Below are 57671 nucleotides of genomic sequence, written 5' to 3' on the forward strand. Positions count from 1 at the left end.
CCAAGCGAGTCGGTACCGAACCAATGCGTGCCATTTGGTGGCTGAAATTGGTTCGGCAAGTTCTGTTCGCGTACCGAGAAAGGTGAGAGCATTGGACCGATTACTGCCATGATTCCTAGTAAAACAAGAAAAATAAGCCCTGCCATCGCTATTTTATTTTTCCGAAGTCGTTTCCAGGCATCCTGCCAATAGGAAAGCGATGGCCTGGAAACAGTTTCTGATGCCCCGTGGTCTTTTTCCTTCCACTTAAACCAGTCATCTGGTACGTCGGCAGGAGAATAGGTTTTTGATTCATCTGCTAGTTTCATATTATTCTCCTCCCTTTTTGTGCATTTTGATTCTAGGGTCTAGTATTCCATAAGCAATATCTACTAAAAATAGTGTAAAGATAAGGAATGCACTATAGAAAACAGTTGTCCCCATAATTACCGGGTAGTCCCGTTGATTAATACTCTCGATAAAATATTTTCCCATACCGGGGATTGCATAGATTTTTTCAATAACGAACGTTCCTGTCAGAATACCTGCTAGTAAGGTCCCCATAATCGTCACAACTGGCATAAGTGAATTTTTTAAGGCATGCTTTACAACGATTTTCCATGGTGACAACCCTTTTGCACGGGCCATTTTAATATAGTCCTGTGTCAGAACCTCAATCATCGTTGAACGTGTCAGACGGGCAATAATTGCCATAGGTCCTGTGGCTAATGCAACGACAGGCAATATCATGTGACGAGGGCTTGCCCACGTTGCAGCTGGCAATATCCCTAAATATACTGCAAATGATTGAATGAATATTGTTGCCAGCACAAAGTTGGGAATTGAGATACCAAGAACAGCTATACTCATCGCCAGATAGTCAATAATTCCATTATGTCGCAATGCTGCCAGAATCCCTAATAGTATTCCAGATATAACAGCAACCAATATCGTCACCATACCAAGCTCAAATGATACAGGAAAGCCTCGGCTAAGGAGGTCATTTACCGTTTCAGTTGGCTGCTTAATTGATGGTCCGAAATCCAAGGTAACGATTGATTTTAAATAAAGCAAATATTGTATGTAATATGGTTCATCCAGATTATAGTGGGCCTCAAGGTTTGCCTGGACAACTTCATTCGTACCCCGTTCTTCGTTTAACGGTGAGCCGGGTATGGTTATCATTAGAACAAAAGTAAGCGTAACAATAATCCATAACGTTACTGCCATTATGGCAAATCGCTTTAAAATATATCGTAGCATCTGTTTACACTCCTATGAAAAAGTTGTACGCATAGCGAGCTCTGTCATTACCAGCATAGCTTGATACGCTTCTAGAATATCTTTTGCTTGATACTTAACGATTGTAGTGCCTGGCGCTATTTCTGTTCCAGGCATAAGATTTGCCCATTCAGCCTGACCGTGGTTATTAAACTCAATTTCTAAGGTAGGATTTCCAGGTAGGGTTAACGGCATAACATTGTGCCGGTTATCCAATGCTTGCTTTACTTTATCGGTAAGTAGTTCCCCTGCCTTTTTAGGTGTTAGGCTTTTGACCGACGACCGTGAGATAGTCTCTTTTACTGCGGCGGTTGTAATGTTTGGAATTAGTTCCTCCGCTTCTTTGGCAGCTTGATCATCTCCAGCAACCATTAAAATTGGAACACCGTAATGCCCTGCAAGATAGGCGTTTAATCCAAGCTCTCCAACTGGCATATCGTTAATATAGAAATTCCGTACTGCGTGAATCATAGCATGTGACATTACACCATATTGACCTGCCCTAGCATGGTATCCGACAAACATTGCTCCTGCATAGCTATCATCTAATCCTTGCATCATAGAATAAGGTTTTACTTCTCCCGTAATTAATGACGCATCAGGATGCAGTTGTTCTATTAAAATATTATTCATTTTTGAGTGACTATCATTAATTAAGATTTCATCACAGCCATACTTATACGCAGTATCGATGACATAATTTGTTTCATCTGTCATAATTTTACGTCCGCGCTCATAGTTATGTTCTTTGTAGTCCACATATGTATAATCAGGAAGTCCTGTTATTCCCTCCATGTCCACAGAAATGTATAATTTCATGATGTATACTCCTTTTTGAGTTCGTAATTTTCTTTCAATTTTACCATAGTAAAGCTAAAATACAATGATGAATTTGAAGGAAATTAATGTCTGTAATTTTTTTACTTCGAATACTCTGCACTAGCCAGACCCTAATAATGGGCGCCATAACTGCAATTATGCCCTAAGGAAAAATGCCTATTTTTGTGCAAAAGAAAAAGCAGATGCCGGAAAACCCAACATCTGCCTGTAATCTCATATTCTATTAATTCATTTTACTTACCTAGGAAAGCTCAGCAATAATTGATTCATTTTGTTTATCTACTTGTACAAAGGGATTAACAACATCACCGTTTTCATCTACACGTTCAATATCTGCACCTAATGCAGCTAATTTTCCAGCGAAATCAACATAGCCACGATCAAGATGCTTTAATTCAGTTACACGTGTGAATCCTTCTGCACGTAGTCCAGCCAAAATTAGTGCTGCAGCCGCACGTAAATCAGATGCAGCAACTTCAGCACCTTGCAGATCAGATGGCCCCTCAATAATTACACTGCGGCCCTCTATTTTCATTTTAGCATTCATGCGGCGAAATTCCTCCACATGCATAAAACGGTTCTCAAATACTGTTTCAGTTATAACACTAGTACCATATGCACTAAGCATTAATGACATCATCTGCGACTGCATATCAGTCGGAAAACCTGGATGTGGTAATGTCTTAATGTCAGTAGACTTTAATTTATCAGGTCCAATAACCCGAATACCATTATCCTCTTCCAGAACGGTTACATCCATTTCTTGCAGTTTGGAAATAACAGAACGCAAATGCTCAGTTTCAGCATTTTCGATAAATACATTTCCACCAGTTATAGCTGCTGCGACCATAAATGTCCCAGCTTCTACACGGTCAGGAATAATCCCATGCTCCGTTCCATGAAGTTTTTCAACACCTTCAATACGGATCGTTTCTGTTCCAGCGCCTATTACTCTAGCGCCCATTTTGTTAAGGAAATTAGCTAAATCAACAATCTCAGGTTCTTTTGCGCAATTTTCTATTATAGTTTTGCCCTCAGCCAGTGCTGCAGCCATGACAATATTTTCTGTTGCACCAACACTCGGCATATCCAAATAGATTTTTGCACCGTGCAGACGTCCTTCTGCTTCCACTTCCACAAATCCGTTACCAACGTGTACCTTTGCACCCATAGCTTCAAAGCCTTTTAAATGTAAATCTATTGGCCTTGATCCAATCGCGCAGCCACCAGGCATTGCAACCTTCGCATGGCCATAACGAGCCAGTAGTGGCCCAAGAACAAGCACGGATGCACGCATTTTACGTACATATTCAAAAGGAGCTTCTGTTTTCAAGGGTTTTGTTGCATCTACGTTAATTGTATTATTTTCAAAATGTACGTTTGCATTCATATTTCGTAAAACTTCATTAATTGTATACACATCAGCTAAGTTAGGAACGTCGGTGATAATACTTTCACCTTCGCTTGCAAGAATACTTGCAGTGATTACAGGTAACACTGCATTTTTGGCACCTTCCACTTTAACAGTGCCATTCAGTTGATTCCCGCCTCGTACTATGATTTTTTCCATATTCCAAATCTCCTTATGTTCCATTTTCACTATATTAATATTCAGTAATCAGGATAGGTGTTCCTATCGTTAGTTTTGTTTTCCCATTTTCAATATCTTTAAACGCTAGTTGTAAGTTCATAGGCTTATCCATTATAGTGATTTTCTGGTCCCATAATGGTGTATACCCGTACACAACTTTATTTAACATTGAATTTTCTACTGTATCTGACTGTTCGTCTATATTCTGTAAGTTCAACGATTTCTTCATTCTTTTAATAAAATAAACACTTCCAAGTTTACCACTTAATGTTGTTGTAAGACAAGCAAATTTTGTAGAATTATCAGTAAAAAAATCATTTTTTATCGATTTAACTTGTTTTAAATACTCTTTTTCGATAGATTTATTCCATGAACTTCCTTTAATTACCACAGTAAATTGAGCTTGATGCTTAGTGTTTTTAGGAATGACAACATTATACGTTTCGGAAAACTGATTATTTTTATAGATGTTCCCAAAAGAATATTTTATACTGTTTTCATCATCTTCGCTAGTGACCAATTGACTATTTTTGGTTTTAAGCTTTTCAATTAACAGCTTTACCTTATCCTTGCTCACTTGCTCTTTAATGATTACTTCCCAATCTTCAACTTCCATATCGCTTCCCACCAACGTTGAAGCCAATGCTGTCATTTCGTCCTGCTGCTTTTTGCTAACTGCAGCACCCGTTGTTAATAATAATATAATTACCATAAGTACAATCTTCTTCATTAAAAAATCCCCCTTGCAAAACTATATAAATAGTATGAACAGGGAGATTACTTTAGATACCTTGAAAATCTAGTAAATTATCGACAAGATTTTCAGTATGATAGATTTATTAATTTGTTTTTAATTAATGCTGTTTTAGAAAAGAAACATTAGATCTTGAGACCATTGAAGGAATTCCAAGAAGAACCTGCTTACTCCAGTCCCAATAACTATTGTAATGAACATAATTAAAATTCTCGCTTCCGTTTCACGACCCTTCCTTATTAATGAATCGAAATTAACCGTCGTAACGACTCTCCAAGTAATATATATGAAGATTAAATGCGATATCATACTTATTAATGCTGTTAGTCCAATTGAAGACATATTTTCACACCTTGCTTTTAATGATTTTACTAATCGATTGTTATTTCACTACTGTAACTTTGCCATGTATAATGCTTGTTGTCAATTATTTGGTTGTCGAGGGAAGTGTGTCAGAATGCGACTATTTATTTCATTTCCCGGGAAATATCGACGTATTATTATAGGAAATGAAATGGTTAGGAGAGATTCCTGCTTAGTGTGGCTGTTCTGTTGATGTTTGATGCCCTTCTGTTGATGTTCTGCTTTTTCTGTTGATATTGGCGTTCTTCTGTTGATGTTGTCGCTGTTCTGTCGATATTCCGGCTTCTTCTGTTGATATTGACACTCTTCTGTCGATGTTCCTGCTTCTTCTGTTGATGTTGACATTCTTCTGTCGATGCTCCGGCTTCTTCTGTTGATATTGACACTCTTCTGCCGATATTGGCGTTCTTCTGTTGATGTTCCTGCTTCTTCTGTTGATGTTGACGCTCTTCTGTCGATTTCCCGGCTTCTTCTTCTGATATTGACACTCTTCTGTCGATATCCCGGCTTCTTCTGTTGATATTAACAACTCTTCTGCCGATACACCGACTTCTTCTGTCGATATTAACAACTCTTCTGCCGATACACCGACTTCTTCTGTCGATATTAACAACTCTTCTGTCGATACACCGACTTCATCTATTGATATACATGCCCTTCTGTCTATAACCCTGCTTCTTCCGTCAATACTCACCACATTAAGTTGATAATGTTAAAGAATACTTACTACTTTTCTTCAATCACAAAAAAATCTCTTATAACAATCTGTTACAAGAGACTTTTCTGCATTTATTAACGACTGATTTCCAGTCGATTCGTTGCTCGTTTGAGTGCTAATTCTGCCCGTTGGAAGTCGATATCATCTTGTTTAGACTGGAGGCGTTTCTCTGCTCGTGTTTTTGCTTCTTGCGCACGATCAACATTAATTTCAGAAGGTTTTTCTGCAGATTGAGCAAGAATTGTTACCTTATCTGGCCTTACCTCCAAAAACCCGCCATTCACAGCTAATCGCTCCGTATCATTTTCGCGTTTCAAACGTACACCGCTAATTGTTAAAGGAGCAACCATTGGGATATGTCCTGGTAAAATACCAAGCTCCCCATTTTCTGCTTTACAGCTAACCATATCGAAACTATCTTCCAATACTGGACCATCAGGAGTAACAACACTCACAGTTAGTGTTTTCAATGTAACCCCTCCTCAGACAGGTAAATAGCTGGATGCGAATTTATGCTTCCCATCAACTATTTTGTCTTCGTTATTATCTAGCTAAGGTTCCTAGCGACTAGCGAGACTTCCATGCCTCTATACATTAAGTCAAACGGAGAGCCAACTAAAGGCAGGAAATACGTCCAACGTCGGCATATCCTACCAGGGGCATATTTCGTTTGCCTAGAGGCTTAACGGTAATCAGCTAAACCGCCGCTGTGCGCGGCAACGCTGATCAGCCCTGCATAGCAGAGCAAGTCGCCTGTGCTATTTCCTATTCCATATCTTTTGCTTTTTCAACTACGTCTTCGATGCGACCAACTAAGCGGAATGCATCCTCTGGTAGATCGTCATATTTTCCATCAAGGATTTCTCTGAACCCTTTAACTGTTTCGCTAACTGGTACATAAGAACCTTTTTGGCCAGTAAACTGTTCAGCTACGTGGAAGTTTTGAGATAAGAAGAACTGAATACGGCGTGCGCGTGATACAGTTTGTTTATCTTCGTCTGATAATTCATCCATACCAAGGATTGCAATGATATCCTGCAATTCTTTATACTTCTGAATCGTTTGTTGTACTTCACGAGCTACCTCGTAATGATCATTACCTACAACTTCAGGGTCTAATGCACGTGAAGTTGAAGCTAATGGATCCACTGCTGGATAAATACCTTGCTCGGATAGTTTACGATCCAAGTTGGTTGTTGCATCCAAGTGAGCGAATGTTGTTGCTGGTGCTGGGTCTGTGTAGTCATCGGCAGGTACATAAATCGCCTGAATTGATGTAACAGAACCTTTGTCAGTTGATGTAATACGCTCTTGCAGCTGTCCCATCTCTGTTGCAAGTGTTGGCTGATAACCAACTGCAGATGGCATACGTCCTAGAAGTGCTGATACCTCTGAACCTGCCTGGGTAAAACGATAGATGTTATCGATGAATAACAACACATCTTGTTGTTTTTCGTCACGGAAATATTCAGCCATTGTCAAGCCTGTTAAAGCAACACGCATGCGTGCACCAGGTGGCTCGTTCATCTGACCAAATACCATTGCAGTTTTCGCAATAACGCCTGAATCCTTCATTTCATAGTAAAGGTCATTACCTTCACGTGTACGCTCACCAACACCGGCGAATACAGAAATACCACCGTGCTCTTGAGCGATGTTATTGATTAACTCTTGAATTAGAACGGTTTTACCTACACCGGCACCACCGAACAAGCCGATTTTACCACCTTTAATATATGGTGCTAGTAAGTCAACAACTTTAATACCTGTTTCTAAAATCTCAGTTTCTGTTGCTAAGTTTTCAAATTCAGGTGCTTCCCGGTGAATTGGATCACGTCGAGTGTCTTCTGCTAATGGTTCGTCAAGATCTATTTTTTCACCTAAAACATTAAATACCCGTCCTAATGTAACTTCACCAACTGGTGCTGTTATAGCACTGCCTTGGTCTTCTACTGGCATACCGCGCTTAACACCATCAGTCGATCCCATTGCAATGGTACGAACAGTGTTATCGCCTTGATGAAGTGCAACTTCCAATGTAAGGTCGATATCTACTCCACCTTCATCTGTTGCTTCAGAACGGACAACTAATGCGTTATAAATTTCTGGAAGCTGGTTGTCGCCAAATTTAACGTCAACAACTGGTCCCATTATTTGTGTAACATGTCCTTTGTTCATCAGTTTCCCTCCTATCTTACTTTCGAACTGGTCAAGTAGCTATTCTAGTGCTGCAACTCCACCAATTATCTCGGTAATCTCTTGTGTGATAGCTGCCTGGCGTGCACGGTTATATGACAATGACAAGTCATCAATAATATCCTCCGCATTATCGGATGCACTGTTCATTGCAGTTCTCCGTGCTGCGTGTTCACTCGCTTTACCGTCTAACAATGCACCGTAAATTAAGCTCTCTGCATATTGTGGTAATAGAACCTTGAGAATTTGCTCTTGATCCGGTTCATATTCATACTGACTGCCACTCATACCAGCCTTACCTTCAATGTCAGTAATCGGCAGTATTTTTTTCGATGTAACTTCCTGAGAAATCGCACTTACATAATGGTTATAATAGATGTTTAATTCATCAATTTCTTCGTCAGTGAACATTTGCACTGTTTCAGATGCAAGTTCTTTAATTTCAGCAAAATCAGGTTGGTCAGCCAATCCGATTATACTCTTGGCAATCGGCATATCACGTTTCTTGAAAAACTCATATCCAATACGTCCAATTGCAACTACTGTATACTCATTTGAAGAATTATGACGTTCGTTAATTGTCCGAAACACATTACGCAGCACACTGCTGTTATAAGCACCTGCCAAACCGCGGTCAGAAGTAATCACGATATAGCCAGTCTTTTTAACATCGCGCTTTTGCAACATTGGATGTTGTGCGTCCGTGTTCCCGTTTGCAATGCTGCCGACTACTTCCTCCATTTTTTCACTGTATGGAACAAATGATTTAACATTCTGTTCTGCTTTGTTTAATTTGGAGGCGGAGACCATCTCCATAGCCTTTGTAATCTGTTTCATCTTTGTTGTGGAGCTAATACGATTTTTAATATCTCTAAGTGATGCCAAGCTTTTTCACCACCCTTTCATTATGGCCTGCAGGATAATAAAACTCCCTGAGTTACATCGCACAGAGAAAAAGGGGTTTCCTTTTTCAAGGATGCAGGTTAGTTCGACTTTGCCACAAGATGTGACGTTTTTAGTCGAACCTCCTTTTTAATTCTGGGCAATTATCGTACTATACAATTATTCACTAGGTAAGAATGTCTTCTTAAATGACGCAACTGCATCATCCATCTTTTCTGCTTCTGGTAATTTACCAGTGTCACGAATAGATGCGAGCAATTCTTTACTATTTTCATCCAACCATAGATGGAATTCACTTTCAAAACGTGTGATATCCTCTACAGGAATCTCATCCAGGAAGCCTTTTGTAAGTGCGTAAATAATCATTACCTGTTTTTCAACAGCTATTGGCTTATTTAAGCCTTGTTTAAGTACTTCAACTGTACGTGCACCACGATCAAGCTTTGCTTTTGTAGCTTTATCAAGATCAGAGCCGAACTGTGCGAATGCTTCCAACTCACGGAATGATGCAAGGTCAAGACGTAACGTACCTGCTACTTTTTTCATTGCTTTAATTTGTGCTGACCCACCAACACGGGATACAGATAAACCTGCGTTAATCGCCGGTCGAACACCAGAGAAGAACAAGTCAGATTGTAAGAAAATCTGTCCGTCGGTAATGGAAATTACGTTTGTTGGGATATATGCACCAATATCGCCTGCTTGTGTTTCAACAAATGGCAGTGCAGTTAACGAACCGCCGCCTTTGTCATCATTTAACTTCGCTGCACGTTCCAGAAGGCGTGAATGTAAGTAGAAAACATCCCCTGGGAATGCTTCACGACCTGGCGGGCGACGTAGTAATAATGAAAGTTCACGGTATGCTGCTGCTTGTTTTGACAAGTCATCATAAACAACTAGTACATGCTTACCGTTATACATAAATTCTTCACCCATTGATACACCTGTATATGGAGCCAAATATAGTAATGGCGCAGGGTCTGATGCACCTGCAGTTACTACAATTGTGTTATCCAATGCACCATGGCGACGGAATGTTTCAACTGTACCTCTAACAGTTGACTCTTTTTGACCGATTGCAACATATATACAGATCATATCCTGATCTTTTTGGTTTATAATGGTATCAACCGCTACAGTTGTTTTACCTGTTTGACGGTCCCCAATGATAAGCTCACGTTGCCCACGACCAATTGGTACAAGTGCATCGATTGCTTTAATACCTGTTTGTAATGGTTCATCAACTGATTTACGATCCATAACACCAGGTGCCGCAGATTCAATCGGACGTGATTTAGTTGTTTCAGCTGGCCCTTTTCCATCAATTGTTTGTCCTAGAGGATTAACAACGCGTCCAAGCAGCTCCTCACCAACTGGTACTTGCATGATTCTGCCTGTGCGGCGTACTTCATCGCCTTCTTTGATCTCTGTAAATGGGCCTAAAATAACGATACCAACATTACTTTCTTCAAGGTTTTGCGCCATGCCCATTACACCGTTTGAAAATTCAACAAGCTCACCAGCCATGACGTCGTCAAGACCATGAGCACGAGCGATACCGTCTCCGACTTCAATAACCGTTCCGACATCACTAACTTCAATTTCAGAGTCAAAACTCTCAATTTGCTGTTTAATCAGACTACTGATTTCTTCAGCTTTGATGCTCATACCATTTCACCCCTATCTCCTTTAATTTGCAGTTACAATACTCCGTTCGATACGCTTTAGTTTTCCACTAATTGTTCCATCATATATAGTGTTACCGATGCGTAGCTTAATGCCGCCAACGATAGTTGGATCAACAATATTATCAAGCTTGATTTTTTGTTTGTTAAATCGTTTGGCAAATGTATTCTCAAGCTCCTGTTTTTCAGCATCTGTTAGTTCACGAACAGAATATACTGTAGCTTCTGCAATTCCTTTTGCATCGTTTACCGAGTGGATAAAATGGCCAATAATGTCTGGTACAATTTCAATACGATGACGTTCTGCAAGAATTTTCAAGGTATGAACGACATCACTTGAGAAATCATGAAACACTTTATCGATAAATTGTTTCTTTTCCGCATTATTAACACGTGGATGCTTTAGGAATGTTAAAAGTTTACTATTCGATTCAAATACTTCTTTAAGAACATGAAATTCTTCTACTAACTGTTCTATTTTTCCTTGTTCGTTTCCGAGCTGAAAAAGAGCGTCTGCATAACGTTTGGCAACTACTGCTTCACTCATTACTCTTCTCCTGCCTCTTTAATATATTCGTTAATCAATTTCTCTTGATCTTGTTCACTGATTTCTTTCTCAATAACTTTACTTGCTATAAGAACAGATAATGAAGCCACCTTATCTTGAAGTGCTTGAAGTGCTTTCTCTTTTTCATTCTCAATTTCTTCTTGTGCTGATTTCTTGATGCGGTCTGCTTCGTTGCGTGCAGATTCCACAATATCCTGCTCTTGCTTCACACCAGCACTTTTTGCATCTTCAATGATTTTTTGTGCTTCTTGTTTTGTTTGTTTCAATTGAGCCGCGGCCTCTTGTGATGCTTTCTCAGCTTCAGCACGACTTTTTTCTGCTTCTTCTATTTCATTTGCTACATATTCTTCACGCTTTTGCATTACTCCCATTAATGGGCCCCATGCATATTTACGCAGTAGTATAAGCAATACGATAAAGAAGAACAGTTGTGTCAGCATGTCGCCTACCTGGAGACCTCCAAGTGATGCATAAATAGTAGTAAACCCAGTGAATGCTTGCACAAAATTCACTCCTTTCACGTTACTTATTGGGCATTAAAATAGTTCTTTATATTGCTGATTTGAATACAACGGCGAAGGTTACTAACAGACACGCTCCGCCATTAAAGTTCGTTTATAATTAAATTACATTACCATTAGCGCGATTACTACCGCGATAATCGGCATTGCCTCAACCAAACCTACACCAATAAACATTGTTGTTTGAAGTTGACTTTTAAGTTCTGGCTGACGTGCAATTCCCTCAACCGTACGACTTACGATCAAACCGTTACCTACACCGGCACCTAATGCCGCTAAACCTACTGCTACTGCTGCTGCTAAAGCACTCATAATATAAATCCTCCTCAAAATAGTTGTATAATTTTTTTCGCAGTTTTGAAAGTATAATTTCTTTCTTGCTGCATAAGTGTAACTAATAATTTCCGGTTCCAGCAGATAATTTCTGCTAAAACTGGTTAATTAACAAAATTAATACTGCTTAATGGTCACTTGACACTTTGTGTGACATATAGACCATTGTTAGCATTGTGAAAATAAATGCTTGGATTGAACCTATAAACAAGCTAAACCCTTGCCATGCCAACATCGGAATCGCTCCGCCAAGGAATCCCCAAATACCTGCTGATGTCGTAGCTGCCAATAAGCCAAGCAGTACTTCCCCAGCATAAATGTTACCAAATAGACGAAGACCTAACGTTAGTGTGTTAGCAAACTCTTCAATAATCTTTATTGGTAGGAACACAGGAAATGGACGTACATAGTCTTTTCCGTATTCTTTTACCCCTCGTACTTTTATTCCATAATAATGGGTTAACACGATGACCATTGTTGATAGCGTTAGCGTGATACCAGGATCGGATGTTGGCGACTTCCACCATAAATCATGGCCGAATGTTGCCATTGTCACAACACCCATTAAGTTACTTACAAGAATGTATGTGATGAGTGTCAGTCCCAAAGGCAAGAAAACCTTACCTGTTTTCCAATCCATCGTGTCATTAATCATTCCTTTTACAAAGTCAATGACCCATTCCATAAAGTTCTGTGTGCCAGTTGGCTTCATTTGAAGCTTTCTGGAACCTAGTACACAAAGAACGAACACGATAAGGGAGGCAATTGCCATCATCAATACGTTGGATAAATTAAAATCAAGCCATGATATTCCAAATACATCTAATGCTAATGGTGCTTCATGATCCACTTTCTTCACCCCTCTTCCATGCACTACTCCTTAGATTTGAACATAACAAAATCTATTATAATGACGAGATAGGATGTCATTAATCCAATTAAAACAGCAATAATATGAAAATGTTCTTCAAAGCGAAGTGCGATAATAACGGCTAATGCTACTGCTGCTAGTCGCGAAACAGTACCGAGCCCTCTTGCGGATTGATTCTTTTCTACAGACTCTGCAAAGTCGTTAGTTTTTCTTTGTAAAAGCCATAAATTATAAAAACTTACGATGCTTCCTAAAAGAAGTCCGAGGAAGATACTCTGATAAGGAGTAAACCCTGCTCCAAGTACCAATATTGCGAGAAGGTAGAACATCCACTTACGTTGTCGAGTGGCCATATTTTGATAATTCGACATGATTAGACTCTTCTCCTGTGAATTCGCGTAAAATAGATTGTTCGTAGTCAAGCTCTATTAAAAATAGCTTGTCGAATTTACCTCACTAAAATATTCTTACTAGAATAAAAAAATAAGTGAGATAAATCACTGCTTATGCGGAACAAATTTGGTACACTTATGTAACAATTTTACTTAAAAACACAATTATTTCAGCATAGTGTAACCCTTATCATTCCACACTTGATTAGTGTACATTAGCCATACCCCATTGTCAATTAGAATGGCAACGAAAAACTACTTGACTGGTTACCAATTTATAGGCAGCATATTACTACTATTTCACCGAATACAGACAAGCCATAAAGTAAATAACTTAGCTACTATTATAAACGAAATCACCCCTAAATTTAATGACGATTCTGTGAACAGTATTTTGTCGAATGATTATTGAATATAAATTACGGTTTGGTAACTTTCAAGTTTACCATTCTCCAAATGAACAGTAATAACTGCCAGATACTTTCCGGGTTCACCTAATTCAGATTCTTTTAAATAACCTTCATTCATCCCTACCTGCACTTCTTCCGTTTGTAAAAACTGCCGATCAAATACCAGTGTTTCGGGATTGTACAACTTGACATCGACACTTTCTGCTGGGTCAGTTAAGTATAGTTGATAGACAAATTGATCATCTGAGAAAGGCTTTAAGGAAAAATCAAATCCCATCGCTTTAGGGTAGTCAGCAGTTCCATTCACAAACAAGTATGGTAAATGATACAGCTCTTTTCCCTGCTTTAACGTAAGCCAGCCTTGATGCAACCCTTTTTCTAATAATGTACTGTTAACACTCAGTTCAACCGGGATCTTCCTTGTCTCACCGTTTGGGATTGTAAACGTTTGTGGCAGTTTCCAGCTAAGCCCTTTTTGCTTCTTAGGTATGTTAAATGCATAATTTTGTACCTGTTTCGAGTTATTTTCAATGGTTAGTTCGATGGTCTTTGTTTCTTTATAATCCGTTATTTTTTCAAATGACAGCAATGGATTATGGATTATAGTTGGTGTACTTATAGCATTTTGCGGCTGAATTTCGCCCATCCCTTGAATGTTTGGCTTGATAGGTGTTGATTGATTTGTGTTAATCCTGCTCGCAGTAGTTTTTAGTGCACCAGTAAGCTGTTCAATTGTCCAGTCTGGATGTGCTTCTTTAAGGAGTGCCATTGCTCCTGTCACATGTGGAGCCGCCATACTTGTACCCTGCAGCTCCTGGTGCCCTCCTGGAACGGTACTTAAAATATTTGTACCTGGCGCACTTACTTCAGGCTTCAAGTCCCAGTTTACCGTAACAGGACCACGAGAACTAAAATCTGCGATGGCTAGTTTGGTCTTTTCGTGATTTGATTCCATATAGACTGTCTTGCCCTTCGTGTATTGTTTAAGCCATTCTCCATCACGCTTCGAAATAGCTGCAACCGGAATTTGGATCGGATCCTCTGCATTCTGGACTGACCCTTGAAAAACACCAGGCTCATTATTGGAAATAAGCAACGCGATTGCACCAGCATCCTGTGCCATCTTAGCCTTTTTGTGAAAAGGGGTTTTCCCACGGCTGGAAAAGGCTATTTTACCTTTTACGTTTTTGCTGGTTAGTTGCGCTACCTTATAGTCTGTCGTGAAATCCCATGGTATTGACCCTGCCATTAGCGTTAGTTTAATTTTTTTATCTTCCAATGTTTCAAACAAATATGGTACAGTCTGCGGATTAGCTGACGCTCCAACAGAAAGCGCATTTGCTGCCGTGGCAGGTGACCCAACAGTCCAGTCGCCCGGTCCATTATTTCCATTAGCGATAACGACTGCAACACCAAGCTCTACTGCACGATTCACAGCAACACTTGTCGGAAAATCTGGACCATTCACCGAATTTCCCAGGGAGAGATTAATGATATCTGCCCCGTCATCTACAGCCTGTTCCAATGCAGCAATCACTTGTACGGATGTTCCGCGACCACCAGGGCCAAGAGCACGATATGCATATATGTCAGCTTGAGGTGCAACTCCCTTGAGATCACCATTAGCTGCAATTATTCCTGCAACATGTGTCCCATGAAGCGTCGGCATTCCTTGAGATTGTAATGTTTCCATCGGATCATCATCAAGATCTACCAAATCAAATCCTGCAACATAATTTGGAGCGAGATCCGGGTGGTCATAGTCAATCCCTGTATCAACAACTGCCACCTGTACACCTTCTCCAGTATATGTGGTGTCATTGAGAGAGGCAGGTATAACTGAGTTGTTCGTTTTCTCTTTAATCGGCTCGTACTGTGTTTGATATGTAGAAACTGGATGAATGGCTTTAATAAATTCCAACGACTCCATTTTTTCCAGTCTTTTAGGGGTTGCCTGAAGTGCTAGGCCGTTGAAAAGTGTCTCGTATGTTGCAATAACATCTATGTAAGGATGATACACTTCAAGATATTTTTTATGTTCTGATGGATCTCCTTCAACTTCTATGATAACGGAAGCGGTATTATCAGCTATTGCGTAGGTAGATGCAGGTAATATAGTAATGGAAATTAAGAGTATAGTTAGGAAAAAACGCATAGCTTATGGGTCCCCTTTTGATCGATAATGTGTGCTATTTATCATTTGGCAAAAGAGGAAGATTCATACATGGGAAATAAATCGAGTAGAGAGTAAAAACGTGGTGTGTTGCTCATTCACTTAGACATTTCCAGTAGCATTTGAGAACGCCACGCCCTGTGGCGTCACCGGCACTAGTACGTCCTGTACGTCGGAGCTGGCGTGGCTGATTCTGGAGTCCGGTTATCCACTGCACTCTTATTTTTTATAGTTTCCTAAACAACGAAAAAACCCAGCGCCAAGGCTGGATTTTTATCAACTAACTATTAAAATATCCTACTATCGCGTCGGCTATTTTTCTTGAAGCCTCTCCATCACCATATGGATTGGATGCTTTAGCCATTTTCAGATGAGCCTCGTTATCACTCAGCAATTCATCAGCTAGGTCAAAAATTGTATCTTCATCAGTTCCTGCCAGTTTTAATGTTCCCGCATCTATGCCTTCAGGACGTTCAGTTGTATCACGCAAAACGAGGACGGGTACACCCAATGATGGTGCTTCTTCCTGCACCCCGCCTGAATCGGTCATAATTAAATGGGACCTGGCAGCAAAGTTATGAAAGTCAACAACACCAAGCGGTTCAATTAATTGAATGCGACCGTCATCACCTAAGATATCGTTTGCGGTCTGCTGGACAACTGGATTCAAATGGACTGGGTAGACAACCTGAACGTCATCATGTGTTTCAACGAGTCGCTTAATGGCGCGGAACATTTGCTCCATATTGTTACCAAGGTTCTCACGTCGATGGGCTGTCATAAGTACTAATCGCTTGTCGCCAAGTGCATCAATGATTGGACTTGAATACGCATCATCAACCGTCGTTTTCAATGCATCTATTGCTGTATTTCCTGTTACAAAAATACGGTCGTATGGTTTATTTTCCTCCAATAGGTTTTGCATTGATTTATCTGTTGGAGCAAAATGCAAATCAGCCATAACACCGGTAAGCTGGCGATTCATTTCCTCTGGATATGGTGAATATTTATCCCACGTGCGTAAGCCTGCTTCAACATGCCCAACTGCAATCTGATTGTAGTAACCAGCAAGGGAAGCAGCAAATGTTGTAGTTGTGTCACCATGAACAAGCACAATATCTGGTTTGGTTTCTTTCATTACCTCGTCCAAGCCTTCAAGTGCTCGTGTTGTGATTTGTGCTAATGACTGTTTTTGTTTCATAATATTTAAATCGAAATCAGGAGTAATTTCAAATATATCCAGCACTTGATCAAGCATTTCCCGATGCTGTGCAGTTACAGTAACAATTGGCTCAAATTCATCTGAGCGTTTCTTCAATTCAAGAACAAGTGGTGCCATCTTTATCGCTTCCGGTCTTGTTCCAAATATAGTCATGACCTTGATCCGTTTACTCATTAAACTTCCACCTTAAACTTATTTTGTACCAAACAGACGGTCTCCAGCATCACCAAGTCCAGGTCTTATATAACCTTTATCGTCTAATTTTTCATCAAGAGCTCCAAGGTAAATATCAACATCCGGATGCTCTTCTTTAATTACTTCCACGCCTTCAGGGGCAGCAATTAGACACATTAAACGGATTTGCTTAGCGCCACGTTTTTTTAAGGAATGAATCGCATCATTTGCTGATCCACCAGTAGCAAGCATTGGATCAATTACAATTAATTCGCGCTCTTCAATATCCGATGGCAGTTTTATATAATACTCTACCGGTTTCAGTGTTTCTGGATCGCGGTATAAACCAACATGACCAACCTTTGCTGCTGGAATTAGTTTCAAAACGCCGTCAACCATTCCAAGACCAGCACGAAGAATTGGTATAAGACCAATCTTTTTACCAGCTAATACTTTCGTTTGTGTTTCCATCACTGGTGTATTAATTGTTTTATCCTGCAGTGGGAGATTTCTTGTGATTTCAAAGGCCATTAACATTGCAACCTCGTCAACAAGCTCACGAAATTCTTTTGTTCCTGTGGTCTTTTCTCTTATGTACGTTAACTTATGTTGAATTAACGGATGATCCAGTACGAGTACATTTCCCATTTTGCCGATCACTCCTTATTAATAGTTGCATCTTTAAAATTGTACTGAAAAAAGGGCAAGCTTTCAAGTGAACCGTTAAAATATGACTTAGAAAATTTGGCTTATCGCAAAGCCCTAATATGGATAAGCCTTAGTTGCATTTATGCAGTTTTTTTAAATGCCAAAAAGAGATGCTCCTCAAAAAGGAACATCCTGATTTGTTATGCGTATAGCGGAAACTTGCCAGTCAACGCTTTAACGCGTTCTGCAGCTTCACTTAATTTATCTTCATCTTCATGATTTTTTAATGTAAATGAAATAATTGATGCAATTTCTTTCATTTCTGCTTCAGCAAAGCCGCGTGTTGTGACAGCAGCAGTTCCGATGCGGACACCACTTGTTACGAATGGACTTTCCGTATCAAATGGAATTGTATTTTTATTCGTTGTAATACCAATTTCATCCAATACTTTTTCAGCTACTTTACCAGTAAGTTCCAGCGGAGTAACGTCTAGTAGCAACAAATGATTATCTGTTCCACCAGAAACAACACGAACACCTTCGTTTGTCAATGCTTCACCCATTGTTTTTGCGTTTTCAATTATCTGCTTGGAGTATGATTTAAAATCAACTGATAATGCTTCATTAAATGATGTTGCTTTTGCAGCAATGACATGCATTAACGGTCCACCCTGCATACCTGGAAATACGGACTTGTCGATTTTCTTCGCGTATTCTTCTTTACAAAGAATCATTCCGCCACGTGGACCACGCAACGTTTTATGTGTAGTTGTTGTGACAAAATCTGCATATGGTACAGGATTCGAATGTAATCCGGAAGCGACTAGACCAGCAATATGTGCCATATCAACCATGAGATACGCATCTACAGCGTCTGCAATTTCGCGGAATTTGCCAAAATCAATTTCACGTGAATATGCACTAGCTCCGGCAACAATCATCTTCGGCTGTACTTCTTTGGCGTGTTCTAAAACAGCATCATAGTCAAGCTGCTCTGTTTCCTTATCGACACCATAGTCAACGAAGTTATAAAGCTTACCACTGAAATTAACCGGGCTACCATGTGTTAGGTGTCCCCCATGGTTAAGGTTCATTCCTAAAACAGTATCACCTGGTTCCAACGCGGTAAAATAGACTGCCATATTTGCTTGTGCACCAGAATGAGGCTGTACGTTGGCATGCTCTGCATCAAACAATTTTTTAGCACGATCACGCGCCAGATTTTCTACGACATCAACATGCTCACAGCCGCCATAGTAGCGTTTACCAGGGTAACCTTCTGCATATTTATTGGTTAGCACGGAACCCATTGCTTCCATAACTGCTTCAGATACAAAGTTTTCAGATGCGATTAGCTCAATTTTCTCCTGCTGCCGTGTCTTTTCTGCTTGAATTGCGTTAAATAGTTCATTGTCTGCTTGTTTAACATGTTCCATTATACTTCCCCCTTGTGTAATTAAGTGCAACGATTATTTAAATCTATATCTTCATAAGCTGCACGCTTGCCGCCGATTAACTTTGGTCGTGTGCGTGCAGTAGTCACCCTTGCATCACCTATCATCCGTTGTTTAAAACGAAGCGGGACAGCTACTTGTCTTAAGTGCATGCCAATCATTGTTTCTCCTATATCCATTCCACTGTTTGCCTGAATCGTTTCAACAACAACCGGATCAGCCATATTCTTATAGGCAAACGTTGCCATTGATCCACCTGCTTTTCGTACTGGAATAGCGGATACTTCCTCAAGGCGCTGCTGTACCATTGTTTCTTTCTCAACGACTAAAGCTCGATTCAAATGTTCACAGCATTGGAAAACGAGATGAACACCGATTTTCTGCTGCAGCCTTTTTAACGCTTTAAAAATAACTGAAGCAATTTCTTCACTTCCTGATGTGCCTATATGTGAACCAGCTACTTCACTTGTGGAACAGCCAATCACAAATAAATCACCTTTTTTGAGATGGCCACTATCAATCCATTGCGAAACCACAGCTTCTACATCATGCTCGACTCGCTGTATTAAATCCGTCATCATAAATCACCATCCTGTTTTAGGAGATTTTATTAATTCTCGTATGATGTGATTTTTCCGATACGATTTGCGTGGCGCCCACCATCAAATTCAGTTTCAAGCCATATTTTAGCAATTTCGCGAGCAAGACCAGGTCCAATTACTCGTTCACCCATTGCAAGGATATTGGAGTCATTGTGCTGACGAGTTAATTTCGCACTATAAACATCATGTGTTAATGCACAGCGTATACCTTTCACCTTATTTGCTGAGATTGACATACCAATCCCTGTTCCACAAATAAAGATACCTCGGTCAAATTCACCGCTGGCAACACGTTCAGCCGCCGGCAATGAATAATCCGGATAATCGACTGATGTCTCACATGAACATCCAGTGTCTTCGTATTCAATGTCCATTTCGTCCAACAGATTTTTAACTTCGCTGCGTATTGTCATGCCTGCATGGTCTGCTGTTAAAATAACTTTCATTATCCATCACTCCTTCTCCTGTTGTGGTTGTCTTATTTTTATTATGCATCATTTCATCCCATATTTTAAGTGTTAGCATTGTTAATTTTTTTTTGTAATAAATCAATATACTTTTCCAGTTCTCTTAAGGTTTCCTGATATGTTTTCAAGTCACCGCCGAACGGATCAGAAATATCATAGTTAATTAAGTTAGCCTCAAGTTTTTGAATGTGCTCGATATCATCTTGTAGATGTTTTGTAAGTTCTTCTTCTAGTTGATAATTTTTAAGCTCATGCTGATTTTCATGAATGAACTGGGATCGTTTTTCTTCAAAATCGGCATAGGCCATTTTAAGCTCGTTCCATACTTTTTTATCCGCTTCTGATACATATTCTTTTAGCGTGAAATATTTTTCCTGGAAATTGGGATACTGCATTATTAACGATTGCTTATGCTGCGTCGTCATTGTAATTACTAAGTCTGACGAATGTAAAAGCTTATCTGTTACTGGTTGTGATTTGGTGTCCAATGTGATTCCTCGATCCAGCAGTGCTTGGATTGCATTGTTATTCGGACGTTGATTCTTCCCTGCAAAAATTCCCGCTGACTGCACCTGAATATCAGGCATTTTATGTTTAATTAATGCTTCTGCCATTGGACTTCGACATGTATTTCCTGTACAAACGAACAATATCTTCATATGGATACCTCCGATTATATAAATCCACATTCAAACTATACCATAGAATAATGGAGATTGTCAGACACTTTTAAAGGATGATTAAAGTAACTAATGATATAAATGCATAAAAAAAGATCTCCTGCAATTGCAGAAAATCGAGCAAATCAATCCTTATCCAAATAGAATATTTAGACCGAAACCGCAAAGGATACTCCCACCTAAAATTTCACTATATACACCTAGCAACCCGTGTACTTTTTTTCCTAAAATCATTCCTGCCCAAGTCAGAACTGTACTAACAATACCAAACAGCATAAGTGCTATCATTGTTTTTACTCCGGACATGCCTAAGCTTAAGCCAACTGAAAAACTATCAAGGCTTACACTTATGGCAAAAAATAATAGTCCAATACCAACTGGTTGTACAATTTTTTTCGTATCATGATTAAATGCCGAGAAAACCATTTGCGCACCAATTCCAACTAGCAAAAGACCTCCGACAAGTGTTGTAAATTGCCCGATCTGTGTAGATATTGCTTGTCCTAACAAAATACCGATAAACGGCATTATGATGTGAAATAACCCAATTATGAGTCCAATTAATGCTATACGCTTTAACCTGACTTGCTGCATTCCCATGCCTAAGCTAACAGAAAATGCGTCCATCCCCAATGCAATTGCCATAAACATAAGGGAAACTATTTCCCCAACCTGATATACCGACATTCTCCATCCTCCTCGGATATGCTATTAAACTATATGCATGTCCGAGTGAAAATATGTGATGTTAATCTTTCAGATAAGCCGAGGATGCCTTTTTCAAGCGATTCATAACTGCCTCCCCAATATTTGTCTCAGGAAATGTTTCACATAAAATCAGATCGACATCCCCATCCTTAAATTCACGCAAGGCATCATAAAGATTTGCAGCAATTTCTTTTAATTCAAAGCCAAGCGGAATAATTTGATCGGCCTCCAGTTTCCGAGCCGTAGCAGTACTAGCCATGACACCAACTCGAATCTGTTGAGCTCGTTCACCATTTATGACTTCCTGCATTCTCTCTGGTGAACCCGCAACAAGCCACATCGGCACTTCTGGTGCATAATGCCGATATTTCATTCCAGGGGCTTTTGGCTTTTCGGATGCATTTGCCAGTGCCGGATCAAGCATAACCTTACCTACCACCTGCTCAAGCTGTTCTTTTGTTATACCGCCTGGTCTAAGGATAATTGGTATTTCCTGTGTACAGTCGATAACTGTTGATTCAACACCAACCCCAGTTGGTCCTCCATCAACTAACCCGGCAATTTTCCCATTTAAGTCTGCCCATACATGATCTGCTGTTGTTGGACTTGGCTTTCCAGAAACATTTGCGCTCGGAGCAGCGATTGGTATACCACATTCTTTCAGTAACTTGTTCGCAACTGGATGATCTGGTATTCGAACACCAATTGTGGACAACCCTGCAGTTACATTCTTTGCACACGTCCCATTACTTGGCAGGACAAATGTTACCGGACCAGGTGTGAATGCATCTATGAGTTTTTCTGCAATTGGAGATAGTGAACTTACCAGATTGCTTAATTGCTCTTTTGTGGCAACATGGGCAATTAACGGGTTATCTTCAGGTCTCCCTTTTGCCTCAAAGATTTTTGATACAGCAGTGCTATTGGTCGCATCTGCCCCTAATCCATATACCGTTTCAGTCGGGAAAGCAACTGTTTGACCATCTTTTAAAAGAGCCGAAGCTTCTGAGATTGCCAAATTATTTGTTTGTATATTCCATCGTTTTGTTTGAACCATCGTTGAGCCTCTTTTCTTACGTTAATTTTAGTCGATGCCGGTTTTTTTGGCAAAAAAAATAGCCCAATGGAGTTTTTCCACAGACTATCCACAAATTATGCCTTATTAACGGGGGATTGTTAATAAGTTATATTTAAAATCCACAGTTTTTAAACACCTTATACACAAGAATCTGTGCATAAGTGTGGATATGTGCTTAAGATACGTTATAAGTCCACCAACTACCTTTGTCGATTGGGCGTTTATCCACGAAAATATTTTCTTTTTGTGGATAAAACTGTAATGCTTCAAGTAAAACATCGACCATAGGCTGGTGGCTGTGGACAAATACTTTCTTCGCTTGTTTTTCTTTTGCCATTGCTAGAATAGCTTCCAGTAAAATAGGTAACGATTTAGCATAGTCCTTCGTAATATAAAGCTGCTTTAGCCAATAAATACCTTCATCGATTGAATCTAATATAAAGCACCCTTCGATATTGTCCTCAATTTCCACGACATAGCCTTTTTTCTTTAATAAATCTTGTTCCACGTTATCATTACTTGTTAAAAAGTTTTCTAGTTTTTCCTGAGATGCCTGATTTGCTGCGATTAATTTCATTTTTTTCACCTCTATTATTTTTGATAGTATTACTAAGGCTTATCTATATCAGACCTTGGCGATAAGCTAAGTTTTCTTATATTCTATGCAAAAACTATAAAGTCTATGACCAGCCAAACCATTCAAAAAGAAAAAACTTTACTTCAGTTTGTTCATCTTCTTCTTCAGCTAACGTTTTGTCGTCTACTTCATCATCACTACTTGCACTTGCAACACTCGTGCCATTAGAAAAGTCCAAGAAGCATAATGGGGGAAATAGAACACACCACCAATTAGAACCTTTACCTTGACCAAGTGTTATCAAAACGGCTTCATACTCTCCGGGTGGATATAGAAAATTTCCATATAACTTTGCTGGAAATGTAACATTTGTTCCATATTCTACATGATAATCTTGCTCTTTATTTTCTTGTTTTAGAACATCCGCTACAATTGCTTCAACTTCTGGGATGCGTGCATCAATCAAATCTCTCGCTTGATTGATATCCGTTATCTCCTTTACCCATTCAGAAATAACAGCATTGACCTCGTCGCGGACCATTCGTTTCAATTGCTGATCCTCATCATTATCACTGTTTGCTAGAATGCGTAACCGGATTGCCTCATCCGGTATAACTTGAATGTTGGAATCGGAATGTGATTCATCACTTGTTCCCTTAACTGGCATCGATAATATAATAATAAAAAATATAATTGCCGAAATCACTAGTTTCTTCATCGTTATAGTCCCCCTCCATCTGATTTACAAACAGTATGGGCAGGGGAATATTTTTTTAAACTAGTAATCTATTATTTCTTTATATTGGCTTGGATAATGCGGTCCTTTTTGTTGATATCTTTGATGATTTGTACGTTACTTGTTGGAAATTGTTCGGATAAAAGAGCTCGAATAGCTTCACCTTGTCTATCACCAATTTCGAAAAAAATAGCTGCATGATCATTTATGACGTGAGGAAGATCTTCTATGATTTGTCTATATGAGGCTAACCCATTCTCATCAGCAAAAAGAGCAAGTTCTGGGTCAAACTTTTTCACTGTGTCAACGAGGCCGGCTTTATCCTGATGTGCAATGTATGGTGGGTTCGAAACAATAATATCTGTCTTTTTTCCGATAAGGGGTGTTAAGAAGTCACCTTGCAGGAATGTGACATCCGCACCTAACTGTTTGGCATTTTGACGCGCAACGGTTAGTGCATCCTGTGAAATGTCAGTAGCATAAACTGTTGCTTGAGGTAGCTCAAGTGCCAATGTTAAGGCAATAATTCCGCTGCCTGTTCCAATATCGGCAATTGTTAGAGGCTCGTCTGGTGTAGTTTCGATAACTTGCTGGACAAGCTCCTCTGTTTCAGGCCTTGGGATAAGTGTATGCTCGTTCACACTAAATTTTCTGCCGTAAAATTCCTCATGACCAATAATATGCTGGATTGGAACACCGGTCTCTGCGTGCATTTCAATAGCATCTTGAAACCGCATTGCGACTTTTTCCGGAACAGGATCACGCATCATCGTGAAAAATTCCGATCTTGATACGTGAAGAAAATGCTGCAGCAACAGCTCGGCAACTTTTTCTTCACGATTATGTTTTTTTAAAAAAAGAGAAGCCCATTGGAGGACTTCATGCTGCTTGAATTCTTTTTCCATATTATTCACCAATTTGCTCTAATTTTTTGGTTTGTTCTTCAACTAACATTGCATCAATGAAATCATCTAACTTGCCTTCTAATACCTGGTCAAGCTTCTGAATTGTTAAACCAATGCGGTGATCGGTAACACGAGTTTGCGGGAAATTATACGTACGAATACGTTCCGAACGATCCCCGGTACCTACAGCTGATTTTCTATTCTCATCATACTCAGCTTGTGCTTCACGCTGGAATTTATCATAAATACGTGCACGCAATACTTTCATCGCTTTTTCCTTGTTTTTAATCTGTGATTTTTCATCCTGACATGATACAACAACACCTGTTGGTTCATGAGTCAGACGAACAGCGGACATCGTTGTATTCACACTTTGCCCACCAGGACCACTTGACGCAAATGTGTCCACACGAATATCTTTCTCATGAATATCAATTTCGACATCTTCTGTCTCAGGCAGTACGGCTACAGTTGCTGTTGATGTATGAATTCTGCCGCCTGATTCTGTTTCCGGAACACGCTGGACGCGGTGTGCACCATTTTCATATTTCAACTTGGAGTACGCTCCAGTACCATTTATCATAAAAATAATTTCCTTATATCCGCCAACTCCAGTGGAACTAGCCTCAATTACATCTATTTTCCATCCCTGCATCTCGGCATATTTAGAATACATACGATAAAGATCACCAGCAAATAACGCAGCTTCATCACCGCCGGCAGCACCACGAATTTCCATAATAACGTTCTTATCATCATTAGGATCTTTTGGCAGAAGAAGAATTTTCAGCTTCTCTTCAAGTGATTCTGTGTTTTCTTTTAATTCTTCAATTTCCATTTTAACCATATCATTCATTTCGCCATCAAGGTCATCCTCAAGCATAGCCTTCGCATCGTCTAACTGCGACATTTTATCTTTATATTCACGATATACTTGAATAATTTCCTCAAGACCTGATTGTTCCTTCGAATACTCTCGTAATTTGTTCGTATCACTTATAATATCCGGATCACTAAGTAGTTCATTAAGCTTATTATAACGATTTTCCAATGATTGTATACGATCTAACATCACGGCCACCTCTTTCTGATTAACAGTATAATTATAGTATACTCCCGTGAGGAGGTCAAAGTTTACTTTTGAGATGATTATTTTGAAATGGTGATTTTCTGCGCTTTGCAGTGCGTCTTACTATTTGCAGGATTCGAGGGCGGCGGCTGTTGTGTGCTGTTTCAGTCTTCGTGCGGGTTATTCAATCTATTTTAGACCATTGAGGCATTTATTCAGTTTTCGTTGCTGTTTATTCAGTATTCGTTTAGCCTGATTCAGTACTCAAAGACACTTATTCAGTATTCGACGAAAAATATCTCATTTTAACACTAACCGATAAAACCGTGATCTTGTGTTACCAGTATAACTGTATCCGCTGTTCTGCAACAAATTTTTTATTACCTCAGGGGAATCTACCATAAGGAATTCCCTCGCCTCCCTGTTTGTAATTTTTTCACCAAACAACAAATAATAATCATTCAATGCTGGTATATGTGCATTTGTCGAAAAGTGGTTGCAATTCCTGCAATGCCACTTACGATTCAGCCTTTCCATTGGTACTGATAAACACTGTTGACAGAACACTCCTTTGATCAGTTCACTTCTATCGACATTAAACTTTTTGAGGACATTATTATCATAAGGTGCATGTACAGCTAGTAGTTTAGAAGAAATTTGTTGAAGCATATTCATTTCAATAATTGGATCCCTGTATTGACGGTTCAATTCTTTTATTCTATGAAATAGTAAATTACTATGAATAACTTCTTTCGGAATCGGATTACCAGGAAACAATGGTTTAATTATTGTACTCGGGGAACTAAAAACAACGAAGTATAATAGAGGGATTTGCGGGAAGTTCTGTTGATTTAGCCATAATTGTAACCTGTAACGTTGTAGTTTAACCTGAGGAATCGGATTAGGAAGACCTTCCTCTTTACCATCATCTCCTACACGAATTACCTGGTTCTCTCCGTCAAAGTATAGCGTGCCGTACCAATTTTTAACCTCAACAAGGAGAAAAAATTTTCTGCTTGGAATAAGAGTATCAACTTCAAAGTGACTTTGTAAGCTGGGGACACGGAGGTTATGCAGGATTAAGTAGTCTTCAGGAGTTAGAAACGAAAGAGGATAGCTCACTGCATGTTCCCCCTTTATACCACTTTTGGTTTTTACAATTTCATCCTGAATATTCCTCTTATCTCGATGGTATTCATCGGTCCTCCTGCCCAATGCTTCTAACTTTAAACTATAGATATTCTTTTCGTGAGGTTTAATAATCATTTGTCCACTTCCTTTCAAGTAATATAAAGTAAATATACACTTTTACGTGCAACTTGTGGACTTTTTAACGAAAATAGCTTTTTCCCGTAAATGTTTATGTTAAAACTTAAATATTCACTTCAAAAGCTGGAGTGAATATTATGTTTTGATAACTATGTACAGCTAATTTAGTGATTTTCTGTTTCTAATTTTGCCACTTTGTAGTGCAATTTAGTCAATTTTTTTGGTGAATTCAGTCTTCGTGCGGGTTATTCAGTCTATTTTAGACCATTGAGGTATTTATTCAGTTTTCGCTCTAGTTGATTCAGTATTCGTTAAGCCTGATTCAGTGCTCACAAGCAATCATTCAGTTTTTAGACCAAATAGGGCTAAATCCTGAAGCTGGTGATTGCGGAGTTTGTTGCGTTCTGATTCAGTCTTCGTGCGGGTTATTCAGTCTACTTTAGACCATTGAGGCGTTTATTCAGTTTTCGCTGCAGTTGATTCAGTATTCGTTAAGCCTGATTCAGTGCTCACAAACAATCATTCAGTTTTTAGACCAAAAAACAGAAGAAAACCTCTCCAATCAAAAAAAGAGCGCTTATGCACTCTTTTACTTGGATAGTTTTGATAGGGTTTTTACTACTTCATTTCTGGGTTTGTTTGGGACTTCATGATGATGGCGGCATCTTGGCTCATATGATTCAGATGCACCTACCATGATTACCGGGTCATCATATGATGCTGGCTTACCATTAATTAAGCGTTGCGTTCGGCTTGCAGGTGATCCGCAAATTGGGCAAATTGCATTAAGCTTGGATACTGATTCACTAAGCGCCATTAATTTTGGCATCGGTCCAAATGGTTCCCCACGAAAATCGGTATCCAGACCTGCTATAATTACACGAATACCCTTATTCGCCAATTCATCAGCCACTGCTGTAATATTTTCATCAAAAAATTGGACTTCATCAATACCGATGACATCGACTTCATTATCGATATCTTCCAGAATTTCATCCGAGTTTCTGACAGGGCGTGCGATAGCCGATGTGCCGTTATGTGTTACAACTGAATCATCGGCATAACGATCATCAATCGCTGGCTTAAATACACGTACAGATAAGTTGCCATATGTTGCACGGCGAACGCGGCGTATTAGTTCTTCTGATTTACCAGAAAACATACTGCCACAGATTACTTCTACCCAGCCACTTTGTTTCATAATGTACATATGCGGGATCTCCCTTCAACGTGTTTTCGATATGTATTTATTTTAGTTTAACATTTATTTCGACAAGTATTGATAGGATCTTTAGCCTGACAGATAACAAGTGTAAATCCTTTCACTGCATAAAATGCAATTAAGGATAAGCCTAGTTTTCTAATATTAGGTTATCCTATCCCCACATATCTAAATCCCAATTTAAAAATAGAAGTAAAAAAACAGGCAAAGGTAAGACATTTTGCCTGTTTCTACTTTTGGCTGAAGCTATCCAGCCTTTTATCAATCCAGCTTCAAGACTGGGATACAAAGCACGTTATGTGCAAAATATATGTTTCCCCAGTTCATTCAGCCTTTTAGTTCATATTATATTTTTTCTTGAATCGGTCTACACGTCCGCCAACTTTGTCAGCTTTTTGTTTACCTGTGTAGAACGGGTGTGAATCTGAACTGATTTCAACACGGATCAATGGATATGTGTTCCCATCTTCCCATTCAATTGTTTCTTCTGAGTTTTGTGTTGAACCACTCATGAATTTAAAATCTGAGCTTGTATCAAGAAACACAACTTTTCTGTATTCTGGATGAATATCTTTTTTCATGTCTTTCCACTCCTTTTTGCCCTGAATCCTTTGGAACAGAGTTTATTGCAAGAGCCGTCATAGGTACGATACCTTATCTAAACTCACATAAAAAGATTATAACAGTCTATAGTACTGATTGCAATAGCAAAAACTTCCTTCAGACAAGTTTACTTCTTAATTCCTTTACGGCTCATTTCTTCGTCCATTTGCTGAAAAAATTCCATATTATTCTTCGATGATCTTAATCGTTTCAGGAAGCGATCAAGGAAGTTATGTGAATCCTGCATCGTTTTTCGGATAGCCCATATTTTATCCAAGTGCTCTTTGGAGACAAGCAGTTCTTCTTTTCGTGTGCCTGATTTTAAAATATCGATTGCCGGGAAAATCCGACGCTCAGCCAGACTGCGGTCAAGATGCAGTTCCATATTACCTGTTCCTTTAAATTCCTCATAAATAACATCGTCCATCCGTGAACCTGTATCAACCAGAGCAGTTGCCAGAATCGTGAAGCTTCCGCCCTCTTCAATATTACGTGCCGCTCCAAAGAACCGTTTAGGACGATGGAATGCAGCCGGGTCAATACCACCTGAAAGTGTTCGGCCACTCGGTGGAATAACAAGATTGTATGCACGTGCCAAACGCGTAATACTGTCCATTAATACAATTACATCACGTTTATGTTCAACTAATCGCATTGCTCGTTCCAAGACAAGCTCAGAAACCTTAATATGGCTTTCTGGACCTTCATCAAATGTGGAACTAACTACATCAACATCTGAATGTACCGAACGTTCGATATCCGTAACTTCTTCAGGACGCTCGTCCACTAGCAGAATAATTAGCTTTGCATCCGGATGATTTGCTGAGATACTATTTGCTATTTCTTTTAATAGTACAGTTTTACCAGCCTTTGGCGGCGCAACTATTAAACCACGCTGTCCAAAGCCAACTGGAGTCATCAGATCTATAATCCGGGTAGAAAGGCTTTTCGTGTTTTTTTCCAACTGCATAAACCGATCAGGATATAGTGCTGTTAAAGCAGGAAAATGCACACGTTCCTTTGAAGTTTCAGGATCTTCGCCATTCACAGCATCAACATGCAAAAGTCCATAATAGCGTTCATTTTCTTTTGGTGGTCGTACCTTTCCAGATACTTTATCACCATTTCTTAAATCAAAGCGGCGAATCTGGGATGCAGAGATATAAATGTCTTCTGCACTTGCAGAATAATTGATTGGACGTAAGAAACCAAATCCTTCAGATGTAATTATTTCAAGTACCCCGTCCATAAATAAGTAGCCATCTTTTTCAGCTTGAGCTTTAAGTATAGCAAAAATAAGTTCTTTTTTTGTCAGTTTTGAATAATAAGAAACCTTGTGCTCTCGTGCTAGAGCATATACATCCTTCAATGTTAATGTCTCTAAATGAGAGATTGATAATTCAGCCATTTAATCACCACGCCTATTCATTTTTACATTTTAAAATTTAATCAAAAATATGTATATTTTTTGTTTTAGAGTATTGATACTCGGGTTTTATTCGTTATATGGTCTGTTCTAACAGAAATGAAGAGTTATCGGAAGCTAGAATAGAAGTTTGTTTTTATAAATTATATTAACCAATCTTTACTAGTATTAAACATCTACAATAATACCTGTTTGTATCATAAGATTCAACTCTATTTTTATATTCTTGCCTGTTGGATGATTAATAGAGAAGGAAGCCGCGAAAAATGGCTTCCCTTCTCTATTATTTTATTATGGTTCCATTACGAGGTTTGGTTTTTTCTTCAGGCTATGGTCGCCATCGATAAAACGGACTGTCCCACTTTTGGCACGCATAACTACTGTTTGTGTTGTTGCTTTGACGCCTTTAAACTGGACACCTTGTAATAATTCACCGTCTGTAACTCCTGTTGCGGCGAAAATTGCATCATCACCACCACAGAAATCTTCCATATAGAATACTTTATTCGTATCAGCTATTCCCATTTCTTTACAACGATTTCTTTCCTCTTCGTTTGCTGGGACAAGCTTTCCTTGGATTTCACCGCCTAGGCATTTTAAGGCAACTGCAGCCAGTACACCTTCTGGGGCTCCACCTGTACCCAATAAAATATCTACACCTGTATCATCAAAAGCTGTGTTCATTGCTCCAGCAACGTCACCGTCTGGAATTAACTTAATTCGTGCACCGGCAGCGCGTATTTCCTCAACTAGCTCTGCATGACGTGGGCGATCCAATACAACTGCGACAAGATCTTCCATATTTTTATTTTTGGCTTTCGCAACAGCTTTTAAGTTTTCTATTGTTGAAGCATTAATATCTACTTTGCCTACCGCTTCTGGGCCGACAGCCAATTTCTGCATGTACATATCAGGTGCATGCAAGAGTTTCTTATGGTCGGCAATTGCTATTACAGCAAGTGCATTCCATGTACCCTGAGCAACAATGTTTGTTCCTTCCAATGGATCAACGGCTATGTCTACCCTTGGACCGGCTCCAGTACCAAGCTCTTCACCTATATAAAGCATTGGTGCTTCATCCATTTCACCTTCACCGATTACAACTGTTCCCTGCATCGGAATTGTATCAAAAACGTCGCGCATTGCTGATGTTGCTGCATCGTCGGCCTCTTCTTTTTTGCCTCTACCCATCCATCGTGCTGATGATAATGCAGCTGCCTCTGTAACGCGTACGATTTCCATTGTTAAACTTCTTTCCATAATATTCCTCTCCCTTTAAATGTAATATCCTTATCCCAAGAAGATATTAAATATGGAGATTACAACATGAAGCAATCCAGACTCCTGTTTTTTGTCTAAGAGTTTTGAAATTGTTCTATTTCTTGTTGTGTCATTTCTTCCCGCCATACATTTGCACCGAGGTCGATTAGTTTTTCTGTAATTTTCTCGTATCCTCGATCAATATGTTCAAGGCCGGTAATTTCGGTGATTCCATTTGCCATTAGTCCGGCGATGATAAGGGATGCACCCGCACGTAAATCGGTTGCCTTTACGCGTGCACCTTCTAGCTGGACTGGTCCTGAGACAATTACAGAACCGCCCTCAACTTTTATTATAGCATTCATTCGCCGTAATTCATCAATATGTTTTAATCTTGCTGAATAAATTGTATCCGTGACAACACCTGTATTAACTGCTTTAGTTAATAACGTTGTAAAAGGCTGCTGTAAATCGGTTGGGAAACCTGGGTAGACGAGTGTTTTAACATCAACACTTTTAAGCGGTTTTTTTGGTGCAATATATAATTGCTCGTCTTTTTCTTCCACTACTACGCCCATTTCACGTAACTTGGCTAATACAGACTCCAGATGCTGTGAAATTACATTGTCGATAATTACTTCTTTACCCTGGGCCGCAGCTGCGATTGCATATGTTCCAGCTTCAATTCGGTCTGGAATAATAGTATGGCGGCAACCGTGTAAATGCTCAACACCCTCTATTCTGATAACGTCAGTTCCAACACCTTTGATTTTTGCACCCATATTTGTCAGCAAAGTAGCTACATCAATAATTTCTGGCTCTTTTGCTGCATTTTCAATCACTGTTTTACCTTTTGCTTTAACAGCTGCAAGCATAATATTAATTGTAGCACCGACACTAACAACGTCCAGATATATTCGCGCACCTCTTAGTTCATTTGCCCTAATATAGATTGCGCCTTGTTCGTTGGTAACCTCAGCTCCAAGTGCCTCGAAGCCCTTGATGTGCTGGTCAATTGGGCGTGGCCCTAAGTGGCAGCCACCTGGCAGACCAATAACTGCCTGGTTGAACTTGCCAAGCATGGCACCCATGAAATAGTAGGATGCTCGCAGTTTCTTGACTTTCCCATTTGGCAATGGCATTGATACCATATTCTCCGGGTCAATATGCACTGTTTGCCCGTCCCAGCTTACTTTTCCACCAATTTCTTCAAGCAAGTCACCAAGTGTGTATACATCTGAGATCTCTGGTAGTCCTTCAATCATTACATGGGAATCAGCTAAAAGTGCAGCAGGTAATAATGCAACAGCACTATTTTTGGCTCCGTTAATTCGAACCTTTCCGTTTAGCAAATTCCCGCCTTCCACTAACATTTTCTGCATTCGGGGCACCTCACTTTTTGACGTACAGAATGTACTTATTCCGGATTAGCCATAAAATCAATAGCTTTTTTTCCGGTTGAGGTTATTCAAAAATTTAATTTTGAACACACATACTTTCTGGTTGTTTTTATTTTTTACTTTTTAGGAGGCGCTTACGCCTTCATTCCTTTTATTACCTTTTATTTTGCACAATTTTTCCAGTTTTATGTGCCTATTTATTTTTGTTCCAGTCAGATAGAAACTTTTCGATGCCTTGATCTGTCAAAGGATGCTTAACAAGCTGACCAAGAACTTTGTATGGAATTGTTGCAATATGCGCTCCATTTAGTGAAGCGTCAATAACGTGTAATGGATTTCTGATTGATGCTGCAATAATTTCTGTGCTTATATCATGTAAATCAAATATCTCAGAAATAGTTGCGACTAACGTCATTCCATCATGACCAATGTCGTCCAAACGACCAAGAAAAGGTGACACATAAGATGCGCCCGCGCGAGCAGCAAGTAATGCTTGATTAGCATTAAAAATTAATGTGACATTTGTTTTTATGTTTAAATCACTGAATGCCTTAACAGCCTTAAGTCCTTCTAATGTCATCGGAACCTTAACTGTTATATTTGGTGCGATTGCCGCAAGTTCTTTACCTTCCTTAATCATACCTTCAGCGTCTTCAGCAATAACCTCAGCACTTACTGAACCTGACACTTCATCGGTAATTTCTTTTAATCGATCATGAAATGAAACACCTTCTTTTGCTACCAAACTTGGGTTTGTGGTCACGCCTGCCAAAACACCAAGTTCATTTGCGGAACGTACCTCTTCAATATTTGCGGTGTCGATAAAAAATTTCATCGTTTTTGCTCCTCTCTTTCTCGCAATAGTCTTGCTATTTTAACACTATGCTTAAATTGTTCTTTCTATTTTGCTTGTTTAGAAGAACCAAATTCACGCATTTTTCCAATAACCGTTTCCTTAATTGCGTCACGACTTGGACCTAGATATTTACGTGGATCATAAAGATCCGGCTTGTCATTTAATATTTCTCGCACTTTATTTGCTTGTGCAATCTGACTCTCTGTATTCACATTAATTTTTGCTGAGCCTAAGGAAATGGCACGTTTGATATCTTTCGTCGGAATGCCAGTACCACCGTGTAATACAAGTGGGATATTTGTCAGGTTCATTACTTCTTCCATACGGTCAAATCCAAGGTTCGGTTCACCTTTGTAAGGACCATGCACTGAGCCTAAAGCAGGCGCGAAGCAATCAACGTTCGTTTCATTGACAAGTCTTTCACACTCCGCCGGGATTGCATATGCAGCTTCTGCATCTTCAACAATTATGTCATCTTCCTGCCCGCCAACTCGGCCGAGTTCTGCTTCAACAGACACGCCATGAATATGTGCTAGTTCAACTACTTTACTCGTTAACTGGATATTATCATCTAGTGGTTGTGAGGATGCATCAATCATGACAGATGTGAAGCCTGCCTGAATTGCCTTTGCACATGCTTCAAAGCTTGAACCATGATCAAGGTGGATAGCAACCGGAACAGTTGTACCATATTCTTCCATAAGCGCTTTAACCATTGAAACAACTACTTTAAATCCGTCCATATATTTTCCAGCGCCTTCAGAAACACCAAGGATAACTGGTGATTTTTCTTCTTCAGCAGCCTGCAGAATTGCTTGGGCATATTCCATATTATTTAAATTGAATTGTCCAACTGCATAACCATTTTCCTTGCCCTTTTCGAGCATTTCTTTCATTGATACTAGCGGCATTCTATGTCCTCCTTAGATGATTACGTCTACTTGAATAAATTAAACTACAATATAAGAATACCAACAACAACATCAAGTCGCAAGAACAAAAGAGCAAGTACCTGTCCTTCGCCGAATTCTACATAACAAAATAGTAGCTAATGTAATAAATTCAGCTACAACATTGCTATCTATTTACAACTTATCTACAATCATCCAATTAAGCTTTTTGTGTAATCACATACATCTTTAACATTAAATGGTTTTGAAAGCACTTTTTTTACCATATCGTAATGTTGAGATTCCTTCATTATTTCTTCTGCTAAACCACTCATTAATATAGCAGGTATTTCAATTTTATCACGTTCCAATTGCTGTATTACCTCTACGCCATCAATAACTGGCAACTTATAATCCAGCATAATCAAGTCAAATGAGCTTTTGTTAAGTTCAGCTAATGCTTCCTTTCCAGTTTTTGCAGTTGTTACACGATAGCCCTGATTTGTAAATATCTCCTGTAAAAGTAAACGTATACCTGGTTGGTCATCAACCACTAATATTTCCTTTTTCATAAAGATAATCTTCTCCCACCTCGAACATAAATTTCTCTCTCTCTTTAACTACATATTTCTACACACTTTCCGAAAAATCCTTCTTTTTAAAGAACATAATTTTATGCTTATATGATATAAAGTCACTTATAATAAAAAAGACCTATACAAAGAACAGAATGTACGTTCTCTATATAGGTCTTTTTATGTTGTTTACAGTTAGGTTATTTATTAACTGCTGCACCGATAAAGCCATGGAATAATGCTTGTGATCTTGTTGGACGTGATTTAAATTCCGGATGAAATTGACATGCGACAAACCATGGATGGTCGGTAATCTCAATTGTTTCGACCAATCTGCCATCAGGACTTGTTCCAGAAAAAATGAATCCATTATCCTTCATTTGTTCCCGGTATTCATTATTAAATTCATAACGGTGGCGGTGACGTTCATATACAATGTCTGCTCCATCATATGCTGCCTTTGTTTTGGTATTATTTGTTAATTTACATGGATAAATACCGAGTCTTAAAGTCCCGCCAAAATCTGATATATTTTTCTGCTCGGGCAATAAGTCTATTATTGGATATGGTGTTTTTGGATTGATCTCCGCTGAATGTGCACCCTTTAGTCCGATTACGTTACGAGCAAATTCTACAGTAGCAAGCTGCATCCCAAGACAAATTCCAAAAAATGGTATTTTATTTTCACGTGCATAGCGGATTGCTTCGATTTTACCTTCAATACCACGGTCCCCAAAGCCACCTGGCACTAATATACCATCGACATGCTTCAGCTCATTTTTAATTGTTTCTTCATCGAGTTTTTCTGCGTTTATCCAGTTAATTTCAATGTCGGTATCATAGTAAAAGCCTGCATGTTTTAACGACTCCACAACTGAGAGGTATGCATCAGGGAGCTCAACATACTTTCCAACAAGTCCAATAGTAACCGTTCCAGAAAGATTTCTTACCTTATTGACTAGCTGTTTCCACTCATCCATATCTGCTGGCTGGCATTCCAGATCGAAGTGATCACATGTCAGCTGGTCCAGATGCTGTTCCTGTAATGAAATAGGAACCTGATATAATGTATCTGCATCAGGCATTTCAATCACAGCATTTTCGTTTATATCACAGAATAATGCTATTTTCTCCTTCATATCTTTACTGATTGGCAGTTCTGTACGCAATACAATCGTATCTGGCTGAATGCCTAAAGAGCGTAATTCCTTTACACTGTGCTGGGTCGGCTTTGTTTTCATTTCGCCCGCAGCCTTAATGTAAGGTACCAAAGTACAATGAATATACATAACATGTTCCTTGCCAATGTCACTCTTAATTTGACGAATTGCCTCCAAAAACGGCAAGGACTCAATATCACCAACAGTCCCGCCAATCTCCGTGATAACTACATCTGCCTTTGTAGCTTGACCAGCCCGAAAAACCTGTTCTTTAATTTCATTTGTTATATGTGGAATAACCTGAACCGTTCCACCCAGGTAATCTCCGTGACGTTCTTTTTTTATAACACTGGAATATACTTTTCCAGTTGTTATGTTACTGTATTTATTTAAATTAATATCAATAAATCGTTCATAATGACCTAAATCCAAGTCGGTTTCTGCGCCATCTTCTGTTACAAAAACCTCACCATGCTGATATGGACTCATTGTTCCAGGGTCAACGTTAATGTACGGATCAAACTTTTGTATCGTAACTTTTAATCCTCGGTTCTTTAATAAGCGACCTAATGATGCTGCTGTAATTCCTTTTCCTAAAGAAGAAACAACGCCACCTGTTACAAAAATATACTTCGTCACTACTCATCCCTCGTCTTTCTCTATTAATTATTAAATTTATATTTTTCCTGTCTGATTAGAAACCTTTCAAAAACTATGTTCTGCTTAAATAACAAGGGTTAAACATTAGAAAGATTTGACATTGCGAAAATCCTTAGGCGAATTGTGTAATCTTACATAATATAAAAAAAGCGCCTCCCCTATTAATCAAGGGAAACGCTTTATGACTTTGAATTTAAAGAGCCCAATAAAAATTGTACTCATAAGGGCTAAAAAAGTCAAGCGAGCCTTTTATTATTTTTTTTCTTCTTCGTCATCTTCTTCGTCAGAGTCGTCATCTTCTTCATCAAACTCATCTAGATCCTCGTCAAAATCGTCTGATTCGTCGTCAAAGCTTTCGTCGAATGCTTCATCTTTCTCTTCACCATCGTCTCCCGTTTCTTTAAAGTCACCAGTAAGCACTTCTATATTATCAGCGGGAATTTCTTCTTCTTCCTCTTTCAGCTCTTCCTTTTTAGCTACTTTTTTCTTTTTCGGCTTCGGTTTAGCTTTTGCTTTTTTCTTTTTCTTAGGGGCTGCCGCTACTTCTTCATCCGTTTCTTCGACTAAATACCAACGTTTTAGACCCCAGTTATCTGTGTGAACAGCCATAAATCTACCGTCAACTGTCAGATTTGTATGGAACTGTGCTATGTTTTCCGATTTTTGCTTTTCTGTGAATCCTTTTAATTCTGCAACTTTATCGTAAACTCCATAGAAATCCTGGGCCTTTTTCTTGTCTGTTAAAATTAAATATGCCAATTCGATCATTGGTTTGCTTACAAGTTCTTCGCGGCTATACTTTTTCAGGCTCACGATACCGCACTCCCTTTTTCATGTATTAGTGAATTAAATATTATAAGTATCTTAAAGCAGTTAAGAAAGTATGAATACTTTCTTATTGCATAAGAGCAACTAAGACTTTCCCCTCTATAGCTTGGCGAAAAGCTAAGTTTTCTAACAAACTCTATTTAATATGCTCTCTATAAACCATACCATACATTATAAACAAATCTCACCTGAATATGCTAGTGTAAACTAGAAAAAAGTTGAGAAAAAGAGATTATTTCCTCAACCTTGATGTATTCTCGCTTTCTTTTCATCCAGCTCAAGCGCCCGCCACTTTACGCTGCAACGTTGAACCACCCCGATGCACGGTCACAGTCCGTATTAGCTAAACGGACGCTTTCGCTTTTGATGATCTAGTTCCGGTGCCTAGACACTCGTGACTTTCAAGGCACCTGCGATTTTCACACTTACATATTCCTTCTGTATTGTCCGCCTACTTCATATAGGGCGTTTGTTATTTGTCCAAGGCTTGCTACTTTTACTGTTTCCATTAGTTCTACGAAAATATTCCCGCCTGAGGCTGCGACTTCTTTTAATTTTGATAATGCAGCTTCCGTTTTGTCTTCGTTAGCACCCTGGAAATTATGCAGTTCATTGATTTGGTGTTCTTTTTCCTCTTTGGATGCTCGCGCAAGTTCCATCGAATCTATTTTATCTTCTGAAGGCGGGTTCGGGTTTAAGTAAGTGTTAACCCCAACAAGCGGTAGATCACCGGAATGTTTTTTACCTTCATAATAAAGAGATTCTTCCTGAATTTTTCCGCGTTGATATTGACGTTCCATTGCACCTAGTACACCGCCACGGTCGTTCATTTTTTCAAATTCCTGCAGTACTGCTTCCTCAACTAAGTCTGTTAATTCTTCAACAATAAATGAACCTTGCATCGAATTCTCATTTTTCGTTAGCCCGAATTCTTTATTAATAATCATTTGAATTGCCATTGCTCGACGAACAGAACCCTCTGTCGGTGTTGTTATTGCTTCATCATATGCATTGGTATGCAAGGAATTGGTATTATCCTGAATGGCTAATAGCGCTTGCAATGTTGTTCGGATATCGTTAAAGTCAATTTCCTGTGCGTGCAGAGAACGACCGGATGTCTGAATATGGTATTTCAGTTTCTGAGCTCTCTCATTTGCTCCATATTTATCCCGCATCGTTACTGCCCAGATACGGCGCGCAACACGACCTATTACGGTATACTCGGGATCCAATCCATTTGAAAAGAAGAATGATAGATTCTGTGCAAATTTGTTAACGTCCATTCCGCGACTCAAATAGTATTCCACATACGTAAAGCCATTTGCTAACGTGAATGCAAGCTGTGTTATTGGGTTTGCTCCAGCTTCTGCAATATGATAACCAGAAATCGAAACTGAATAGTAGTTACGAACTTCTTTATCAATAAAATATTGCTGGATATCACCCATCATACGCAGTGCGAATTCAGTTGAGAAGATACATGTGTTTTGCCCCTGATCTTCTTTTAAAATATCCGCTTGGACTGTTCCGCGTACAACAGACACTGTGTCATCTCTAAGCTTCTCATACTCTTCCTGGTTTGGCTTGCGTCCATTTTCTTCTTTAAATTTCGTTATTTGCTGGTCGATTGCTGTATTAAAAAACATTGCTAGTATAATTGGAGCAGGACCATTAATAGTCATGGATACCGATGTTTTAGGGTCTGTTAAATCGAATCCATCGTACAGCTTTTTCATGTCTTCGAGCGTACAAATACTTACGCCACTTTCACCGACTTTTCCGTATATATCAGGACGTGGAGCTGGGTCCTCTCCGTACAATGTTACCGAGTCAAATGCAGTTGACAGGCGTTTTGCTTCCTCGCCTTTTGATAAATAGTGGAAGCGGCGATTTGTTCGTTCAGGTGTGCCTTCTCCAGCAAACTGACGTGTAGGGTCTTCCCCTTTTCTTTTGAACGGAAATACCCCTGCAGTAAATGGAAATGCTCCAGGAACATTTTCCTTCATTAGCCATTCCAGACGTTCTCCCCAGTCCGAAAATTTCGGAAATGCAACTTTAGGAATTTTTAATCCTGCTAATGTTTCTGTTGTAATATCCATTTCAATTTCTTTATCTCGAATGGAGAAAGTCAATTTATCCTGACTGTATCTCTCTTTTGTTTCATCCCATGCCTCAAGTGACTTTTTCGCAGTAGGATCAAGCTTTTCCTCGTATTGATCAAACGTTTGATCAATCACTTTTTTCGTGTTCTCATCCTCTACTGCTTCCTTTGCACCTTCAAGCTGATAAAGCTTACGAGCGATATCGCTTTGCTTCTTGGCATTTTGATGATAGTTACGAACGTGCGTTGAAATTTCACGTAAATAATGGCGGCGCTCATTGGTGATAATCATGTTTTGCTTTTCCGCAATAATATTACGTTCAAAACTGATTTCATTATTCCAGTCATGTTTTTCGTTTAATGTATCGATAAGAGATGCGAACAATGCATTAGTCCCTGCATCATTAAACTGGCTGGCAATTGTACCAAAGACAGGGAACTTTTCTTTGTCCTGGTGAAATAGCATATGACTGCGTTCATATTGTTTGCGCACCTGATTCAATGCGTCTTCAGAACCTTTTTGCTCAAACTTATTAATAACAATGAAATCTGCAAAATCAATCATGTCAATTTTTTCAAGCTGTGATGGCGCGCCAAATTCTGCTGTCATGACATACATGGATAAGTCAGTCACATCAGTAATCGCAGCATCCCCCTGCCCGATACCGCTCGTTTCAATAATAATGAAATCATACCCCGAAGCGCGAACAACATCAATCACATCTTGGATTGCCTTGGATAGTTCACTTCTGGAGTCACGCGTCGCAAGCGATCGCATATAAACACGGTCAGTAAAAATTGCATTCATCCGGATTCGGTCACCGAGTAATGCGCCACCCGTTTTCTTTTTCGTCGGATCAATCGAAATGATCGCAACTTTTTTGTCCGGAACTTCATTGATGAAGCGGCGGATCAGTTCATCGGTTAGTGAACTCTTCCCTGCGCCACCAGTGCCGGTAATACCAAGAACTGGAGCATTATTTGATTCGGATTGAAGCGACTTAAGTACTTGCTGCTTTTCTTCATGGTCCTTTTGATTACTTTCCATATAGGTAATAAACCGGGCAACTGCTTGACGCTCACCAGTAAGCAGTTTATCTTTATCTTTTTTCAGATCGATTGGTGGAAGGAAATCACATTCTTCAAGCATGTGGTTAATCATACCCTGCAGTCCATATTTACGACCATCCTCCGGGGAAAATATCCATGACACCCCATACTCATGCAATTCTTTAATTTCGCGTGGAATGATTGTACCGCCACCGCCACCATAAACTTTGATATGCGTGGCACCAAGTTCATTTAGTAAATCTATCATATATTTAAAATATTCAACATGGCCACCCTGATAGGATGACATGGCAATCCCTTGTGCATCCTCCTGAATAGCTGCGTAGACAACTTCTTCTACTGAACGATTATGCCCAAGATGAATAACCTCTGCTCCACTTGCCTGAAGAATTCTTCGCATAATATTTATTGATGCATCATGTCCGTCATATAAACTTGATGCTGTTACAAAACGGACCGGATTTGTCGGTTTATACAGTTCTGGTTGTTCCATCATCATCAAGCCTCCTTATCTTTTACTATTGTTCTGTCGATTGCTAGTGATGCCATTAAATAATGGATTTGACGATCAATATACTCTTTCAGGGTGAATTGTTTTTGCAGGACCCACCGTCTGAATCCCCACATTTGTCCCTGTATGAAAATATTATTCGCCATTAATTCAGCATCCTGCTTGGAAATTTCATGTGGCAGGCATGTTACGATAACTTTTTCAAGCATGCCAACCATGTCCCGCTCTTTTTGCAGCACATATTCTTTAGTGTCCTTTTTCAGCGATTTTACTTCCTGGTACATGATAACTACTTCTTCCTGCATTTCATCCATTAAGTAAAAATAAGATTCAACGACTTTTTCCAGATTTGTAACAGATGGGTTCTCCAAATCAATTGCAGATTCAAGACGTTCATGAACCTGCTCGTAAATGGCATCACATACAAGAAACAGCACATCTTCTTTTGTCCGAATGTACTCATAAAGTGTACCAATACTGAACCCAGACTCTTTTGCTATTTCTCTTGTTGTCGTACGATGGAACCCTTTTTCTTTAAATAAGGTTATTGCACCCTTAATCATCTGGTTTCTGCGCTTTTCTACGAGTTCAGCATTTTTTACAGAAGAAAGGATTTGGTTTTGGTTCTGAGTCATTTAGTGTCCCCCTTCCACTTTTCAAATAAGTCCTGCGCCAATTGGTATGGATCACTATTTGCCTCAATCGTTATGTCTGTCTCTTTGATATACTTTTTAACATCACGCCATATTTCTTCGCGGACCAATTCATACACTTCCAATTCCTGCTGCTGTATTCGGCGTTTTTTTCCTTCGTCAGTGCTGTATAAGTATTCATGATGCTGATTAATTTTTTCCCAAAGTTTATCGATACCTTTATTTTCTGTTGTAATGGTTTTAACGATAGATGGTTCATGGTCACCTTTAGTTGTCATCATCACAAGCTCTTTCAGAAGTGCTTTCAGTTTCCCCACTCCTTGGAGATCTGCTTTATTAATGACAAATAAATCAGCAATCTCCATGATTCCCGCTTTGAAAATCTGCAGGACATCACCACTGTTCGGTGTTAAAACTAGTGCCGTTGTATCAACGAGTTTCATAATATCAAGCTCAGATTGGCCAACACCAACCGTTTCCACCATCACAACGTCAAATCCATAAGCATCACAAATCCGCACCGCATCCTTTGTTGCCCGGGCTAAGCCTCCAAGACTGCCACGTGTTGCCATACTGCGGATGTAAACACCATCATCAGTAAAATGTTCATTCATCCGAACCCGATCACCAAGTAATGCACCACCACTAAACGGACTTGTCGGATCAACCGCGATAATTGCTACAGTCTTTCCTTCATTACGGATGTGGGTAATTAAACGGTTCACAAGCGAGCTTTTCCCAGCACCAGGTGACCCTGTAATACCAACATAGCGCGCATGTTTTTTTATAGAAAATACATCACTTAGCATGGCAAGCTTATCAGGATGGTCATTTTCAACCATGGTGATAGCCCGTGCCAATGCGCGTATATCCTTTTTTTTCATCCGTTCTACAAGATTGTGCATGTGGTGGCATCCTTTCAGCTTGCTCGATATTGTAGTGTGCTTGCACAGTGGTGCGGTTGCTTGAATTTGCTGGGTGCTCGCTTGAATTCGTGGTGCGGTCGCTCGAAATTGTGAACTTGAGCCGAAGTTTTGTGAACTTGAGCGGAAATCATGTTATCTTAAGCCGAATTTGTGACAACTTGAGCCAATGTGGTGCGGTCACTCGAAATTTCGGTTTGACCGCTCGATATCGTGGTGCGGTCGCTTGAATTTATGGCTCGACCGCTCGATATTGTGAACATCGGCGATCATTTTGTGAACTTCGAGCAAACCAATTGTGAACTTCGGCGTTTTTCTTGTGAACTACGGCGAAGTCACTGTGAACATCGGCAAAAACGCCATATTGTTAGCTATTTCGTCAGCATCCGCCCGATAACCATACGTTGAACTTCATTTGTTCCTTCGTAAATTTGCGTAATTTTCGCGTCACGCATATAGCGTTCCACTGGATAGTCTTTTGTGTAGCCATAGCCGCCAAATACCTGAACCGCTTCGACTGTTATGCGCATTGCTGCATCTCCGGCGAAAAGTTTTGACATAGCAGATGCTTTTCCATAGGGTTGCCCCTCTGATTCCAGCCATGCAGCCTGATAAGTTAATAGACGGGATGCTTCGACTTCTGTTGCCATATCGGCTAGCTTAAATGAAATACCTTGGTTCGCTGCAATTGGCTTACCGAACTGTTCGCGTTCTTTTGCATAGTCAACAGATGCATCCAATGCACCCTGGGCAATTCCCAGTGCCTGTGCTGCGATTCCGTTACGACCTCCATCGAGTGTGGTCATTGCAATTTTAAATCCGTCTCCTTCAGCACCAAGCATATTTTCTTTTGGTATACGGCAGTTTTCAAAAATAAGTTCGGTAGTTGGTGATGAACGAATTCCGAGCTTCTTCTCTTTTTTACCGAATGTGAATCCTTCTGTTCCTTTTTCAACGATGAAGGCACTAATCCCTTTATGCTTAGCATCACTGTCTGTTTTTGCAAAAACAATATATATATCTGCAACACCACCGTTTGTAATCCACACTTTATTACCATTTAAAACGTAATGGTCTCCGTCTTCTTTTGCCACGGTTTTCATAGATACAACGTCACTGCCGGCACCAGGCTCAGATAATGCATATGCTCCTAATGCCTCACCAGTTGCCAGGCGATATAGGAATGTTTTCTTTTGCTCTTCATTTCCGTATTTATAAATTGGCCAGCTTGCAAGCGATAGATGTGCCGATAATGTAACACCTGTTGATGCACAAACACGTGATAACTCCTCAACTGCAATTACATAGCTTACATAGTCTGCGCCGATTCCACCGTACTCTTCCGGCCATGGAATTCCTGTCAGGCCAAGTTCAGCCATTTTGTCGAAAATATCACGGTCAAAGCGCTCTTCTTCATCACGCTCAGCAGCAGTTGGTTCTACATCTTTTTTTGCAAAGTCTCGGACCATTTTACGCAGCATTTCTTGTTCGTCTGTTAGTTGAAAATTCATAATCTGTTGTCCTCCTTAGTCTTTTAAAAGGTTTTTAGCTATTACAATATGCTGTATTTCGTTCGTTCCTTCATAGATTTCGGTTACTTTGGCATCACGGAATAAGCGCTCTACCGGATAATCCTCAGTATAGCCATATCCACCATACACCTGGACAGCTTCGATTGCGGCTTTTCTAGCAGTTTTGGACGCATACATTTTTGCCATCGATGCCTCCTTGTTGCACGGTATATTGCGTTCCACTAGTGATGCAACGTTATAGACTAATAGTTTTGCAGCTTCGACTTCTGTTGCCATATCAGCTATTTTAAATGATATACCCTGATTTTGCGAGATTGGCTTGCCGAATTGTTCGCGTTCTTTTGCATATGCGGTTGCATGCTCGACAGCAGCTTCACCAATTCCCAGTGCTTGTGCAGCAATCCCAATGCGGCCGACATTCAGGTTCGCCATAGCGATTTTAAAGCCGTCACCTTCATTGCCAAGAAGCTGTTCTTTTGGAATGACACAATTATCAAAACTTAATGGCACCGTACTTGATCCATGCAGACCCATTTTCTTTTCAGCCTTGCCAATCACAAATCCCGGTGTATCCTTTTCAATTATAAACGCACTGACACCTTTCGCGCCTGCTTCATCACTTGTACGGGCAAACGTAATAAATGTATCAGCCGCTCCGCCATTTGTAATAAACATCTTTGAGCCATTTAAAATATAGTTATCGCCATCTTTTTTTGCTCGTGTTTTCAGGTTTGCAACATCAGATCCTGCACCTGGTTCGGTAACTGCAAAAGCGCCAAGAAACTCGCCTGATGCCAATTTCGGCAGATAGTATTTCTTTTGCTCATCAGTTCCAAAATATAAAATTGGATTTGTACCAACAGATGTGTGCACTGATAAAATAACACCGATTGTTGCGCTGACCTTTGAAAGCTCGTTAATGGCAATAATATAGGATGTGTAATCCATCCCGGCACCACCGTACTCTTCTGGAATAGGAATCCCCATCAATCCGAGCTCACCCATTCTTTCGATAATTTCTTTTGGAAAGCGGTCTTCTTGTTCCATTCTCTCTATTTCTGGCTGTACTTCTTTTTGGGCAAAATCCTGAACCATTTTGCGCATCATTTCCTGTTCGTCGGAAAAATTAAGATTCATTCTAAATGCCCCCCTTCCTGTTTTTCTTGGTAGTTTTTAATACTGATAGAATCCTCTGCCTGATTTCTTACCTAACCAGCCAGCTTTTACATATTTTCTAAGTAATGGACATGGACGGTATTTGCTGTCGCCATACCCTTCATGCAGCACTTCCATAATATATAAGCATGTATCTAGGCCGATAAAGTCTGCCAGTGTTAATGGGCCCATTGGATGATTCATACCAAGTTTCATTACTGTATCTATGTCCTCTGCTGAGGCTACTCCTTCATGTAATGAAAAGATTGCTTCATTAATCATCGGCATAAGAATACGGTTTGCGGCAAAACCTGGTGAGTCGTTTACTTCTACTGGGCTTTTTGATAGTTTGTTCGTCATATCCTCAACTGTCTGATAGGTTTCGTCGCTTGTCTGTAATCCACGGATAATTTCAACAAGCTTCATCACGGGAACAGGATTCATAAAATGCATCCCGATTACTTGTTCAGGTCGGTTTGTCGCTGCTGCAATTTCGGTAATCGGTAGTGATGACGTATTGGTAGCAAGGATTGCATGCTTTGGTGCAATTGCATCAAGCTCACCGAAAACTTTTGTTTTTACATCCATGTTTTCAACAATTGCTTCAATTACGAAATCACGTGATTGTGCATCCTGTAAATCAGAGGATGGTGTTAGTCTGTTTAGTGTTTCTGTTTTATCTGATTCACTGATTCGTTCTTTGTCTACAGCCCGTGTTAAGAGCTTTTCAATGTTTATCATGCCTTTTTCAAGTGCTTCTTTGTTCATATCATTTAACAGGACGTCAAATCCTGATTGTGCAAAAACCTGGGCAATTCCTGCGCCCATCTGTCCTGCACCGATTACCATAACTTTATTAATTGCCATGATGTAGGTTCCTCCTTCATCTTGATTGATTAAATTGTTGTGAACTTCAGCCGGGAAGTTGTGAACTTGAGCCGGATTTGTGACAATTTGAGCCGATTTCGTGTGAACTTGAGCCAAATTTGCGTCCGTTTGAGCCAAACTTCCGATTATTGCTTCGGTACTTCAATTAGCATTGCGTCACCTTGACCGCCGCCACTGCAAATTGCTGCAATTCCGATTCCGCCGCCTTGACGTTTCAGTTCATGGATTAATGTCAAAATAATGCGTGCACCACTTGCGCCAATTGGATGCCCAAGTGCTACTGCTCCACCATTTACATTCACTTTTTCCGGATCGATGCCAGCGATTTCACCACTTGCTAGTGAAACAGCTGCAAATGCTTCGTTAATTTCAAATAAGTCAATGTCATCTTTGGAATAGCCCGTTTTTTCTAGCAGTTTGTTAATAACAAGTCCTGGCGTTTGCGGGAAATCTTTTGCTTCAACGGCAACTTCTGCGTGACCAAGTACTGTTGCCATCGGAGTTTTACCAAGCTTTTCAGCCTTTTCATCTGACATTACAACAAATGCGCAAGCGCCGTCATTTACGCCAGGTGCGTTACCAGCAGTAATTGTACCGTTTTTATCAAACGCAGGGCGTAAACTAGCTAAACGCTCCACACTTGTATCTTTACGTGGTGCTTCATCTGTATCAACAACAATTGGATCACCTTTGCGCTGCGGCACTTCCACCGATACGATTTCCTCTGCAAATTTTCCATCCTCAATTGCTTTCACAGCACGTTGATGACTGCGGTATGACCACTCATCCTGTGCTTCTCTCGTCAAATTGTATTCGTCAGCTGTGCTGTTTCCATAATTGCCCATGTGCACACCTTCGAAAGAGCATGTTAGGCCGTCATGGACCATCATATCTTTTACTTTTTTGTCTCCCATACGGTTGCCCCAACGAGCATCCGGGAGCAAATATGGTGCGTTGCTCATGCTCTCCATGCCACCAGCAACAATGACATCCTCATCACCCAGACGAATAAGCTGATCAGCAAGCGTTACACTGCGTAATCCTGATGCACAAACTTTGTTGATTGTTTCTGTTTTTACATTCCAGGGAATTCCTGCTTCACGAGCTGCTTGACGTGAAGGGATTTGCCCTTGGCCACCTTGCAAAACGCTTCCCATAATTACTTCATCGATTTCTTTTTCATCAAGACCTGCACGATTTAAAGATTCGCGAATTGCTTTCCCACCAAGCTGTGATGCTGTGAAAGGCTTTAGTCCTCCTCCAAATTTACCAAATGGTGTTCTTGCTCCAGACACGATAACTGTTTTTCGCATACACTCAACATCCTTTCAAAGATAGATTTATAGGTTAACTTGTTAACGCTTTCTAAAATAATTATTAAAAAACAGACTGCTCTTGCTCTTGAAATGTCCTGATTCATTATTCGATTGAACGCTCGCTCAATCTGTTTCCGAAAAAGTAGAGGGGCAGTTATACCCCTCTATTATTTAAGCAAGTAAGTGCAACTAAGGCTCTCGCCAAGTTTTTTAAGCTGTTTTTGCTTCATCTTCAATGAATACGGATAGTGCGAGAATTTCTGCTACATCTAATGTACTAATATCTTCATCAACTTCTTTTGCTTTTGTACCGTCACTTAACATCGTCAGACAGAATGGACAAGCACTGGAAATCATAGTTGATTGAGTTTCCATTGCCTGTTCTGTACGGGCAACATTAATCCGGTTACCAGTTGTTTCCTCGGTCCACATCAGACCTCCACCTGCACCACAGCACATGCCATTTTCTTTATTGCGCTGCATTTCTACCAATTCAAGACCTGGAATAGATTTTAAAATTTCACGTGGTGGGTCATAAACACCATTGTATCTTCCCAAGTAACATGAGTCATGGTATGTTAGCTTTTGGTTGATTTCACGTTTTGGTTCAAGCTTACCATTCATCACCATGTCATAGAGCATTTGTGTGTGGTGATAAACTTCTGCCTCAAAACCGAAATCAGGGTATTCATTTTTGAAAATATTATATGCGTGTGGATCGATAGTTACGATCTTGGTCACACCATTTTTCTCAAATTCTTTAATATTTTTCTCAGCAATTTCCTGGAATAGGAATTCATTACCGATACGGCGTGCCGTGTCGCCTGAGTTTGTTTCTTTATTACCTAAGATTGCAAAGTTGATTCCTGCTTTGTTCATTAACTTGGCAAATGCTAGGGCGATTTTTTGGCTTCGGTTGTCAAATGAGCCCATTGAACTTACCCAGAAAAGATATTCGAATTCTTTATCTTCTTTTTTCAATTCTTTTACTGTTGGAATGTATGCTTCTTCATCAAGTTCACGCCACTTGATACGGTCTTTTTTAGATAGTCCCCATGGGTTACCTTGACGCTCTATGTTCATAACCGCACGTTGAGCATCCGGATCCATTTTACCTTCTGTCATAACAAGGTAACGGCGCATATCAATAATTGTGCCAACATGTTCGTTATTTACCGGGCAAGCATCCTCACAGTTACGGCATGTCGTACAGCCTGAAAGTTCTTCAGCAGTGATAACATCACCGATTAGGCTTGCACTTTCCATACCCGCTGCTGCTTCATTCGCTCCTGCACTTGCAGCTTGGTTCCCATTGGTATTTGAAAATGCATAAGAAGGTACCCAAGGCGAATTACCTGTAACTGCTGCACCCCTTTCCGTTAAATGATCACGAACTTTGATCATGATATCCATCGGTGACAGCATTTTACCTGTTCCAGATGCCGGACATACATCAGTACAACGTCCGCACTCAACACATGCATAAAAGTCAATCATCTGATGCTGTTCAAAATCTTCTACTTTTCCAACACCGAATGAAATCTCATCTTCATTTTCTTCTTCATCCATGTCGAAGTCTATTTTTTTCAATTTCCCTGGCACACGTTTGCTTAAAAATACGTTAATTGGTGCTGCTATTAAGTGTGCGTGTTTTGACTGTGGTACATAAACCAAGAATGTTAGAATCGTAATCGTATGAATCCACCAAAACACATAGAATAATACTATTGCAGCCGTTTGTGGTAACCAGCTAAATGCTCCTGCTATTAAACTAGCAATAGGCTCGGTCCATGTTAATCCTTCACCATGCCAGATTAAAGCCATTCCGTTGCCTGCCAAAACAGATACCATTAATGTTCCAATAAAAATTAAAACAAGTCCTGCCTTAAAGCCGCGCTTAAGTCGAACGATTTTTTCTACATAACGACGGTGAAACGCCCATACAACAGCAACCAATATCATCAACGTTACAAGTTCCTGGAAAAATGTAAATCCTGCATAGAAAGGCCCGAATGGTAAATGACTTCCTGGCGCCAATCCTCTGATAAACATATCAATCGCACCAAATTGCACAAGGATGAAACCGTAGAACATCATAACGTGAATAGTCCCGGATTTTTTATCCTTCAATAGTTTCGATTGACCAAAAACGATTTTTCCTATTCGACGGAACCGTTCTTTAAAATCACGATCAAACTCAGATTTTTTACCGAGTTTAATATACGAAATACGTGTTGCTACAACTCTAGCGAATAAATACAAACCATAGATGACTATTGCTAGAAATGCTAGCAAATTAATCAATAAAAACGTGTCCATCATTCGCTCCTCCTTTTGTCTTAGTATAACGAAAAATGATAGCGATTGCATTATTTATAAAAAAATATAGATGCACACCGCCACAATTTTTTAAGTTTTATATACTAATACTTTATATGTGAATGATCATTCAGTCAACTTATTTTTAGGGAGATGTGATAATTGTCATAATTATTATCTTTCTGTATACATAAAAATAATATTACAGTTGATGCCACTTTTTTGGGTTCAGGAACAATTGTAGTTATAGAAATATGCACTCCCCCCTTATGTCACAATTTTTATTCCAGTTACCATCGTACTCAATATAAAAAACTTGCAGGGGCCTTAACCCCTGCAAGCAGCTTACATTTTTTCTGGTGCAGATACACCGAGTATTCGTAGTCCATTTGCGATTGTAATCCGTACTGCTTTCATTAATGCAATCCGTGCTTTTGTTAATTCTGGTTCATCCTGGTTCAACACTTTTTCTGCATTGTAAAAACTGTGCAGCAGTGTTGCCAGATCAAACACATATTGCGTCACTTTGTGCGGTGTATGTTTTTCGGCAGCATCTGCTATCGTTTTTGGAAACTCCCCAAGTTTTTTGAGTAGATCAATTTCTTTTTCAGCAGTTAATAGCTCTGCATTAAAGTTGTCATCACTTGCGAGTCCTTTTTCTTTTGCCTGCTTTAGCATTGTACAAATTCTTGCGTGTGCATACTGAACATAATAGACAGGGTTATCATTTGATTCGGAACGTGCAAGGTCCATATCAAAGTCAAGCTGCGAATCGTTTGAACGCATCACGAAGTAATAACGGACAGCATCAACCCCAACTTCTTCCATTAATTCACGCAGCGCAACTGCTTTGCCTGTCCGCTTACTCATGCGAATCTTTTCGCCGCCTTCGAACAGGCTTACCATTTGGATGACTTTTACATCGAACTTTTCAACCGGATATCCAAGTGCTTCAATTGCTGAGCGCATCCGGGCGATATAGCCATGGTGATCAGATCCCCAGACATTGATAATTTGATCAAATCCACGTTCAATCTTATTTTTGTGGTAGGCAATATCAGGTGTCAGATACGTATAGCTGCCATCCTGTTTAATTAACACACGATCCTTATCATCACCAAAGTCCGTTGAACGGAACCATGTTGCACCATCCTGCTCATATACATAGTTACCATCTTTTAATGTTTGGACTGCTTCCGTTACCTTGTTGTTATCATATAATGATTGCTCGGAAAACCAGTTGTCAAAATAGACACCAAAATCGTTCAAGTCTTTTTTCAGTTTATCAAGTTCATATGTTAATCCGTACTCTTTAAAAAACTTCACTCGTTCTGTTTCATCTGCATCGGCCCATTTATCACCATACTCTGTGGCTAATTGTTTGCCAATACCAACAAGATCTTTACCATGATAGCCGCCCTCAGGCATTTCTGCATCGTGACCTAGTGCTTGCAGATACCGCGCCTGAATGGATAATGCCATGTTATCAATCTGATTTCCGGCATCGTTAATGTAGTATTCCCGTTCAACATTATAGCCTGCTGCATCCAGAACGTTGCAGAAAACATCACCAAATGCTGCACCACGAGCATGTCCAAGGTGCAAATCACCGGTTGGGTTTACGGAAACAAACTCAACCTGAACTTTTTTGCCCTGCCCTGCTTCCGTTTGTCCATATGTTTTGTCAGCCTTCAATATTGTTGGGACAAGTTCACCTAGATAATCATTCTTCATGAAAAAATTAATAAAACCTGGTCCAGCAATTTCCACTTTTTCTATTGTTGCTTTTGATTGATCAATATTGGCCACAATATCATCCGCTATCTGACGTGGTGCTTTTTTGGCGACCCGTGCCAGCTGCATTGCTATGTTTGTAGCAAAATCACCATGGGCCTTGTCCTTTGGTTTTTCTAAAATAACTGATGGCAATTCATCTTCCGTTGCGAGGTTCGCATTTAGGACGGAAGCAGCAATTTCCTGCTTCAATACATCCTCTGTTTGTGCCAAAACGTTCATTGGGAGTCCTCCTCTTTTATTGACAGTGTTATTTTTTGCTTACGTTCTTCTTGTCCATTCAGCTTCACAGTATAGTCGAGTTTTAACAAGCCATTTTGCTGATCGGCAAGCTCTTGATATTGCATCGAATTTGTAAAAGTTTCCATATGTATATGACCATATTCATGCTGGAATACATTTTCCGATGTTTGCCTTAAACGGAATTGCTGATGCATTTTAACCGACCCTATTCGCTTAATACTAACCTTATCAGCATGAATAGTAATCAAATTGTTAATTAATGATCCATCGTCCGCTTTCTCTTTAAAGGTAAGTACATCTATATTATCTTTTTTATAAAAATTCCCATTTTCTTTAACAGTATTGTACTCTGTCTGCCCATCATCGTTAATAACTGTCTGAAGTTCAATTGAAACCTCTTTTGGTTCTGAATTCATCGAATCGCTCCTGCTTTGTATAATTTCCTATTATAGCGATAATTGTATGCATTTATCAACATAAAGCAGTTAAATTCCCATACATACAATACATCCCTCATGATTTTACGTTTATTTCTGCTTATCTTTTCCCATAATGAAAGTAATGAAATCTTAATGGAGATAAAAGCGTATGAGAAAATTTTTCCGATTAAAGAAAAGCAAGTTAATTCTATTATTTCCTATAAGTATTTTTATACTTGGGATTGTTTGCCTTGCAGGGGTTTATTTGGTGAGCTTTTTGCTCGGTCCCCCAAAACTTACGACCGATCAAAATACAATTTATTATAGCATAAATGAAGAAGTGATTGGCGAAGAACGAGGTGCGGAAAATCGGTATTGGGTAGATTTGAAGGAAATGTCACCCCATTTAATTAAAGCAACCCTTGCGATTGAGGATCAGTATTTTTATAGACATAATGGATTTGATTTGAAACGAATCGCTGGTGCGGTATTATCTGATTTAAAGAGTTTTTCATTAAAAGAAGGTGCCAGTACACTGACGCAGCAATATGCCAGGAACTTATATTTAACACATGATAAAACGTGGTCACGTAAACTAAAGGAAGCTTTTCATACAGTAAGGATCGAAATGTACTACTCCAAAAATGAAATTCTGGAGGGCTATTTAAATACGATTTACTATGGCCATGGTGCACATGGTATTGAAGCGGCAAGCAGGTATTTTTTTAACAAATCTTCTAGTGCGTTATCTTTAGCTGAAGCATCAATGCTTGCTGCAATTCCAAAAGGCCCTACCTATTATTCACCACTTAATGACCGGGATAATGCCGAAGAAAGGCAAAAACGAATTTTAGGGCTAATGCAGGATGACGGCGACATTACAGAACAGGAGTATTTTTTAGCCAGCCGGGAAGACCTTGCCTTCACAAAACGGGAAGAACGGGCAAAGATTGCAGCAGCACCTTATTTTCAGGACACTGTTTTAATAGAAGCTGCTGATATATTAAACGTGGAATCTGAATTAGTTCGGTCAGGCGGATATAAAATTCATACGACATTGGATGTGGACCTTCAGCAAGAACTGGAACGCAGCGCCAAACATGTTATTCAGCCTGAGAGCGAAATAAATATCGGCGCAATGGTTATGGACCCGACAACAGGCGGCATCCGTGCTTTATTAGGTGGAAGAGATTATCAAAAAAGCGAGTTTAACCGTGCCATTAGTGCGAAGCGGATGCCAGGGTCAGCCTTTAAACCATTTTTATATTACGCCGCCTTAAACAATGGCTATACACCAAGCACAATGTTGATGAGTAAACCGACATCATTTGAACTCGAGGATGGAAAAGTATATCAGCCGAGTAACTATAACGGGTATTACGCGAATGAGGAGATATCGTTAGCTCAGGCAATAGCTTTATCTGATAACGTCTATGCGGTTCGAACGAATCTATTCCTTGGCGCTGACACACTTGTTGATACTGCTAGAAAAGTTGGTATTGACGGTGACTTGCCTGCTGTACCGTCATTAGCCCTCGGAACGGCAGCAGTATCTGTGGAGGATATGGTTACAGGATATGGCACAATAGCTAATGGCGGTAATCAAATAGAAGGACATACCATCACAAAAATTATTGATCGGTATGGACAAACGGTATTCGAAAGAGACCAAGAAGAAGGTAAACAAGTACTTGATCCTGAGTCCGCATTTATATTGACTCATTTAATGACTGGGATGTTTGATCGTTCATTGGATGGATATATGGCAGTGACAGGATCTTCAATTGCTAATCAATTGAGTCGTACTTATGCTGGAAAATCCGGGACAACGAACACAGACAGTTGGATGATGGGCTATAGCCCCTCACTTGTTGCAGGTATATGGACAGGCTATGATAATAACGCCCCTATGGAAAAAACTGCAGAAGTCAGCTATGCCAAAGACGTATGGGCAGGATTTATGGAAGCAGCCCATAAAGATTTGCCATTACAAAGATTCACCGCTCCATCAGGTGTTGTAGGATTGCCAATTGATCCTGACTCAGGCGAGCGTGCAACAGCATATTGTGATACAAGCCGTGTCATGTATTTTGAGAAAGGAACGGAGCCAACAGAATATTGCTCAGTCCACTTACCCGATAGCAAATCACAAGAAAATAAAAAACAAAAAGGAATGCTCCAGAAATGGTTTGACAAACTGTTCTAGAAGAGGTGCGGATGGTTGGCTGCCTGTTCCGAGTGGTGCCTGTCACTTCCCGGTTTTTGTCAAACTTTGTCGAGCGGAGCTACACCAAAATAAAAGAAGCTGACTCCCGTAAGGTCAACCTTACATTTGGAGTCAGCTTCTTTTTTGTCCTAGCAATACATGAGTTAGCCCATGTATATACATTTTACAAATTTCTTGATTAAAGTACAAGTTGTAAATGAATTGTTCATAATACGGTCACAAAATGTTCATTATTTTGGAAGTACTTCTTTTAACTCATCTGTAGAATTATTCCACATATCTCCACCTTCAAAATCGGCAAGGAAATCCTTTAATAGCTTTTTCGAATGATCATCCATGTGTTCAAGCATAATCTTGCCCTTCAATGATTTCTCCATGTGGGTCACATGCTCAGGCATTGATTTATAAGCTCGTTTGATTGAACGATCAACACGAACTTCACTTCCACAAACACCAGAAAAATAGGCACCATTTTTATTTTTTTCAACATTTACCCAAACAATCCAATATAATTTTCCATTTGGTACTTCATCTTTGTTAGGTAAAAATTTAACACGTCGTTCTATTTCACTTCGGGCATGCATTGCTCCCATATCTACAAACGCACGATCTTCATTTGGATCTATAATAACCGGGGACATATTTTCCAGACTGACTGTACCGGCACCATACCCTCCGTGACCGTCCGTTGAATCATCTTTAAGTATTGTAAATTGATTTGTCTTCTTTTTATTTTGATCTTCTGAACTCACTTTCGGAACCCTCCTACATAGGTTTTAATTATTATTCTAGCATAACCGCAGGCTCCATTTCATCCATTACAATTTAAGACTAAGTAAAACGCGATCTGTTTTACGTTACAAGTGAACCCACCATAATTAATGAGGTGGGTTAATTGCCTTAATAAATTGGGTTGCTTCAGTTATTTCATCATTCGTATACTTTTGCTTTGGCTTGACGGTATGTATCTTTTCAGCCATGTCCGACTCCGTTAAATCATCAAAATAAAGCATGGTCGATACAAGTTCAAGAAAGCGCGAACTCTTTCCTTTCAATAATTGAATCTGCTTTGTCATATCAGGCATGTTCAAATTAAACTGATTTAAAAATCTCTGACCATCCACAGTAATGCTGTAATTATATTGAAAGTAGTTACTCTTTTCCTCTTTTTCCTCAGCAATAAAGCCTAGATTACATAATTCCTCTGTCCGAAGCGATAGTTCTTCTGAGTATGGACCATAGAAATGAAATTGGTATTTTTCCTCAAATGGCATATCACATTTTTGTAAAATATAAATCATCTTCTGCAGCTTTTTCCGGCCGGTAACTTCATTTGCCACAGAAAAAAATTGCATTAATTTCGCATGATTAGTTAACATTATTTCCCGCTCCTTCACCATATAATAACTCTAAAATTCTTCGTTTGGCTGGGCAATCATCATTAAGGTCATCCAACAAATCTCTAGGAAAATACAGCTTATGATCCGTACGTTTTTTTCCTGAGATCGCTTCAACGATGTCCGAATGACGGGAAAGCTCTTTCAGTTCATCATTAGGCATCATCAAATGAATCGGGAGTCGTTCTTCCTCTTCACCAGGCCGGTAAAAATCGTATGGTAAATCAGATGATGAATCGACCACAAGGTAATACTCAGGATCAATCCCGGCCTCCTGAAACAACCGATAAAGCTCCATCCACTCGTTCATTTGCTGGTTCGGATTAAATTCAATATATTTAAACAGGCGACGGTTCATAAACCGTTCACACAAATCACTTAAGATCTCGTCATCTTCTTCCTGCCATAATTGAAAATAGTAAGAGACAATTGATTCGTCCAGTCTCAGGTAATCAGCTAAATCGACGTCTTCCTTAAAAAATGAAATAAAGTGCATTGGCTTCAGTTTAAAGGTATAATTTGTCTCAAATAAATATTTGGCACGATGGAGAATTTTTGACAGAATTACTTCTGCACTTCTCGTTACAGGGTGAAAATAGACCTGCCAGTACATTTGGTAGCGACTCATGATATAGTCTTCCACCGCGTGCATTCCACTTGATTTAATGACAACCTGATCGTCAATCGGCCGCATCACACGTAAAATTCGTTCCATATCAAAATGTCCATAGCTGACACCAGTGAAATAAGCATCACGTTGCAGGTAATCCATCCGATCAGCATCAATCTGACTCGAAATGAGACTGACAACTAACTTGTCCTCATATGTTTTATCGATTACATCGGCAACTTTTTTAGAAAAACCAGGTGAAACACGCTCTAAAATTGTATGTATATGTGTGTCACCCATAATTATTTGTTGGGTAAAATGCTCATGATCAAGCTTAAAAACTTTTTCAAACGAATGGGAAAATGGTCCATGACCCAGATCGTGCAGTAAAGCCGCACATAAGCACAGCAAACGCTCATCATCATTCCAATGTGGACGGTTTTCGAAATTATAAAGAATCCGGCG

General features: G+C 39.6%; 54 protein-coding genes (2 of these 54 cut by a window edge). 1 reads left to right on the plus strand and 53 read right to left on the minus strand.

Annotated elements, in window-relative coordinates; all coding sequences use genetic code 11:
- The 50 genes from J2Z82_RS08610 to J2Z82_RS08855 all read right to left on the minus strand — a co-directional run.
- A protein-coding gene (locus J2Z82_RS08610) for an ABC transporter permease (protein WP_209480398.1) crosses the window boundary here: on the minus strand, nucleotides 1-308 show its beginning. Its footprint begins 646 nt before the window's first position; the window shows 308 of its 954 coding nt (coding positions 1-308); the start codon lies at nucleotides 306-308; its stop codon lies beyond the left edge, outside the window.
- A gap of 1 nt (nucleotide 309) precedes the next feature.
- Complete coding sequence (locus J2Z82_RS08615; protein ID WP_092491465.1) at nucleotides 310-1242, minus strand: ABC transporter permease; 933 nt, start codon at nucleotides 1240-1242, stop codon at nucleotides 310-312.
- 12 nt (nucleotides 1243-1254) lie between these two features.
- Nucleotides 1255-2079, minus strand: coding sequence for a M55 family metallopeptidase (locus J2Z82_RS08620; protein WP_209480399.1), 825 nt, complete (start codon nucleotides 2077-2079; stop codon nucleotides 1255-1257).
- A 262-nt stretch (nucleotides 2080-2341) separates the two neighbouring features.
- A complete protein-coding gene (gene murA / locus J2Z82_RS08625; RefSeq protein ID WP_209480400.1) occupies nucleotides 2342-3670 on the minus strand; it encodes a UDP-N-acetylglucosamine 1-carboxyvinyltransferase in 1329 nt (442 codons plus the stop codon).
- Nucleotides 3671-3704: 34 nt separating this feature from the next.
- Nucleotides 3705-4421 (minus strand): YwmB family TATA-box binding protein, encoded by a 717-nt coding sequence (locus J2Z82_RS08630; protein ID WP_209480401.1) that lies wholly within the window; start codon nucleotides 4419-4421, stop codon nucleotides 3705-3707.
- Between the two features lie 135 nt (nucleotides 4422-4556).
- Nucleotides 4557-4787, minus strand: coding sequence for a DUF1146 family protein (locus tag J2Z82_RS08635; RefSeq protein WP_209480402.1), 231 nt, complete (start codon nucleotides 4785-4787; stop codon nucleotides 4557-4559).
- 193 nt (nucleotides 4788-4980) lie between these two features.
- Nucleotides 4981-5502: a hypothetical protein gene (locus J2Z82_RS08640; protein ID WP_209480403.1), complete on the minus strand. Its 522-nt coding sequence runs from the start codon at nucleotides 5500-5502 to the stop codon at nucleotides 4981-4983.
- A gap of 98 nt (nucleotides 5503-5600) precedes the next feature.
- Nucleotides 5601-5996 (minus strand): F0F1 ATP synthase subunit epsilon, encoded by a 396-nt coding sequence (locus tag J2Z82_RS08645; RefSeq protein ID WP_209480404.1) that lies wholly within the window; start codon nucleotides 5994-5996, stop codon nucleotides 5601-5603.
- Between the two features lie 295 nt (nucleotides 5997-6291).
- A complete protein-coding gene (atpD, locus tag J2Z82_RS08650; protein ID WP_092502278.1) occupies nucleotides 6292-7704 on the minus strand; it encodes a F0F1 ATP synthase subunit beta in 1413 nt (470 codons plus the stop codon).
- Nucleotides 7705-7743: 39 nt separating this feature from the next.
- Nucleotides 7744-8607: an ATP synthase F1 subunit gamma gene (gene atpG, locus J2Z82_RS08655; RefSeq protein WP_209480405.1), complete on the minus strand. Its 864-nt coding sequence runs from the start codon at nucleotides 8605-8607 to the stop codon at nucleotides 7744-7746.
- A gap of 177 nt (nucleotides 8608-8784) precedes the next feature.
- Nucleotides 8785-10293 carry a F0F1 ATP synthase subunit alpha gene (gene atpA, locus J2Z82_RS08660; RefSeq protein WP_209480406.1) on the minus strand — a complete coding sequence of 503 codons (1509 nt, stop codon included), beginning with the start codon at nucleotides 10291-10293 and terminating at the stop codon, nucleotides 8785-8787.
- A gap of 21 nt (nucleotides 10294-10314) precedes the next feature.
- Nucleotides 10315-10857: a F0F1 ATP synthase subunit delta gene (locus tag J2Z82_RS08665; protein WP_209480407.1), complete on the minus strand. Its 543-nt coding sequence runs from the start codon at nucleotides 10855-10857 to the stop codon at nucleotides 10315-10317.
- Nucleotides 10857-11381, minus strand: coding sequence for a F0F1 ATP synthase subunit B (atpF, locus tag J2Z82_RS08670; RefSeq protein ID WP_209480408.1), 525 nt, complete (start codon nucleotides 11379-11381; stop codon nucleotides 10857-10859). The genes J2Z82_RS08665 and atpF overlap by 1 nt, the downstream gene beginning before the upstream one ends.
- 123 nt (nucleotides 11382-11504) lie before the next feature.
- Entirely contained in the window at nucleotides 11505-11711 is a 207-nt protein-coding gene (atpE, locus tag J2Z82_RS08675; RefSeq protein ID WP_092491454.1) for a F0F1 ATP synthase subunit C, read from the minus strand.
- 148 nt (nucleotides 11712-11859) lie between these two features.
- Nucleotides 11860-12582 carry a F0F1 ATP synthase subunit A gene (gene atpB, locus J2Z82_RS08680; RefSeq protein ID WP_209480409.1) on the minus strand — a complete coding sequence of 241 codons (723 nt, stop codon included), beginning with the start codon at nucleotides 12580-12582 and terminating at the stop codon, nucleotides 11860-11862.
- A gap of 23 nt (nucleotides 12583-12605) precedes the next feature.
- Nucleotides 12606-12974 (minus strand): ATP synthase subunit I, encoded by a 369-nt coding sequence (locus J2Z82_RS08685; protein WP_209480410.1) that lies wholly within the window; start codon nucleotides 12972-12974, stop codon nucleotides 12606-12608.
- A gap of 426 nt (nucleotides 12975-13400) precedes the next feature.
- Nucleotides 13401-15560, minus strand: coding sequence for a S8 family serine peptidase (locus J2Z82_RS08690; RefSeq protein WP_209480411.1), 2160 nt, complete (start codon nucleotides 15558-15560; stop codon nucleotides 13401-13403).
- A gap of 298 nt (nucleotides 15561-15858) precedes the next feature.
- The gene (gene wecB / locus J2Z82_RS08695; RefSeq protein ID WP_209480412.1) at nucleotides 15859-16974 is read right to left on the minus strand and encodes a non-hydrolyzing UDP-N-acetylglucosamine 2-epimerase; all 1116 of its coding nucleotides are present in this window, start codon (nucleotides 16972-16974) and stop codon (nucleotides 15859-15861) included.
- An 18-nt stretch (nucleotides 16975-16992) separates the two neighbouring features.
- Nucleotides 16993-17622, minus strand: coding sequence for a uracil phosphoribosyltransferase (upp, locus tag J2Z82_RS08700; RefSeq protein ID WP_209480413.1), 630 nt, complete (start codon nucleotides 17620-17622; stop codon nucleotides 16993-16995).
- Between the two features lie 200 nt (nucleotides 17623-17822).
- A complete protein-coding gene (locus J2Z82_RS08705; RefSeq protein ID WP_209480414.1) occupies nucleotides 17823-19058 on the minus strand; it encodes a serine hydroxymethyltransferase in 1236 nt (411 codons plus the stop codon).
- Between the two features lie 20 nt (nucleotides 19059-19078).
- The gene (locus J2Z82_RS08710; RefSeq protein WP_209480476.1) at nucleotides 19079-19654 is read right to left on the minus strand and encodes a TIGR01440 family protein; all 576 of its coding nucleotides are present in this window, start codon (nucleotides 19652-19654) and stop codon (nucleotides 19079-19081) included.
- 32 nt (nucleotides 19655-19686) lie between these two features.
- Complete coding sequence (gene rpiB / locus J2Z82_RS08715; RefSeq protein WP_209480415.1) at nucleotides 19687-20124, minus strand: ribose 5-phosphate isomerase B; 438 nt, start codon at nucleotides 20122-20124, stop codon at nucleotides 19687-19689.
- Nucleotides 20125-20189: 65 nt separating this feature from the next.
- Entirely contained in the window at nucleotides 20190-20804 is a 615-nt protein-coding gene (locus tag J2Z82_RS08720; protein ID WP_209480416.1) for a low molecular weight protein arginine phosphatase, read from the minus strand.
- A 153-nt stretch (nucleotides 20805-20957) separates the two neighbouring features.
- Nucleotides 20958-21512: a manganese efflux pump MntP gene (locus J2Z82_RS08725; protein WP_209480417.1), complete on the minus strand. Its 555-nt coding sequence runs from the start codon at nucleotides 21510-21512 to the stop codon at nucleotides 20958-20960.
- Nucleotides 21513-21573: 61 nt separating this feature from the next.
- Nucleotides 21574-22590 carry an L-threonylcarbamoyladenylate synthase gene (locus tag J2Z82_RS08730; RefSeq protein WP_209480418.1) on the minus strand — a complete coding sequence of 339 codons (1017 nt, stop codon included), beginning with the start codon at nucleotides 22588-22590 and terminating at the stop codon, nucleotides 21574-21576.
- 196 nt (nucleotides 22591-22786) lie between these two features.
- Nucleotides 22787-23188 (minus strand): GNAT family N-acetyltransferase, encoded by a 402-nt coding sequence (locus tag J2Z82_RS08735; RefSeq protein WP_209480419.1) that lies wholly within the window; start codon nucleotides 23186-23188, stop codon nucleotides 22787-22789.
- Nucleotides 23189-23291: 103 nt separating this feature from the next.
- Nucleotides 23292-23906 carry a stage II sporulation protein R gene (spoIIR, locus tag J2Z82_RS08740; protein WP_209480420.1) on the minus strand — a complete coding sequence of 205 codons (615 nt, stop codon included), beginning with the start codon at nucleotides 23904-23906 and terminating at the stop codon, nucleotides 23292-23294.
- Between the two features lie 71 nt (nucleotides 23907-23977).
- Nucleotides 23978-24829 (minus strand): peptide chain release factor N(5)-glutamine methyltransferase, encoded by an 852-nt coding sequence (prmC, locus tag J2Z82_RS08745; protein WP_209480421.1) that lies wholly within the window; start codon nucleotides 24827-24829, stop codon nucleotides 23978-23980.
- 1 nt (nucleotide 24830) lies between these two features.
- A complete protein-coding gene (prfA, locus tag J2Z82_RS08750; RefSeq protein ID WP_209480422.1) occupies nucleotides 24831-25901 on the minus strand; it encodes a peptide chain release factor 1 in 1071 nt (356 codons plus the stop codon).
- A 297-nt stretch (nucleotides 25902-26198) separates the two neighbouring features.
- Nucleotides 26199-27164: a nuclease-related domain-containing protein gene (locus tag J2Z82_RS08755; RefSeq protein WP_209480423.1), complete on the minus strand. Its 966-nt coding sequence runs from the start codon at nucleotides 27162-27164 to the stop codon at nucleotides 26199-26201.
- 592 nt (nucleotides 27165-27756) lie between these two features.
- Nucleotides 27757-28377: a thymidine kinase gene (locus J2Z82_RS08760; protein ID WP_209480424.1), complete on the minus strand. Its 621-nt coding sequence runs from the start codon at nucleotides 28375-28377 to the stop codon at nucleotides 27757-27759.
- Nucleotides 28378-28724: 347 nt separating this feature from the next.
- Nucleotides 28725-28970 (minus strand): type B 50S ribosomal protein L31, encoded by a 246-nt coding sequence (locus tag J2Z82_RS08765; protein WP_209480425.1) that lies wholly within the window; start codon nucleotides 28968-28970, stop codon nucleotides 28725-28727.
- A 149-nt stretch (nucleotides 28971-29119) separates the two neighbouring features.
- Nucleotides 29120-30400, minus strand: a complete 1281-nt coding sequence (gene rho / locus J2Z82_RS08770) for a transcription termination factor Rho (RefSeq protein WP_092491438.1) — start codon at nucleotides 30398-30400, stop codon at nucleotides 29120-29122.
- A 309-nt stretch (nucleotides 30401-30709) separates the two neighbouring features.
- A complete protein-coding gene (gene glpX / locus J2Z82_RS08775) occupies nucleotides 30710-31678 on the minus strand; it encodes a class II fructose-bisphosphatase (RefSeq protein ID WP_209480426.1) in 969 nt (322 codons plus the stop codon).
- 95 nt (nucleotides 31679-31773) lie between these two features.
- Entirely contained in the window at nucleotides 31774-33060 is a 1287-nt protein-coding gene (locus tag J2Z82_RS08780) for a UDP-N-acetylglucosamine 1-carboxyvinyltransferase (protein WP_209480427.1), read from the minus strand.
- Between the two features lie 211 nt (nucleotides 33061-33271).
- Complete coding sequence (fsa, locus tag J2Z82_RS08785; protein ID WP_209480428.1) at nucleotides 33272-33913, minus strand: fructose-6-phosphate aldolase; 642 nt, start codon at nucleotides 33911-33913, stop codon at nucleotides 33272-33274.
- Between the two features lie 65 nt (nucleotides 33914-33978).
- Nucleotides 33979-34845, minus strand: coding sequence for a class II fructose-1,6-bisphosphate aldolase (fba, locus tag J2Z82_RS08790; protein ID WP_209480429.1), 867 nt, complete (start codon nucleotides 34843-34845; stop codon nucleotides 33979-33981).
- 191 nt (nucleotides 34846-35036) lie between these two features.
- Nucleotides 35037-35396, minus strand: a complete 360-nt coding sequence (locus J2Z82_RS08795; RefSeq protein WP_209480430.1) for a response regulator — start codon at nucleotides 35394-35396, stop codon at nucleotides 35037-35039.
- A gap of 203 nt (nucleotides 35397-35599) precedes the next feature.
- Nucleotides 35600-37198 carry a CTP synthase gene (locus J2Z82_RS08800; RefSeq protein ID WP_209480431.1) on the minus strand — a complete coding sequence of 533 codons (1599 nt, stop codon included), beginning with the start codon at nucleotides 37196-37198 and terminating at the stop codon, nucleotides 35600-35602.
- Between the two features lie 273 nt (nucleotides 37199-37471).
- Nucleotides 37472-38032 (minus strand): DNA-directed RNA polymerase subunit delta, encoded by a 561-nt coding sequence (gene rpoE, locus J2Z82_RS08805; protein ID WP_209480432.1) that lies wholly within the window; start codon nucleotides 38030-38032, stop codon nucleotides 37472-37474.
- 440 nt (nucleotides 38033-38472) lie between these two features.
- Nucleotides 38473-41712, minus strand: a complete 3240-nt coding sequence (icmF, locus tag J2Z82_RS08810; RefSeq protein WP_209480477.1) for a fused isobutyryl-CoA mutase/GTPase IcmF — start codon at nucleotides 41710-41712, stop codon at nucleotides 38473-38475.
- Between the two features lie 5 nt (nucleotides 41713-41717).
- Nucleotides 41718-42365: a TetR/AcrR family transcriptional regulator gene (locus J2Z82_RS08815; protein WP_209480433.1), complete on the minus strand. Its 648-nt coding sequence runs from the start codon at nucleotides 42363-42365 to the stop codon at nucleotides 41718-41720.
- Nucleotides 42362-43288: a methylmalonyl Co-A mutase-associated GTPase MeaB gene (meaB, locus tag J2Z82_RS08820; RefSeq protein ID WP_209480434.1), complete on the minus strand. Its 927-nt coding sequence runs from the start codon at nucleotides 43286-43288 to the stop codon at nucleotides 42362-42364. Before meaB ends, J2Z82_RS08815 begins: the two co-directional genes overlap by 4 nt.
- 389 nt (nucleotides 43289-43677) lie before the next feature.
- Entirely contained in the window at nucleotides 43678-44817 is a 1140-nt protein-coding gene (locus J2Z82_RS08825; RefSeq protein WP_209480435.1) for an acyl-CoA dehydrogenase, read from the minus strand.
- A gap of 15 nt (nucleotides 44818-44832) precedes the next feature.
- Nucleotides 44833-45975, minus strand: coding sequence for an acyl-CoA dehydrogenase (locus J2Z82_RS08830; RefSeq protein WP_209480436.1), 1143 nt, complete (start codon nucleotides 45973-45975; stop codon nucleotides 44833-44835).
- A 36-nt stretch (nucleotides 45976-46011) separates the two neighbouring features.
- Nucleotides 46012-46860 carry a 3-hydroxybutyryl-CoA dehydrogenase gene (locus J2Z82_RS08835; RefSeq protein WP_209480437.1) on the minus strand — a complete coding sequence of 283 codons (849 nt, stop codon included), beginning with the start codon at nucleotides 46858-46860 and terminating at the stop codon, nucleotides 46012-46014.
- A gap of 146 nt (nucleotides 46861-47006) precedes the next feature.
- Complete coding sequence (locus J2Z82_RS08840) at nucleotides 47007-48194, minus strand: acetyl-CoA C-acetyltransferase (RefSeq protein WP_209480438.1); 1188 nt, start codon at nucleotides 48192-48194, stop codon at nucleotides 47007-47009.
- 213 nt (nucleotides 48195-48407) lie between these two features.
- Entirely contained in the window at nucleotides 48408-50516 is a 2109-nt protein-coding gene (locus J2Z82_RS08845) for a heterodisulfide reductase-related iron-sulfur binding cluster (protein ID WP_209480478.1), read from the minus strand.
- 345 nt (nucleotides 50517-50861) lie between these two features.
- Complete coding sequence (argS, locus tag J2Z82_RS08850; protein WP_209480439.1) at nucleotides 50862-52532, minus strand: arginine--tRNA ligase; 1671 nt, start codon at nucleotides 52530-52532, stop codon at nucleotides 50862-50864.
- Nucleotides 52529-52969, minus strand: coding sequence for a YwiB family protein (locus J2Z82_RS08855; RefSeq protein ID WP_209480440.1), 441 nt, complete (start codon nucleotides 52967-52969; stop codon nucleotides 52529-52531). The genes argS and J2Z82_RS08855 overlap by 4 nt, the downstream gene beginning before the upstream one ends.
- Before the next feature lie 271 nt (nucleotides 52970-53240).
- Between J2Z82_RS08855 and J2Z82_RS08860 the strand changes: the two genes are divergently transcribed.
- Nucleotides 53241-55178: a transglycosylase domain-containing protein gene (locus tag J2Z82_RS08860; RefSeq protein ID WP_342453616.1), complete on the plus strand. Its 1938-nt coding sequence runs from the start codon at nucleotides 53241-53243 to the stop codon at nucleotides 55176-55178.
- Nucleotides 55179-55429: 251 nt separating this feature from the next.
- On the opposite strand, the gene J2Z82_RS08865 is transcribed toward J2Z82_RS08860, so the two are convergent.
- From J2Z82_RS08865 to J2Z82_RS08875, 3 genes are all read right to left on the minus strand, one after another.
- Nucleotides 55430-55951 carry a YwhD family protein gene (locus J2Z82_RS08865; RefSeq protein WP_092491420.1) on the minus strand — a complete coding sequence of 174 codons (522 nt, stop codon included), beginning with the start codon at nucleotides 55949-55951 and terminating at the stop codon, nucleotides 55430-55432.
- A 126-nt stretch (nucleotides 55952-56077) separates the two neighbouring features.
- Complete coding sequence (locus tag J2Z82_RS08870) at nucleotides 56078-56578, minus strand: YwgA family protein (RefSeq protein WP_209480442.1); 501 nt, start codon at nucleotides 56576-56578, stop codon at nucleotides 56078-56080.
- On the minus strand, nucleotides 56568-57671 hold the 3' portion of the coding sequence (locus J2Z82_RS08875; RefSeq protein ID WP_209480443.1) for an HD domain-containing protein. 216 nt of this gene lie beyond the right edge of the window; only the last 1104 of its 1320 coding nucleotides appear in the window; its start codon lies beyond the right edge, outside the window; the stop codon is at nucleotides 56568-56570. Before J2Z82_RS08875 ends, J2Z82_RS08870 begins: the two co-directional genes overlap by 11 nt.

Source organism: Virgibacillus litoralis, from assembly GCF_017873675.1.
Taxonomy (GTDB): Bacteria; Bacillota; Bacilli; order Bacillales; family Amphibacillaceae; genus Lentibacillus; species Lentibacillus litoralis.

Excerpts from the sequence above, each read along its gene's own strand:
- upp (WP_209480413.1), bottom strand. The coding sequence starts at position 17,622 with ATGGGAAATGTACTCGTACTGGATCATCCGTTAATTCAACATAAGTTA.
- meaB (WP_209480434.1), bottom strand. The coding sequence starts at position 43,288 with ATGCACAATCTTGTAGAACGGATGAAAAAAAAGGATATACGCGCATTG.
- rho (WP_092491438.1), bottom strand. The coding sequence starts at position 30,400 with ATGGCTGAATTATCAATCTCTCATTTAGAGACATTAACATTGAAGGAT.
- J2Z82_RS08665 (WP_209480407.1), bottom strand. The coding sequence starts at position 10,857 with ATGAGTGAAGCAGTAGTTGCCAAACGTTATGCAGACGCTCTTTTTCAG.
- atpA (WP_209480406.1), bottom strand. The coding sequence starts at position 10,293 with ATGAGCATCAAAGCTGAAGAAATCAGTAGTCTGATTAAACAGCAAATT.
- glpX (WP_209480426.1), bottom strand. The coding sequence starts at position 31,678 with ATGGAAAGAAGTTTAACAATGGAAATCGTACGCGTTACAGAGGCAGCT.
- J2Z82_RS08760 (WP_209480424.1), bottom strand. The coding sequence starts at position 28,377 with ATGTACATTATGAAACAAAGTGGCTGGGTAGAAGTAATCTGTGGCAGT.
- J2Z82_RS08705 (WP_209480414.1), bottom strand. The coding sequence starts at position 19,058 with ATGGAACATGTTAAACAAGCAGACAATGAACTATTTAACGCAATTCAA.
- J2Z82_RS08635 (WP_209480402.1), bottom strand. The coding sequence starts at position 4,787 with ATGTCTTCAATTGGACTAACAGCATTAATAAGTATGATATCGCATTTA.
- rpiB (WP_209480415.1), bottom strand. The coding sequence starts at position 20,124 with ATGAAAGTTATTTTAACAGCAGACCATGCAGGCATGACAATACGCAGC.
- icmF (WP_209480477.1), bottom strand. The coding sequence starts at position 41,712 with ATGGAACAACCAGAACTGTATAAACCGACAAATCCGGTCCGTTTTGTA.
- atpE (WP_092491454.1), bottom strand. The coding sequence starts at position 11,711 with ATGAGTGCTTTAGCAGCAGCAGTAGCAGTAGGTTTAGCGGCATTAGGT.
- prfA (WP_209480422.1), bottom strand. The coding sequence starts at position 25,901 with ATGTTAGATCGTATACAATCATTGGAAAATCGTTATAATAAGCTTAAT.
- J2Z82_RS08870 (WP_209480442.1), bottom strand. The coding sequence starts at position 56,578 with ATGTTAACTAATCATGCGAAATTAATGCAATTTTTTTCTGTGGCAAAT.
- J2Z82_RS08845 (WP_209480478.1), bottom strand. The coding sequence starts at position 50,516 with ATGGACACGTTTTTATTGATTAATTTGCTAGCATTTCTAGCAATAGTC.
- J2Z82_RS08615 (WP_092491465.1), bottom strand. The coding sequence starts at position 1,242 with ATGCTACGATATATTTTAAAGCGATTTGCCATAATGGCAGTAACGTTA.
- J2Z82_RS08725 (WP_209480417.1), bottom strand. The coding sequence starts at position 21,512 with ATGTCGGTATATCAGGTTGGGGAAATAGTTTCCCTTATGTTTATGGCA.
- murA (WP_209480400.1), bottom strand. The coding sequence starts at position 3,670 with ATGGAAAAAATCATAGTACGAGGCGGGAATCAACTGAATGGCACTGTT.
- J2Z82_RS08730 (WP_209480418.1), bottom strand. The coding sequence starts at position 22,590 with ATGGTTCAAACAAAACGATGGAATATACAAACAAATAATTTGGCAATC.
- J2Z82_RS08835 (WP_209480437.1), bottom strand. The coding sequence starts at position 46,860 with ATGGCAATTAATAAAGTTATGGTAATCGGTGCAGGACAGATGGGCGCA.
- J2Z82_RS08780 (WP_209480427.1), bottom strand. The coding sequence starts at position 33,060 with ATGCAGAAAATGTTAGTGGAAGGCGGGAATTTGCTAAACGGAAAGGTT.
- J2Z82_RS08710 (WP_209480476.1), bottom strand. The coding sequence starts at position 19,654 with ATGACGGATTTAATACAGCGAGTCGAGCATGATGTAGAAGCTGTGGTT.
- J2Z82_RS08815 (WP_209480433.1), bottom strand. The coding sequence starts at position 42,365 with ATGACTCAGAACCAAAACCAAATCCTTTCTTCTGTAAAAAATGCTGAA.
- fsa (WP_209480428.1), bottom strand. The coding sequence starts at position 33,913 with ATGAAATTTTTTATCGACACCGCAAATATTGAAGAGGTACGTTCCGCA.
- J2Z82_RS08630 (WP_209480401.1), bottom strand. The coding sequence starts at position 4,421 with ATGAAGAAGATTGTACTTATGGTAATTATATTATTATTAACAACGGGT.
- J2Z82_RS08830 (WP_209480436.1), bottom strand. The coding sequence starts at position 45,975 with ATGAATCTTAATTTTTCCGACGAACAGGAAATGATGCGCAAAATGGTT.
- prmC (WP_209480421.1), bottom strand. The coding sequence starts at position 24,829 with ATGGAAAAAGAATTCAAGCAGCATGAAGTCCTCCAATGGGCTTCTCTT.
- spoIIR (WP_209480420.1), bottom strand. The coding sequence starts at position 23,906 with ATGAAGAAACTAGTGATTTCGGCAATTATATTTTTTATTATTATATTA.
- J2Z82_RS08685 (WP_209480410.1), bottom strand. The coding sequence starts at position 12,974 with ATGTCGAATTATCAAAATATGGCCACTCGACAACGTAAGTGGATGTTC.
- J2Z82_RS08735 (WP_209480419.1), bottom strand. The coding sequence starts at position 23,188 with ATGAAATTAATCGCAGCAAATCAGGCATCTCAGGAAAAACTAGAAAAC.
- wecB (WP_209480412.1), bottom strand. The coding sequence starts at position 16,974 with ATGAGTAAACGGATCAAGGTCATGACTATATTTGGAACAAGACCGGAA.
- fba (WP_209480429.1), bottom strand. The coding sequence starts at position 34,845 with ATGCCGCTAGTATCAATGAAAGAAATGCTCGAAAAGGGCAAGGAAAAT.
- J2Z82_RS08825 (WP_209480435.1), bottom strand. The coding sequence starts at position 44,817 with ATGAATTTTCAACTAACAGACGAACAAGAAATGCTGCGTAAAATGGTC.
- J2Z82_RS08855 (WP_209480440.1), bottom strand. The coding sequence starts at position 52,969 with ATGAATTCAGAACCAAAAGAGGTTTCAATTGAACTTCAGACAGTTATT.
- J2Z82_RS08620 (WP_209480399.1), bottom strand. The coding sequence starts at position 2,079 with ATGAAATTATACATTTCTGTGGACATGGAGGGAATAACAGGACTTCCT.
- J2Z82_RS08755 (WP_209480423.1), bottom strand. The coding sequence starts at position 27,164 with ATGATTATTAAACCTCACGAAAAGAATATCTATAGTTTAAAGTTAGAA.
- J2Z82_RS08720 (WP_209480416.1), bottom strand. The coding sequence starts at position 20,804 with ATGAAGATATTGTTCGTTTGTACAGGAAATACATGTCGAAGTCCAATG.
- J2Z82_RS08840 (WP_209480438.1), bottom strand. The coding sequence starts at position 48,194 with ATGCGAAAAACAGTTATCGTGTCTGGAGCAAGAACACCATTTGGTAAA.
- J2Z82_RS08690 (WP_209480411.1), bottom strand. The coding sequence starts at position 15,560 with ATGCGTTTTTTCCTAACTATACTCTTAATTTCCATTACTATATTACCT.
- J2Z82_RS08795 (WP_209480430.1), bottom strand. The coding sequence starts at position 35,396 with ATGAAAAAGGAAATATTAGTGGTTGATGACCAACCAGGTATACGTTTA.
- argS (WP_209480439.1), bottom strand. The coding sequence starts at position 52,532 with ATGAACGTTTTGGCACAAACAGAGGATGTATTGAAGCAGGAAATTGCT.
- J2Z82_RS08765 (WP_209480425.1), bottom strand. The coding sequence starts at position 28,970 with ATGAAAAAAGATATTCATCCAGAATACAGAAAAGTTGTGTTTCTTGAT.
- atpD (WP_092502278.1), bottom strand. The coding sequence starts at position 7,704 with ATGAACAAAGGACATGTTACACAAATAATGGGACCAGTTGTTGACGTT.